The 50,554-nt window shown below is 66.9% G+C and carries 45 protein-coding genes; 19 read left to right on the top strand and 26 right to left on the bottom strand.

What is annotated here, in order from left to right:
- Positions 1-51: 51 nt before the first annotated feature.
- Both TVC13_RS08850 and rsmI read right to left on the bottom strand, forming a co-directional pair.
- Positions 52-1,530 carry an NAD-dependent succinate-semialdehyde dehydrogenase gene (locus tag TVC13_RS08850; protein WP_422400847.1) on the bottom strand — a complete coding sequence of 493 codons (1,479 nt, stop codon included), beginning with the start codon at positions 1,528-1,530 and terminating at the stop codon, positions 52-54.
- A 140-nt stretch (positions 1,531-1,670) separates the two neighbouring features.
- A complete protein-coding gene (gene rsmI, locus TVC13_RS08845) occupies positions 1,671-2,552 on the bottom strand; it encodes a 16S rRNA (cytidine(1402)-2'-O)-methyltransferase (protein WP_422400849.1) in 882 nt (293 codons plus the stop codon).
- Here rsmI and TVC13_RS08840 point away from each other — a divergent pair.
- Together TVC13_RS08840 and TVC13_RS08835 are read left to right on the top strand one after the other, a co-directional pair.
- Positions 2,551-4,254: a dolichyl-phosphate-mannose--protein mannosyltransferase gene (locus TVC13_RS08840; RefSeq protein WP_422400846.1), complete on the top strand. Its 1,704-nt coding sequence runs from the start codon at positions 2,551-2,553 to the stop codon at positions 4,252-4,254. The two genes, rsmI and TVC13_RS08840, sit on opposite strands and share 2 nt — an antisense overlap.
- 38 nt (positions 4,255-4,292) lie before the next feature.
- Entirely contained in the window at positions 4,293-6,107 is a 1,815-nt protein-coding gene (locus TVC13_RS08835) for an AMP-dependent synthetase/ligase (RefSeq protein WP_422400845.1), read from the top strand.
- Between the two features lie 127 nt (positions 6,108-6,234).
- Here the strand turns inward: TVC13_RS08835 and TVC13_RS08830 are convergent, their stop codons facing one another.
- Together TVC13_RS08830 and TVC13_RS08825 are read right to left on the bottom strand one after the other, a co-directional pair.
- Positions 6,235-7,788: a DUF1461 domain-containing protein gene (locus TVC13_RS08830; RefSeq protein ID WP_422400844.1), complete on the bottom strand. Its 1,554-nt coding sequence runs from the start codon at positions 7,786-7,788 to the stop codon at positions 6,235-6,237.
- A gap of 140 nt (positions 7,789-7,928) precedes the next feature.
- Positions 7,929-8,924, bottom strand: a complete 996-nt coding sequence (locus tag TVC13_RS08825; RefSeq protein WP_422400843.1) for a stage II sporulation protein M — start codon at positions 8,922-8,924, stop codon at positions 7,929-7,931.
- A 144-nt stretch (positions 8,925-9,068) separates the two neighbouring features.
- Here TVC13_RS08825 and TVC13_RS08820 point away from each other — a divergent pair, with 144 nt between their 5' ends.
- Both TVC13_RS08820 and TVC13_RS08815 read left to right on the top strand, forming a co-directional pair.
- Entirely contained in the window at positions 9,069-9,875 is an 807-nt protein-coding gene (locus TVC13_RS08820) for an RDD family protein (protein WP_422400842.1), read from the top strand.
- 127 nt (positions 9,876-10,002) lie between these two features.
- Positions 10,003-12,138, top strand: coding sequence for a PhoX family protein (locus tag TVC13_RS08815; RefSeq protein ID WP_422400841.1), 2,136 nt, complete (start codon positions 10,003-10,005; stop codon positions 12,136-12,138).
- A gap of 92 nt (positions 12,139-12,230) precedes the next feature.
- On the opposite strand, the gene ahcY is transcribed toward TVC13_RS08815, so the two are convergent.
- The 3 genes from ahcY to TVC13_RS08800 all read right to left on the bottom strand — a co-directional run bounded on the left by ahcY (position 12,231) and on the right by TVC13_RS08800 (position 14,420).
- Complete coding sequence (ahcY, locus tag TVC13_RS08810) at positions 12,231-13,715, bottom strand: adenosylhomocysteinase (protein WP_422400840.1); 1,485 nt, start codon at positions 13,713-13,715, stop codon at positions 12,231-12,233.
- A gap of 20 nt (positions 13,716-13,735) precedes the next feature.
- The gene (locus TVC13_RS08805; RefSeq protein WP_422400839.1) at positions 13,736-13,924 is read right to left on the bottom strand and encodes a Trm112 family protein; all 189 of its coding nucleotides are present in this window, start codon (positions 13,922-13,924) and stop codon (positions 13,736-13,738) included.
- Positions 13,925-14,024: 100 nt separating this feature from the next.
- Positions 14,025-14,420 carry a DUF3499 domain-containing protein gene (locus TVC13_RS08800; RefSeq protein WP_422400838.1) on the bottom strand — a complete coding sequence of 132 codons (396 nt, stop codon included), beginning with the start codon at positions 14,418-14,420 and terminating at the stop codon, positions 14,025-14,027.
- A gap of 111 nt (positions 14,421-14,531) precedes the next feature.
- On the opposite strand from TVC13_RS08800, the gene TVC13_RS08795 reads away from it, so the two are divergent.
- On the top strand, positions 14,532-15,038 hold the full coding sequence (locus TVC13_RS08795) for a metallopeptidase family protein (protein ID WP_422400837.1): 507 nt from the start codon (positions 14,532-14,534) through the stop codon (positions 15,036-15,038).
- A gap of 60 nt (positions 15,039-15,098) precedes the next feature.
- Here TVC13_RS08795 and TVC13_RS08790 read toward each other — a convergent pair whose 3' ends face one another.
- From TVC13_RS08790 to TVC13_RS08780, 3 genes are read right to left on the bottom strand one after another with little or no spacing between them, the layout of a single operon-like run.
- The gene (locus tag TVC13_RS08790) at positions 15,099-16,715 is read right to left on the bottom strand and encodes a DUF5719 family protein (protein WP_422400836.1); all 1,617 of its coding nucleotides are present in this window, start codon (positions 16,713-16,715) and stop codon (positions 15,099-15,101) included.
- Entirely contained in the window at positions 16,715-20,221 is a 3,507-nt protein-coding gene (locus TVC13_RS08785) for a glycosyltransferase (protein WP_422400835.1), read from the bottom strand. The genes TVC13_RS08790 and TVC13_RS08785 overlap by 1 nt, the downstream gene beginning before the upstream one ends.
- A 29-nt stretch (positions 20,222-20,250) precedes the next feature.
- Entirely contained in the window at positions 20,251-20,799 is a 549-nt protein-coding gene (locus TVC13_RS08780; RefSeq protein ID WP_422400834.1) for a WhiB family transcriptional regulator, read from the bottom strand.
- A gap of 256 nt (positions 20,800-21,055) precedes the next feature.
- Between TVC13_RS08780 and TVC13_RS08775 the strand changes: the two genes are divergently transcribed.
- Entirely contained in the window at positions 21,056-21,763 is a 708-nt protein-coding gene (locus tag TVC13_RS08775; protein WP_422400833.1) for a TIGR03089 family protein, read from the top strand.
- Here TVC13_RS08775 and TVC13_RS08770 read toward each other — a convergent pair.
- Positions 21,741-22,298, bottom strand: coding sequence for a GtrA family protein (locus TVC13_RS08770; protein WP_422400832.1), 558 nt, complete (start codon positions 22,296-22,298; stop codon positions 21,741-21,743). The two genes, TVC13_RS08775 and TVC13_RS08770, sit on opposite strands and share 23 nt — an antisense overlap.
- 178 nt (positions 22,299-22,476) lie before the next feature.
- Here TVC13_RS08770 and TVC13_RS08765 point away from each other — a divergent pair, with 178 nt between their 5' ends.
- From TVC13_RS08765 to manA, 4 genes are all read left to right on the top strand, one after another.
- Positions 22,477-23,649 carry a 5-(carboxyamino)imidazole ribonucleotide synthase gene (locus TVC13_RS08765; RefSeq protein ID WP_422400831.1) on the top strand — a complete coding sequence of 391 codons (1,173 nt, stop codon included), beginning with the start codon at positions 22,477-22,479 and terminating at the stop codon, positions 23,647-23,649.
- The gene (gene purE / locus TVC13_RS08760; protein ID WP_422400830.1) at positions 23,646-24,173 is read left to right on the top strand and encodes a 5-(carboxyamino)imidazole ribonucleotide mutase; all 528 of its coding nucleotides are present in this window, start codon (positions 23,646-23,648) and stop codon (positions 24,171-24,173) included. Before TVC13_RS08765 ends, purE begins: the two co-directional genes overlap by 4 nt.
- Before the next feature lie 9 nt (positions 24,174-24,182).
- The gene (locus tag TVC13_RS08755) at positions 24,183-25,799 is read left to right on the top strand and encodes an LCP family protein (RefSeq protein WP_422400829.1); all 1,617 of its coding nucleotides are present in this window, start codon (positions 24,183-24,185) and stop codon (positions 25,797-25,799) included.
- 73 nt (positions 25,800-25,872) lie between these two features.
- Positions 25,873-27,192, top strand: a complete 1,320-nt coding sequence (manA, locus tag TVC13_RS08750; RefSeq protein ID WP_422400828.1) for a mannose-6-phosphate isomerase, class I — start codon at positions 25,873-25,875, stop codon at positions 27,190-27,192.
- A 31-nt stretch (positions 27,193-27,223) separates the two neighbouring features.
- Here the strand turns inward: manA and TVC13_RS08745 are convergent, their stop codons facing one another.
- On the bottom strand, positions 27,224-28,249 hold the full coding sequence (locus tag TVC13_RS08745) for a lipid II:glycine glycyltransferase FemX (RefSeq protein ID WP_422400827.1): 1,026 nt from the start codon (positions 28,247-28,249) through the stop codon (positions 27,224-27,226).
- Between the two features lie 118 nt (positions 28,250-28,367).
- On the opposite strand from TVC13_RS08745, the gene TVC13_RS08740 reads away from it, so the two are divergent.
- Positions 28,368-29,222: a tryptophan-rich sensory protein gene (locus tag TVC13_RS08740; protein WP_422400826.1), complete on the top strand. Its 855-nt coding sequence runs from the start codon at positions 28,368-28,370 to the stop codon at positions 29,220-29,222.
- Positions 29,223-29,287: 65 nt separating this feature from the next.
- Here TVC13_RS08740 and glpX read toward each other — a convergent pair whose 3' ends face one another.
- Entirely contained in the window at positions 29,288-30,328 is a 1,041-nt protein-coding gene (gene glpX / locus TVC13_RS08735) for a class II fructose-bisphosphatase (protein WP_055240249.1), read from the bottom strand.
- A gap of 219 nt (positions 30,329-30,547) precedes the next feature.
- On the opposite strand from glpX, the gene TVC13_RS08730 reads away from it, so the two are divergent.
- The 5 genes from TVC13_RS08730 (at position 30,548) to TVC13_RS08710 (ending at position 35,839) form a co-directional block, all read left to right on the top strand.
- Positions 30,548-31,135 carry a DUF4245 domain-containing protein gene (locus TVC13_RS08730; RefSeq protein WP_422400825.1) on the top strand — a complete coding sequence of 196 codons (588 nt, stop codon included), beginning with the start codon at positions 30,548-30,550 and terminating at the stop codon, positions 31,133-31,135.
- 80 nt (positions 31,136-31,215) lie between these two features.
- The gene (locus tag TVC13_RS08725) at positions 31,216-31,881 is read left to right on the top strand and encodes a carbonic anhydrase (RefSeq protein ID WP_422400824.1); all 666 of its coding nucleotides are present in this window, start codon (positions 31,216-31,218) and stop codon (positions 31,879-31,881) included.
- A gap of 72 nt (positions 31,882-31,953) precedes the next feature.
- Positions 31,954-33,375, top strand: coding sequence for a class II fumarate hydratase (locus tag TVC13_RS08720; RefSeq protein ID WP_152228715.1), 1,422 nt, complete (start codon positions 31,954-31,956; stop codon positions 33,373-33,375).
- 113 nt (positions 33,376-33,488) lie between these two features.
- Positions 33,489-34,142 carry a TetR/AcrR family transcriptional regulator gene (locus tag TVC13_RS08715; protein ID WP_422400823.1) on the top strand — a complete coding sequence of 218 codons (654 nt, stop codon included), beginning with the start codon at positions 33,489-33,491 and terminating at the stop codon, positions 34,140-34,142.
- On the top strand, positions 34,139-35,839 hold the full coding sequence (locus tag TVC13_RS08710; protein WP_422400822.1) for an MDR family MFS transporter: 1,701 nt from the start codon (positions 34,139-34,141) through the stop codon (positions 35,837-35,839). The genes TVC13_RS08715 and TVC13_RS08710 overlap by 4 nt, the downstream gene beginning before the upstream one ends.
- A gap of 31 nt (positions 35,840-35,870) precedes the next feature.
- Here TVC13_RS08710 and TVC13_RS08705 read toward each other — a convergent pair whose 3' ends face one another.
- The 5 genes from TVC13_RS08705 to TVC13_RS08685 all read right to left on the bottom strand — a co-directional run bounded on the left by TVC13_RS08705 (position 35,871) and on the right by TVC13_RS08685 (position 39,948).
- Positions 35,871-36,341, bottom strand: a complete 471-nt coding sequence (locus TVC13_RS08705) for an NUDIX hydrolase (RefSeq protein WP_422400821.1) — start codon at positions 36,339-36,341, stop codon at positions 35,871-35,873.
- Between the two features lie 4 nt (positions 36,342-36,345).
- Positions 36,346-36,858 (bottom strand): prepilin peptidase, encoded by a 513-nt coding sequence (locus tag TVC13_RS08700; RefSeq protein ID WP_422400820.1) that lies wholly within the window; start codon positions 36,856-36,858, stop codon positions 36,346-36,348.
- A 62-nt stretch (positions 36,859-36,920) separates the two neighbouring features.
- Complete coding sequence (locus TVC13_RS08695) at positions 36,921-38,261, bottom strand: PhoH family protein (RefSeq protein ID WP_422400819.1); 1,341 nt, start codon at positions 38,259-38,261, stop codon at positions 36,921-36,923.
- A gap of 259 nt (positions 38,262-38,520) precedes the next feature.
- Positions 38,521-39,171, bottom strand: coding sequence for a YoaK family protein (locus TVC13_RS08690; RefSeq protein ID WP_422400818.1), 651 nt, complete (start codon positions 39,169-39,171; stop codon positions 38,521-38,523).
- 15 nt (positions 39,172-39,186) lie between these two features.
- Positions 39,187-39,948: an isoprenyl transferase gene (locus tag TVC13_RS08685; protein WP_422400817.1), complete on the bottom strand. Its 762-nt coding sequence runs from the start codon at positions 39,946-39,948 to the stop codon at positions 39,187-39,189.
- A 246-nt stretch (positions 39,949-40,194) separates the two neighbouring features.
- Here TVC13_RS08685 and trhA point away from each other — a divergent pair, with 246 nt between their 5' ends.
- Positions 40,195-40,845, top strand: coding sequence for a PAQR family membrane homeostasis protein TrhA (gene trhA / locus TVC13_RS08680; protein WP_422400848.1), 651 nt, complete (start codon positions 40,195-40,197; stop codon positions 40,843-40,845).
- A gap of 18 nt (positions 40,846-40,863) precedes the next feature.
- Here the strand turns inward: trhA and TVC13_RS08675 are convergent, their stop codons facing one another.
- The 3 genes from TVC13_RS08675 to mca are packed head-to-tail and all read right to left on the bottom strand — an operon-like array spanning position 40,864 to position 44,264.
- Entirely contained in the window at positions 40,864-42,963 is a 2,100-nt protein-coding gene (locus TVC13_RS08675) for a thioredoxin domain-containing protein (RefSeq protein ID WP_422400816.1), read from the bottom strand.
- 4 nt (positions 42,964-42,967) lie between these two features.
- Entirely contained in the window at positions 42,968-43,303 is a 336-nt protein-coding gene (locus TVC13_RS08670; protein WP_422400815.1) for a hypothetical protein, read from the bottom strand.
- Between the two features lie 52 nt (positions 43,304-43,355).
- Positions 43,356-44,264: a mycothiol conjugate amidase Mca gene (gene mca, locus TVC13_RS08665; protein WP_422400814.1), complete on the bottom strand. Its 909-nt coding sequence runs from the start codon at positions 44,262-44,264 to the stop codon at positions 43,356-43,358.
- A gap of 60 nt (positions 44,265-44,324) precedes the next feature.
- Between mca and TVC13_RS08660 the strand changes: the two genes are divergently transcribed.
- Positions 44,325-44,828, top strand: coding sequence for a DUF4307 domain-containing protein (locus tag TVC13_RS08660; RefSeq protein WP_422400813.1), 504 nt, complete (start codon positions 44,325-44,327; stop codon positions 44,826-44,828).
- Positions 44,829-45,068: 240 nt separating this feature from the next.
- Complete coding sequence (gene greA, locus TVC13_RS08655; protein WP_422400812.1) at positions 45,069-45,560, top strand: transcription elongation factor GreA; 492 nt, start codon at positions 45,069-45,071, stop codon at positions 45,558-45,560.
- A gap of 11 nt (positions 45,561-45,571) precedes the next feature.
- Here greA and TVC13_RS08650 read toward each other — a convergent pair whose 3' ends face one another.
- The 5 genes from TVC13_RS08650 to TVC13_RS08630 are packed head-to-tail and all read right to left on the bottom strand — an operon-like array spanning position 45,572 to position 50,427.
- Positions 45,572-46,168 (bottom strand): rhomboid family intramembrane serine protease, encoded by a 597-nt coding sequence (locus tag TVC13_RS08650; RefSeq protein ID WP_422400811.1) that lies wholly within the window; start codon positions 46,166-46,168, stop codon positions 45,572-45,574.
- Positions 46,169-46,171: 3 nt separating this feature from the next.
- Entirely contained in the window at positions 46,172-47,413 is a 1,242-nt protein-coding gene (ilvA, locus tag TVC13_RS08645; RefSeq protein WP_422400810.1) for a threonine ammonia-lyase, read from the bottom strand.
- Positions 47,410-48,681: an AI-2E family transporter gene (locus TVC13_RS08640; RefSeq protein WP_422400809.1), complete on the bottom strand. Its 1,272-nt coding sequence runs from the start codon at positions 48,679-48,681 to the stop codon at positions 47,410-47,412. Before TVC13_RS08640 ends, ilvA begins: the two co-directional genes overlap by 4 nt.
- Before the next feature lie 56 nt (positions 48,682-48,737).
- A complete protein-coding gene (locus TVC13_RS08635; protein WP_422400808.1) occupies positions 48,738-49,664 on the bottom strand; it encodes an aldose 1-epimerase family protein in 927 nt (308 codons plus the stop codon).
- A 46-nt stretch (positions 49,665-49,710) separates the two neighbouring features.
- The gene (locus TVC13_RS08630) at positions 49,711-50,427 is read right to left on the bottom strand and encodes an ANTAR domain-containing protein (protein WP_422400807.1); all 717 of its coding nucleotides are present in this window, start codon (positions 50,425-50,427) and stop codon (positions 49,711-49,713) included.
- Positions 50,428-50,554 lie beyond the last annotated feature (127 nt).

The raw sequence follows: 50,554 nt of genomic DNA, 5'->3' as shown, positions 1-50,554 counted from the left end.
CCCGCCGGCGGGACCTGTGCGTGTCTGCAGCCCGGCTGGGCCGCAGCTTGATTATGCCGTGGGGTCGGCGATGCCGATGTACTGCGTGTAGAGGTACTCCTCGATGCCTTCGTCGCCGCCTTCACGGCCCAGGCCGGACTGCTTGACGCCGCCGAACGGAGCAGCAGCATTGGAAACGACGCCGGCGTTGAGGCCCAGCATGCCGGTCTCCAGCTTCTCGCCGATCCGCAGGCCGCGGTTCAGGTCCTCGGTGAAGACGTAGGCGATCAGGCCGTATTCGGAGGAGTTGGCCAGCTTCACGGCTTCGGCTTCGGTGGAGAAGGTGATTACCGGTGCCACCGGGCCGAAGATTTCCTCCTGCAGGATCCGGGCGCCGGCGGGAACGTTCTTGAGCACGGTCGGTGCGTAGAAGTAGCCCGGGCCGTCAACCGGTGCGCCGCCAACCACGGCGGTTGCGCCGGCGTCGATCGCGTCTTCCACTAGGGAGTGGACCTTGTCGCGTGACTTGGCGTCGATCAGCGGGCCGATCTTGGACTCGTCCTCGGTACCGCGGGCGGTGGTCATGGCAGAGACCTTTGCCGCGAACTTCTCCGAGAATTCGTCGGCAATGTCCTCGTGCACAATGAACCGGTTGGCCGCGGTGCAGGCTTCGCCCATGTTGCGCAGCTTGGCAGCCATGGCACCCTCGACGGCCTTGTCGATGTCAGCGTCTTCGAAGACCAGGAACGGAGCGTTGCCGCCCAGCTCCATCGAGGTGCGCAGCACCTTGTCTGCGGCGTCGCGGATCAGGCCCTGGCCCACCGGGGTGGAGCCGGTGAAGGAGACCTTGCGCAGGCGGTCGTCCTGCATGATCGGACCGGTGACTTCCCCGGCCTTGGTGGTGGCCACCACGTTCAGGACACCGGCGGGCAGGCCGGCTTCCATCATGACGGCGGCGAAGAGCTGGGAGGTCAGCGGGGTGAGCTTGGCGGGCTTGAGCACCATGGTGCAGCCGGCAGCCACCGCGGGGGCAATCTTGCGGGTGGCCATGGCCAGCGGGAAGTTCCAGGGGGTGATCAGCAGGCAGGGGCCAACGGGCTTCTTGGTGACCATGATGCGGGACTTGCCGTCCGGAGCGGTGCCGTAGCGTCCGGTGACGCGGACGGCTTCCTCGGAGAACCAGCGCAGGAACTCGGCGCCGTAGGCAACTTCGCCGCGGGCTTCGGCCAGCGGCTTGCCCATTTCGAGGGTCATCAGCAGCGCGAAGTCCTCAGCGCGGGCGGTGACCAGTTCAAAGGCCCGGCGCAGGATCTCGCCGCGCACACGCGGCGGGGTGGCGGCCCAGGAGTCCTGGGCGGCAGCGGCGGCGTCCATGGCGGCAGCGCCGTCTTCGGTGGTGGCGTCGGCAATGCTCAGCAGGACCTTGCCGGTTGCGGGATCCTCGACTTCGAAGGTCTTGCCGCTGGCGGCGTCGCGCCACTGTCCGTCAATCAGCAGGCCGGTGGGAACCTGGGCCAGCAGTTCGGCCTCGCGTTCAGCGGTTACAGCCATGAGTGAGCCTCCAAAGTATGCGGGTTTACCGGATTCCAATCGCCCGGTGCTGACTTCACCGTAAATGCCCTGCCGAGCAGAGTAAATGCACTCCTGCACAATGACATTTCCAAAACCCTGTGCGTTTGGCCAGAACGGCGTTATGCTTTGCCGGCCCGGGCTGCCAGCACGGCCGCGTAGAGTTCGCGCTTGCTGATCCGGGCATCGGAGGCAACGGTGGCCACCGCGTCCTTCAGCCGGGACCCCTGGGCAATGAGGTCGTTGACAGCACCCACGTGGTCCTCAGGCGCTTCCGGCTCAGCTTCCCCGGCTCCGCCGACGACGACGGCGATCTCGCCGCGGACTTCGCTGGTCTCCGCCCATTCCAGCAGGTCACGCAGCGGTCCGCGCAGCACCTGTTCGTGCAGCTTGGTTAGTTCCCGGGCCACGGCGGCCGGCCGGTCCGAGCCGAAGGCGGTGTCGAGGGCCCGCAGCATCGGCTCCAGCCGGTGGGGCGCTTCGAAGAAGACCATGGTGCGCGTCTCGCGTGCCAGCTCGGACAGCCGGGCCGCCCGTTCACCGGACTTGCGGGGCAGGAACCCTTCGAAGCAGAAGCGGTCGGTAGGCAGCCCGGAGAGAGCCAGCGCGGTCAGCACTGCTGACGGCCCGGGAGCGGCAGTGACGGCAATGCCTTCCGCGGCTGCGGCTTCCACAAGCCGGTAGCCGGGGTCCGAAACCGAGGGCATGCCGGCGTCGGTCACCATCAGGAGGGTGGCTCCGCCGCGGACCAGCTCAAGCAGCTCCGGAGTACGTGCCTGCTCATTGTGCTCGTGGTAGCTCATGATGCGGCCGGTGGTGCTGATTTTCAGGGCGCTGACCAGGCGGTGCAGGCGCCGGGTGTCCTCAGCCGCGATGACGTCTGCATGCTGCAGCAGGTCGATCAGGCGGATGGTCGCGTCGCCCATGTTGCCGATCGGCGTGGCGGCCAGCACTATCTGGCCCGGGCCTGTCCCCGTGCCCCGGCCCTGGTGATCGGCACTAATGGGTTCAGGGGATTCGCTGCTGCTGAAGTTCACCCTTCAACCCTACGCGACAGGCTATAGAGTTGAGCGCGTGACCCAGCCCCTGACCTCCGCCCCGGCCCGGGACTCCGCACCGCGGGTGCTGGCACCGGAAAGGGCCTTCACGGAGGAATCGCTGCTGCTGCGGCTGCTTGGCGCTGCCCTGCCCTCCCGGTACTGGACCTGGGCTGCCGCGCTGGGCACGGCACTGCTGGCAGGTGTGCTGCGCTTTGTCCGGCTGGATGAACCCGGCACCCTGGTCTTTGACGAGACCTACTACGTCAAGGATGCCTTTTCCTATCTGGTGTCCGGCTACGAACGCGCGTGGCCGGAAGACGCCAATGATTCCTTCGCCTCCGGCGAGCCGAATGTCCTGCTGGAGGGTCCGGAGTACGTGGTCCACCCGCCGGTGGGCAAATGGATGATCGCCTTTGGCATGGCACTGTTTGGGCCCGGGTCGAGTTTCGGCTGGCGCTTCTCGGCGGCCCTCGCCGGCACCCTGACCGTCCTTATGATCGCGCTGATCGCCTCCCGGCTGTTCCGCTCCGCACTCCTGGGCGGCGTGGCCGGTCTGCTGCTCGCCGTCGACGGGCACCACCTGGTCCTCTCCCGGACCTCGCTGCTGGACATCTTCCTTACCTTCTGGGTGGTGGCGGCCTTCGGCGCCCTGCTGCTGGACCGCAGCGACGGCCGGCGCCGTCTCGCGCGAAAACTGGCCCGGACTGCGCGCCGGTTCCCGGGCAGCATCCCGGAACGGGGCGCCCTGGCCACCGGACCGTGGCTGCTGTGGCGTCCCTGGCGGCTGGCCGCTGCAGTCTGCCTGGGGCTTGCGGTGGGGACCAAGTGGTCCGCCCTGGCCTTCGTGGCGGTCTTCGGGATTATGACGGTGCTCTGGGACGTCAGCGCCCGTCGGGTCGCCGGCATCAGGTACTGGCAGGCCGGCCTGCTGAAGGACGGCGTCCCGGCGTTCCTGACCATGATTCCGCTGGCTGCGGCAACCTACCTGGCCACCTGGACCGGCTGGTTACTGTCCAGCGCCGCCTATGGACGCCAGTGGGCGCAGTCCAACCCCGCTCCCGGTTTGGAATGGATTCCGGATCCGCTGCGTTCCCTGGCCGAATACCACCGCAGCGCCTACGCCTTCCACAACGGTCTTTCCTCCGAGCACTCCTACGAGGCCAGCGCCTGGACCTGGCTGTTTATGGGCCGTCCCACGTCTTTTTACTATGAAAGCCCCGATGCCCAGCAGGCCGGCTGCGGTGCCGACACCTGCACTTCTGCCATCACCTCCGTTGGCAACCCGCTGATCTGGTGGGCAGCCCTGCTGAGCCTGGGTGTACTGCTGGCCTACTGGCTGGGACGGCGCGACTGGCGGGCCGGTGCCGTGCTGTCCGGGATCGCAGCCGGCTACCTGCCCTGGTTCGCTTTTCCGGACCGGACCATGTTCTACTTCTATGCCGTCTCCTTTGTGCCGTTCCTCGTGCTGGCTTTGACGTTCACGCTCGGACTGGTCCTGGGACGGGCAACCGACCCACCGCAGCGCAGACGGCGCGGGGCGATCATCGCAGCATGCTTCCTGGCAGCTGTGGTCCTTGTCTCCGCTTTCTTCTATCCGGTCTGGACGGCGGAAATCATCCCCTATTCTGATTGGCGGCTCCGTATCTGGATGCCGAGCTGGATCTAGGTCTCAACGCGAAGTGCTTGCACAGAAAGGGAGGACCCGTGCGCGAAGCCTCCACCGGATTGTTCGTGGAGCTCCCGGAAGACTCCAACATCACCGACCTGCTTCTGGCTACGGCGGCCCGGAACCCGGAGCTTTCCCTGTATGCCCGCCAAACCGAGTCCGGCTGGCGTGACGTGAGCGCTGCCCGGTTCCTTGCCGAGGTACGCGCCGCCGCCAAGGGCCTGATAGCCCAGGGCATTCGTCCAGGGGACACCGTGGCGGTGATGTCCGGAACCCGCTACGAGTGGACGGTGGTGGACCTGGCGATCTGGTACGCCGGCGCCGTGACGGTCCCGATCTACGAGACCTCCTCCCCCAGCCAGGTGCAGTGGATCCTCACCGACTCCGGAGCGCGGATTGTCTTCGCCGGCGATGAGAACAAGGCCCGCGTCATTGAGGCCGGCGCAGCTGCGGCCGAGCTGCCGGTCCAGATCTGGAAGCTCACCGGCGGGCACGGACCGGACACGCTGACGGCCCTGGCCGCCGCCGGAGAAAGCGTGCCGGACGACGAACTCGAATCCGTTCGTTCCTCGCGCTCCCTTTCTGACACCGCCTCCCTGGTGTACACCTCCGGCACCACCGGACGGCCCAAGGGATGCAGCATCAGCCACGGCAACTTTGCGCTGTTCGCCGTCAACGTGATTGAACTCCTGCCGGAGATGCTGAAGCGCCCGGGTGCCAGGACACTGATGTTCCTGCCCCTGGCCCACGTCCTGGCCCGGGCGGTGCAGGTCGGCTGCCTGGCCGCAGGCGTCACCGTTGGGCACAGTTCCTCGGCAGCTGCGCTGGTCGATGACATGCGCACTTTCCGGCCCACTTTTATATTGGCCGTTCCCCGCGTCTTCGAGAAGATCTATGCCGGCGCGGAAGAGAAAGCGGCTGCCGCCGGCAAAGGCAGGCTCTTCAACACGGCTGCCGCCACGGCCATCGCATACTCCGAGGCGCTGGACAGCGCAGCGCGGGGCGGCACGGGCCCGTCCCTGGCGCTCCGCCTGCGCCACGCAGCCTTCGACCGCCTGCTTTATCCCAAGGTGCGGGCCGCGTTCGGCGGGGACCTTGACATTGCCATCTCCGGAGCCAGCCCGCTCAGCCCGCAGCTGGCGCACTTCTTCCGCGGCTCCGGCATCGCCGTCCTGGAAGGCTATGGCCTCACGGAGACCACGGCCCCGGCCTCGGTCAACACCATCCCGCTGACCCGGGTGGGAACGGTTGGCCTGCCGATGCCGGGCAACGCCATCCGCATCGCGGACGACGGCGAAGTACTGGTCAGCGGCGTCGGCGTCTTCACCGGCTACCACCACAATCCCGAGGCGACCGCCGAAGCCTTCAGCGGCGGGTGGTTCCACACCGGGGACCTCGGCACGCTGGACGAAGACGGGTTCCTGCAGATAACCGGCCGTAAGAAGGATCTCCTGGTAACCGCCGGAGGCAAGAACGTCGCCCCCGGCCCGCTGGAAGAGAAGGTCCGTGAGCACCGCCTGGTTTCCCAGGTGGTGGTGGTCGGCGAAGGCAGGCCGTTCGTGGGTGCACTGGTCACGCTCGACGACGAGGCGCTGGCTGCCTGGTGCCGTGAGAACGGCGTCGATCCCTCATCCTCCGTGCCGGCGGAGCACCCGCAGGTCCTGGCGCAGGTCCAGGAAGCGGTCGACGCAGCCAACGCCACCGTTTCCCGGGCCGAGCAGATCCGCCGCTTCACCGTGCTGCCGCGGGACTTTTCCCTGGCCGGCGGTCACGTCACGGCCACCCTGAAACTGCGCCGGCAGGCAGTGATCGCCGACTTCACCGCTGAGGTGGAGAAGCTCTACGCCAAGTAGTTCGTGCAGCCCCCGGGCATAAACGCAAAAACAGCCAGGACCCGCCTTTGACGGGCCTGGCTGTTTTGGTTTGGCTGTTTTGGTTTTGCTGTTTGGTCTTGCTGTTTGGTCTTGCTGCCGGCTGCCGTTAGAGCGCCTCGAGTGATTCAAGGTAGCGGCGCCGGTTTTCCTCCCGGGCCAGCCGGGAACGCTCCCGGCGCTTCTTGGTGGGCCAGGTGAAGATCATGACCAGGAGGCAGACCAGCAGGACGATCCCGGCGATCGCGGCACCGGCATCCATCCAGAACTGCGCCGGGAAGAGCCGGATCAGGGTGTCATCCAGCCTGAAGGTCCAGTTGCCCTGCGCAAAGAAAACTGTGTGCACCATAGTGAAGAACTCTTCCCAGGCCAGCACGGCAGCTACGAGCAGGCCGGCGATAATGGCCAGCGTGGTGACAGCTCCGGCAAAGAGCGCCCGGCGGATTCCGCCGGGGCAGCGGCGGGACAGGTAGAGGCCCCCGGCGAGGCTGAGCAGCGCCATGCCCAGGGCAGTCAGGAAGGCCACCGTGAGGACGGCCTTTACGTCAGCCATGTGGGAGACCTCGCTGGCCAGGTACAGCGGGTCGCCGTCCGGAGTCACCAGGTCGCCCAGGTAACGCGGGGAGGCGAAGTTCAGCAGGTAGTCCACGGCGTAGGAACCGTAGGTCATACGGTCGTCGGTGCTGAAGCCAAAGCTGTCTGCCGGGAAGCCCGGCCGGTTGTATTCAAACCACAGGAATACCGGTGTCGCCACGGCGCGGATGGCGGCAGCCAGCAGCATCACCGGGAAAAACACGGCGATGGCCACCTGGATGATCCGCCCAAGGACGGGCTTTGCGGTTGCTGCCCGTTCGCGCTCGGCGCTGCGGCGTGCAATTTCCTCACTTGAGACGGAGGGATCCGCGGTCTCCAATGATTTGGTTTCCGGTTCGCCGTCGGCTGGCTCCGCGGTGACCGGCTGTTCCGCCGTTCCCGGACCGTACCAGGGACCGCCTGCAGCGGCGGTGGGATGGGGGTCCGTTCCGTCGGCTGGGGTTTTCACTTCCGGCGCGCCTGCGGCAGTCTTCCTGTCCGCAGCGGTATCAGTGGCTGCGGCTGTCTCCGGGACGGAGGAGGCCGCAGTATCCGCAGGTGCAGTGTCCCCGGATCCTGACTTGCTGTCCGCAGCGGCGGAGTCCTCAGTGCCGTAGCGGTCCTCAGTGCCGTAGCGGCCCAGATCCGGCATGGTACTGGCGGCCCGCATGGGCAGGGTGCTCCGCTGGGCCAGCGAAGGATGCCCTCCCGGTACTTCTTCGCGCTCACGTGCAGCCCTGGCCCGCGCCGCACCGGCAGCTGTTCCGGAGTCTTCCCCGGACTCCCCCGGACTCTCCGCGCCGGCGGCCGGGCGCCCGGCAGCATCCGGGGATGCAGCAGGCGCTGCGTCCTCCGCGCTCCGGGCCGGGTGCTCCGTTTCCGGCGCTGTTCCTGCCAGTCCGGCAAACTCGGCGTCCCAGGCGTCGTGCTCAGCCGGGTCGTCCTCGCGGGAACCCGGCGCAGCCTTGCCGCTGACTATGGTCTCGCTCGCGTCGGACGGGCCCGCGCCGCGCCCGTCCGGCGTCTGGTCTGCGGGGACGCCTTCCGTAGTGGGGTCATGGTCCTGGCTTGCCACTGCTTCGTCTCTCATCCCAATCCTGTATGAAGTCACCGGGTGTGGTGGGGGTGTGTCCGGTTCCGTCCTTCATAGACACTACCGGCCGCGGCACCCCGAATCGAAGGTGCCACCCCGAACCGCCGCAACAGCTTTTCGGGTGCACGCGGCGCAGCCTAGGCCGAGCGGACGGTGGCTTCGCCGGCGTCGCGCGCCAGCAGATCGCCGCGGAAGCCTGCCTGATAGGCGCGCTTGCCCAGGATCAGCGTGTAAGCCCAGTACGCGGCCAGCACCATGGCGCCGATGCCGATGCGCAGCCAGTGCGGCAGGGAACTGGGGGTCACGAACCCCTCCACCAGGCCGGAAATGAACAGGACCACCACCAGCCCCAGCGCCACAGTCATCAGCGACCGTCCTTCCTGCGCCAGCGCCGCAATTCGGGTCCGTGGACCGGGGGCAACGAGCGCCCAGAAGATCTGCAGTCCGGCCGCCGCTGCAATAAAAATGGCGGTCAGCTCCATGAACCCGTGGGGCAGGATGAAGAGGAAGAACGTATCCAGCTCACCGAAGGAGGCCATGGTGCCGGCGGCTGTTCCGATGCCGACGGCGTTTTGGTACAGGATGTACGGTCCCCAGATTCCTGTGACTCCGAACGCCACGGCCTGCAGCGCAATCCACGCATTGTTCGTCCAGACCATCCCCGCGAAGGACGCCGCAGGATTCTCTGAGTAGTAACTGGCGAAATCCGACTCAACATACTGGCGCAGCTCGGCATCCGTGCCCATGGCGGCCAGGACCCCGGGAGTGTTCACCACCCAGTACGCGCTCATGGCGGACACCAGGACAAAAAGCACCCCGATGATCACCGTGAGGATGCGTACCCGGTAGAACGCGGCCGGAAGCGAATGGACAAAAAACCCGGCGAGGTCCTCGAAAAAGTTGGAGCGGGCACCGGTAAAGCGTGTCCTGGCACGGGAGAGCCGCATCGACAGGGCGGCGGAGAGCGCTCCTTCGGGTGCCACGGAACGGACCATGGACAGGTGCGTGGAGGCGCGCTGGTAGAGCTGCAGCAGTTCATCGGCCTCGGCACCGCTGAGGCGGCGGCGGGCAATCAGTTCATCAAGCCGCTTCCAGTCCTGGCTGTGCACGGCGGCGAAGGCATCCAAGTCCACGCCTCCACCCTAGCTGGCACGGCGGCCTGTCCCGCATGCGGGAGCCGGTGGGTGCATGGGTAAAGTGGGACCCCAGAGAAGAAGGCCCGCTCCGGATGCACCGGCGAGCCTCGGGATGCGGTTCGGATGGAGGCAGGGGCAGGCATGAGCACGGTAGTGACCGGTGAGGCCGTTGTCCTGGAGCTGCGTCCCGCGTCCTTTGCGGCGCGTGCGCTCAGCTGCCTGATCGACGTCGTCTCCCAGCTGCTGCTGTTGCTGCTCCTGTTTTTCCTCATCGGCAACACCCTGGACGGATCGCTGGACCCGGCGCTGACCCGCGCCCTGCTGCTGACCAGCGTGGTCCTGGTCCTGGTGGTGGTTCCGGTTGCGGTGGAAACCCTGACGCGGGGCAAGTCGCTGGGCCGCCTGATCATGGGGCTGCGGATCGTGCGGGACGACGGCGGTGCGGTGCGCTTCCGCCAGGCGTTCACGCGCGGGATCCTGGCCGTGCTGGAAATCTACATGCTCGCCGGTTCGCTGGCCTTCATCGTTGCGGTGTTCAACGAAAAGTCCAAGCGGCTCGGGGACATGCTGGCCGGAACGTACTCAATGCGTGAGCGGGTGCAGGCACCGCCTCCCCCCACCGTGGACATGCCCGCAGAACTGGCGCCGTGGGCGGAGCTGGCGGACATCGGCCGCCTGCCGGATCCCCTCTCCCGGCGGGTTTCCAGGTTCCTGGCCCAGGCAGGCCGGATGGCCCCGCCCGCCCGTTCTTCCATGGCAGCCTCCCTGGCCACCGAAGTGTCTGCGTTTGTTTCCCCGCCACCGCCTGCGGGCACCTTTCCGGAGACGTACCTCCGTGCTGTCACTTCCCAGCGGCGCGAGCGCGATTACGCACGCCTGAGCGCCCAGCACGAACGGACCGAGCAGCTGGGCCGGAGGCTGCACAGGCTTCCATTCACCGACGCCTAGCAGACCCCGTTCTCCCGGCGGAGTCCGCAGCGAGCGTTCACCCCGGGTTCACTTCCAGGCCGCCTCCCGGCTGTTTCCTCCTGCCAGCGTGGAGCAACGACGCATCCACGATTGGAAAGGCAGGACCATGAATTCTCCGCTCACCCCCGGGAATCTCCCCGAAGGCAGGCGGCGGCTGCTGCCCATGCTCGGCCATACCCGCGGGAAGCGCAGTGCCGTCACCTGCGCCCTGAAATGCGACAGTGCGTGCAGCAGGGCCGTCTGCAACACCTCAGCCAACAGCTATTTCCGGGACATCGTCTCCGCCGAGTTTTCCCGCCGCACCGCCCTCGGTGCCGTGGCCGCCGGCATCCTGAGCGCCGCCGTCGTCTCACTGGGCGCCTCGCCCGCCGCAGCAGCTCCCGGCCGTCCCGGCGGCGGACCCGGACGGCCGGGCCAACGCCTGGACTTCTCCCCAATCCGTCCGGTTGATGCCGCAGTGGACAGCTTCGACGTTCCGTCCGGTTACACCTGGGAAGCGCTGATCCGGTGGGGAGACCCGCTGTTCAGGGACTCCCCCGGCTTCGACTTCTCGGCACAGGACGCCGCCGCCCAGGCACGCCAGTTCGGCTACAACAACGACTACCTGGAAATCCTCCGACACCCCGGAGGAAAAAAGGGCCTGCTGGTCTGCAACCACGAGTACGTCAATCCGCAGATCATGTTCCCCGAAGCACCCGCTTCCGCGGCGGAAGAAGCTGCCCGCCGGGCCATCTTCCGCAACGCCGTCGGCATGTCCGTGGTGGAGCTTGTCCGCGATGCACGCTCCGAACCGTGGAACTACGTCCAGGGCGGCAGGCTCAACCGCCGGATCACCATGGACACTGTCTTCGAACTCACCGGACCGGCGGCCGGGTCAGCGCTGCTGCAGACCGGCGAGGACCCGCAGGGCCGTTTTGTGCGCGGCACCCTCGGCAACTGTGCCGGCGGCAGCACCCCGTGGGGAACCGTGCTCTCCGGGGAAGAGAACTTCAACGGGTTCTTCCGCACGGACGGAACCAGCGCCGCGGACCGGCGCTACGGGCTGGACAGTTCTGCGACAGCCATGGGCTGGGAAAAGGACGACCCCCGCTTCGACGCCCGGTCCGAGGCCACCCGAAACGAGCCCAACCGGTTCGGCTACATCGTGGAAGTCGATCCGGAGGATCCGGATTCAGTGCCCCTCAAGCACACCAGCCTGGGCCGGTTCAAGCATGAAGGAGCCAACGTCACGATTGCCCGGAACGGCAAGGCGGTGGCCTACTCCGGTGACGACGAGAGATTTGACTACCTGTACAAGTTCGTTTCCAAGCGGAAGTACCGCAGGAACGACAAGCGGCACAACATGACCCTGCTTGCCGAAGGCGACCTCTACGCGGCTCAGTTCAGCGGAAACTCGCCCGCCGCCGAGGTGGACGGAACCGGCGGCCTGCCTTCCGACGGCGCGTTCGACGGAACCGGCACGTGGCTGCCGCTGGTGGTGAACGGCAGGTCCCGGATAGAGGGAATGAGCGTAGAGGAAGTCCTGGTCTATACCCGGCTTGCCGCGGACAGGGCCGGCGCCACGAAGATGGACCGCTGCGAGGACGTCGAGCCGCACCCCGTGACCCAGCGCGTGTACGTGGCCTGCACCAACAACTCCAACCGCGGTACAGGGACGAACGCCGGGCCGGACGAAGCTAACCCGCGGCGGGAGAACCGCGACGGGCACATCATTGAAATCATCGAGAACCGCTCTGATCCCACCGCCACCAGTTTCAGCTGGAACCTCCTGATGCTGTGCGGGGATCCGGCCCAGGGCGATGCCACGTACTTCAGCGGTTTCCCGCAGGACGCCGTTAGCCCCATCTCCTGCCCTGACAACCTGGCCTTCGACTCGGCCGGCAACCTCTGGATCTCAACTGACGGAGCGCCGTCGGGCATCGGCTACAACGACGGCCTGTTCAAGGTGGGCCTTGAGGGAAAACAGCGTGGCAGGGTGGAGCAGTTCCTCTCCGTCCCGCGGGACGCTGAAACCTGCGGGCCGGTCATCCACGATGAGGAATCCATGGTGTTCGTTGCCGTGCAGCACCCGGGCGAGGACGGAAGCTACGGAGCTCACACGTCCTACTTCCCGGACTACGCTTCGGAGTCCCCGGAGCCGGGCCAGGTCCGGGCTCCGCGCCCGGCCGTGGTGCAGGTCTACCGCGAGCAGGCCCATGCCGGCCGCCCGCGGCACAAGGGCCCCGGGCACAAGAGCCACTGAGCCGGTGCACAGACAGGCAGCCGTGCCGCTTCCTTTCCGAAGCGGCACAGCTGCCTGTTTTGCTGCGCGGCGCTGGTGCGCTGCTGCGCGGTCTAGTAGCGGTAGTGGTCCGGCTTGTAGGGTCCGGCCACGTCCACGCCGAGGTATTCGGCCTGCGGCTTGGTCAGCTCGCTCAGTTCGACGCCGAGGGCACCCAGGTGCAGGCGGGCAACCTTTTCGTCCAGGATCTTCGGCAGCACGTACACCTGGTTGGCGTACTCCGGCGTGCCGTCTTCCTTGTTCTGCCCGTACTTGGTGAACAGCTCAATCTGGGCGATGGTCTGGTTCGCGAAGGAATTGGACATCACGAAGGACGGGTGCCCGGTGGCGTTGCCGAGGTTCAGCAGACGGCCTTCGGAGAGCACGATGATGCTTCGCTGGTTCTCGGTTCCTTCGTCGAAGATCCACTCGTGGACCTGCGGCTTGATTTCCACCTTGCGGATGCCGGGGACCCGGGCCAGGCCCGCCATGTCGATCTCGTTGTCGAAGTGGCCCACGTTGCCCACGATCGCCTGGTGCTTCATCTGCGCCATGTGGGAGGCCATGATGATGTCCTTGTTGCCCGTGGTGGTGATGAAGATGTCGCCCTGGCCCACAACCGATTCGAGGCGCGCCACCTGGTAGCCGTCCATCGCAGCCTGCAGGGCGCAGATCGGGTCAATTTCGGTAACAATGACGCGGGCACCCTGGCCGCGCAGAGCTTCAGCTGCACCCTTGCCCACGTCGCCGTAGCCGCAGACGACGGCGACCTTGCCGCCGATCAGGGTGTCGGTTGCACGGTTCAGGCCGTCCGGCAGCGAGTGGCGGATGCCGTACTTGTTGTCGAACTTGGACTTGGTGACCGAGTCATTGACGTTGATCGCCGGGAAGAGCAGCGCTCCGTCTGCGGCCAGCTGGTAAAGCCGCAGCACGCCCGTGGTGGTCTCTTCCGTGACGCCGCGGATGCCCTTGGCGATTTCCGTCCACTTCCCCGGGGCCTCGGCCAGTGACCGGCGGAGGGTGTCGAGGATGACCGTGTACTCGTAGGAGTAATCGGGGTCGTCCTCGCCGGGGTTGGCCGGAACGGCGCCGGCGGCTTCGAACTCAACACCCTTGTGCAGCAGCAGGGTGGCGTCGCCGCCGTCGTCCAGGATCATGTTCGGTCCGCCGGAGCCTTCCGGCCAGGTGAGGATCTGCTCGGCAGTCCACCAGTATTCCTCGAGGGTCTCGTTCTTCCAGGCGAACACGGGAACACCCTTCGGGTCTTCCGGGGTTCCATCGCCCACCACAACGGCGGCAGCGGCCTCGTCCTGCGTGGAGAAGATGTTGCAGGAGGCCCAGCGGACCTCGGCACCCAGGGCCGTCAGGGTCTCAATCAGCACGGCCGTCTGCACCGTCATGTGCAGGGAACCGGCAATCCGGGCACCGGCCAGCGGCTGGCTGGGACCGAATTCGCGCCGCAGCGCCATAAGCCCGGGCATTTCATGCTCAGCCAGGCGGATCTGGTGGCGGCCGGCTTCGGCCAGGGACAGGTCAGCTACTTTGAAGTCAATGCTCACAGGAATGCGGTCCTCAGTTCTTAGGTGTTGTCGGCCGGGGCGTCGGATGCCGGCAGCAGTACCGGGATACCTTCTTCAATGGCATAGCGCACCGGCTTGCCGTCCGGTCCGGGAGCAGTGGAAACGAGTTCGTTCCCTTCCTGCAGCAGGTGCGAATGGGTCTGCGGGCAACGCAGGATATCCAGGAGATCGGCGGTCAGGTTAGCCATGGCTGCGGCACTTCCTTGCGAAACGGTTGACTGGTCACGGCCGCGGTTCATCCCCGGCTGATTTCTCCAGCCTATAGCGTGCAGGGCGACGCGGCTTAGTTCAGCTGGGTTCGCTGATCTCTTCGCGCAGCACGCGGAGGTGGGAACGGCGTGAGGCGCCCAGCTCAGCGGGCGGTTCCAGCGCGTGCTTGCCGCTGCGGCGGCCGGGTTCCTCGGCCGCAGGAGCCTCCTCGGCTTCCCGAACGGCGTCCACCAGCGCGGAAAGCTCGTCAGGGCCGGGTGTGCGGGGAAGCGTGCCAAGATCCAGGCGGAGGACTTCCCAGCCGCGCGGGGCGGTGAGGCGCTGTGCGTGCAGTTCGCACAGGTCGTAGCAGTGCGGTTCCGCGTAGGTTGCGAGCGGTCCAAGGACCGCGGTGGAATCCGCGTACACGTACGTCAAAGTAGCGACGGCGGCCTGCCGGCACGCTGAACGTGAACAAAGACGTAAGGATCCCACGGGTCAATACTCTACCCGGCAACCGTGTGCAGCCGGCGCAGCCACGCCGGGCTCCCGATGCCCTGCGACACGGTCTCCCCGCGCCAGGCGGTGCGGGCTAGAGTAGGTGCCATGTCGCCAGGATCTTCCGCACGGATAAGGCTCGACGCCGGCTCCGGCGAGGGCGGGCCGGACCCTGCAGTGCCGCGCCCGTTCCGCAGCCGGCGCCGCAACCGCCACGGACGGGGCCTGCGCGGAGAGCTGCTGCCGGCGCATCTGGCCGGGTCGCGGACCCGCGCGGAACGCTTTGATGACTGGGTGATGGAGTCCGCTGAACGCCTCGAACGGCTCTGGGGCGAGGACATCCAGACCTACCAGTTCATCGTCCAGGAGATTCCGGACGGCCTGGAGGAACTGGTGCGCCGCGGCGGTTCGATTCCGCTGGCTTCTTCCAGCCCGGGTCTGGGCCCCAAACCGCCGGTCATCACCATCTACCGCCGGCCCGTGGAATCAACTGCACGCGGACTGGTGCCGGTCAACGAGCTCATCCATGACGTAGTGGTGGAACAGCTGGCATCCCTAATGGGCATGGATCCGGAGACCATTGACCCCACCTACGGCCGGTTTCGGCCGCTGTAGGGCCCCCTAAGGGAACCCGAAGGGAAACCCTGCAGTGAAACCCGCAGGGAAACCCGCAGGCTAGTAGCCGATTCCCACCTGAACGGAGCGGGCCCCGGAAGCACCTTCGGGGAGCGGCAGCACGGAAATACCCGGCCCCTCGCCGGTGACAAGCTGCGCGCCGTAGACCGCGTCGCCCACCGCACTGACCAGGACTGCGGCCAGGTCTCCGCTTCCGATGTCCCGGGACTGCAGCGTGACGGTCCGGCCTTCAGGGACCTGGATGGTCTTCTCCTCCTGCAGGGTTCCGTCGGTTCCCAGCGCCCGGACCCGGATTTCTGCTTCACCGTCGGGTGCAGCCAGGACCAGGGAAGAGTTCCCGCCGGGGGCGGCCACGGCGAGGTGTTCGCTGCCCAGCCGGGCGTCTGCGGGAGCAACAGCCAGTTCCACCCGTTCGCCGGGTTCGGTGCCGCGGCTGAACACCGCAGCGGCGGCCACAGCGACGTCGGCTGACAGGTCCAGGGTGTAGGTGCCTTCGGGAAGCTCCGCCAGCGGAATCTTTCCGACTGTGCCGGCCGGGACACTGAACACGCCGCCGCCGGGAATCTCCACCTCGCCCTTTTCGCCGAAGACCCGAAGATGCACGGAGGCATCAGAGGTTCCGGGCACCGCGACATTAAGAACCGGAGACACCGATTCGTAGCCGTCCTGTCCCGCGAGTTTCCTGGTGGTCTCCGGGGACTGCAGCGCGACGCCGGTGACTACCTGGCGCGGGCCGGGCGCCGCAGTCGGTTCAATGATTTCAACACCGCCGGCAGTGAGTCCGCGCAGGATGCTCTGTTCGATGAAGGCGCTTACGGGGCCGCCGGAACTGCGTACCCGTACCGCTGCGGACTCCTGACTGGAAGCCAGGCCGGCCAGGACGATGGACCGGGTCTGCCCCGGAGCCACCACGATTCCACGGCTGCCGCCGGTTTCGATCCTTCCCTCCGAGCCAAAGATCTCCAGGTCCACCGTCGCCGGGGTGACGGAGGGATTGTTCAGCCGCAGCACGGCGGTGGCGCCCACTGTGGTCCGGGCGCCCAGGAGCCACATATCGTTGGCCGGTGTCTGGCAGTTGGCAGCAGCCAGCCCGGCCAGGTCTCCGTCTGAGGCGGTGTAGCCCATAACGGCGTTGGCGACGGCCTGCCGGTCCCCGCTGGGTTCAGCCTCGAAGGCGGTAACCGAGGTGACTTCCTTGTTGGCCAGGACTCCGCCCAGCCGGGTGCCTGCCAGCGGAACGTCGGAACCCGGCTCCAGGGCTGCGACGGCAGCTCCGCTGCCAAGCACGGTCAATGCCGCCGGTGCCAGGGCTGCTCCCGCTCCGCCCACTACGGCGGTTGTGACGGCCGTGGACGCTGATTCGGATACCGGGCTGAACTCTGCATCCACTGAGGTGACGTTTCCGGCGAGCAGCCGCAGGGGTTCCGGGCATACGCCGGTAAGCGTGCCTGCGGGGACTTCGGTGGCCGGCGGCGCGGCGGCCAGCTCGGTGCGCGGCGGTGACGCGATGGCAGCGGCGGTGATCAGGGCACCGGCGGTTCCCAGCAGTACGGTGCCGGAGAGCACTGCATAGGCTTTTTTCCGGCCCGCGGCCCTGCGGCTGCGTCCCTCGGCACGGGATGAACCGCCTCCGGATGTTCCGGTGGGATCGGCCATCAGCGCACTCCTTCAGACGAGTTCTTTTTCACCGGCACGGCTGCATCCGGAGATGCTTCTGCTTTGGCGGCTCCCCTGGCGCGGCGCTTCCCGGGTGCTTTGTCCCGCCGGGCACGTGCCCCGGAACGGCTGTCCCGGGCGAGTGCCGGTTCCTTCCCGGGGCGCGGGGCCGGGTGGTCCTGCGCGGTATGCCGGTCCGCAGCGTCCTCCTCGTCCGCAGGCACGGGGGCAGCGGGTGTGCGTACCGGCCCCTGCCGTCCGGGCAGCCGGATGACGCCGGAACGGGACGGGGTGGGAACGGCCAGCAGTACTGTCAGGCCAAACACAATGATCTGCACGATTCCGGTCCATGGTTCCCACGGACTGTAGTAGCTGACCGTAAGTTCTCCGCCTTCCGCCGGAAGATCAAAGGCCTGTGCCCACCCGTCAGTGGCCGGTTCAAGTGCCTTGCCGTCCAGGCTGGCCCGCCAGCCTGTGTCGGCACGTTCGGCCAGCACCAGGCGCCGGCCCTCAGGCCCTTCCGGGATGTCAGTGTCGACGTTGGTCGTGGAAGAGGGAACCAGTTCCAGGGTCTGGCCGGCAGCATCCACAATGCGGACCCGCGCGGTCTGCCCGGCAACTGTTTCGGTGCCCTGCTCATCCAGTGATCCGGTTACCCGCCAGAGCCAGCCGGAGCCGGTCTGGCCAACCGAGGTCAGTCCCGGAACGGCGTCCACCCGGTCAGCAAGGAGTTCAGCCGCTGTGTCCGAGGTCTGCAGCACCACAAACCCCACGCCCAGCCGGGCAAGTTCCTCGCGCGGATCCACTCCGGTGCCTGCGGTGATAACCGCGACGGCGCCGCGTAGCGAGGCGGTCGCTTCGTCGTCGGGGGCATGCGTTTCGTCTCCAATGGTGCCGTCGACGGCGCGGGCGGCGTAGCCTGCGTTCAGTCCGTCCAGGGTGCTTCCGTCAGCACGCATCAGGGTCGCAGTGATTTGGTCTTCCGGCCCGATGGCCAGCACCAGTGCACGGGTCTGGTCCGCGCTGCTGCCGCGGTCGGCGGCGGTGGCCGGAAGCACCCGCGGGTCGGTTGGCCGGATGAAAAGTTCAAGTCCCGGCTGCACTCCGCTGGAGTTGGCGGCCGATGCCGCACCGGTGGACTGCGGAATGGTCCAGGCCGCCAGGCTCGCGGCGGGCCCGGCGCTGAGCAGGACGGCAACGGCGACGGCACCGGCCGCTGCCGGGCGGCGGGTCCGTCCGGTTTCGTTTTTCCGGCCGGCGAGCACCAGGTCCAGGGCAGGCAGGGCCGCGCAGAGCAGGGCGAAGACCGCGGCGGAGACCAGCGGACCCGGGAACGGGGTCACCAGTGCTGAGGAGGCGCTGCCGGTCACCAGGTAGGCCGATGCTGCAGATAATGCGAGGGCCGCGATGGCCATCAGCCAGCCGAGGCGGGCAGTTCCGGCACGGCTGGGGAAGAACAGTGCCGCGGCTGACAGCGCAGCGAGCGGGACGCCGACCAGCAGGGCAAGAACCAGGGCCCATGGACCCTCGGGCAGGAACCCAAGCCCTGCCACCGGGTCCCAGCTGCCAAACGCTGCGGGGTACCCAAGGAGCTGCTGCCACAGCGCCGCCGGTACGAACGGAAGCGGAACACCCGGATCTGCGGCGGCAGCGCGCAGGTTGCCGGACGCTGAAAGCACCACGGGCAGCAGGAGTGCTGCCGGGGCCAGCAGGGACCACCAGAGCGTGCGTGCCCGCGACCCCAGGCGCAGTGAAAGCACAAGGACCAGAAGCACGCCCAGGACGAAGAGCAGCGGGGCGCTGGCAGTCAGGACTGAAAGGAGCAGGCCCGCGGCGGCAGCGGCCGTCCAGCTCGGCACACCCTGGACGCCGGGCTTGCGCGGTCCCGGCTGCTGGTCGGCCGGGGTCCGGGCCGGGCGGGCAGCGGTACCTGCGCCCACGGCACGTGCCATGGCCAGGACCGTCAGGGGCAGAATGATGTGCGCGACCAGCGCGCCCAGGCGCCCCTGGCCGATGGAGACCTGCAGGGCGGGAAGGGTCCCCCAGACCATCGCAGCCCAGAACCTTGCTCCGGGACGCCGGGTCAGCGTGCCGGAGGCGAACCAGGCGCTCAGTCCGGCCAGCGGCATGGCCAGCAGGACCAGCACCACGACGGCGGCGTTGGCGTTGCCCAGGCCTGCAGCTCCGAGCAGCCACAGAACGTAGTCAAAGGGATCACCGTGGCCCGGGTAACCTGCGCCGACTTCGCTCCACCAGGAGCTTGCATTGGCCCAGATAGCCGAGAGTGTGTCCGAAACAGGAAGCAGCGCGCCTCCGGTAAGGGCCGGGGCGCCGACCAGCCGGTGCAGGCCGGCAATTGATGCAGCCGTCAGGAGCAGGGACGCGGCCAGGGCACCGGCACCGGACCAGGCACGTCCGGTAGCCAGGGCAGCGAAGTCGTCGTGCGCGTCACCGCTGGGTTCATACGGCTGGGCCGCGCCGGGTGTCTCCGCCCGGTAGGCGTTCGCAGCGGCGTCCGACTCGTGGACTGACCTGCGGTGCTCGCGGACCTCGCGCGGTGTGGTGACCAGCGCCCGGACCGTACTGCGCGGGAGTTTGCGGGTTGCCGCTGCCCTGCGCCGTGAGCGGTAGAGATCGACCGGCCGCAGCACAGCGGCGATGCTGGAAACCAGGGAGCCGGCAGCGTATCCGGGGTCCTTGGCCAGCATGCCAAGGAAGAACCGGCCGAATCCGCCGAGCACGGCGCCCAGTGCCAGGAACGGCACCTGCCAGGCCGGGGCGTGCTTGAGCCGCAGGAAGACTTCGGCTTTGCGGGAGGCGCGGGCGGTGGCAGCCGGGTTTGGCCGGCTTCCGGCATGGCGGACCCGTGCTGAGGGAACCACCACTACGCGGTTGCCGGCGAGCCGGTTGCGCCAGCAGAGGTCTATGTCATCCCCGGTGCCGGGCAGTGCGGGGTCAAAGCCGCCCAGGGCATCCCAGGCATCCCGCCGAATCAGCATGCCCGCGGAGTTGACTGCGAACACGTCGCTGCGGGAGTCGTACTGGCCCTGGTCCAGTTCATCGACGTCGATCATGGTCAGGCGCTCAGCCCAGCGGCTGATGGAGACTCCGACGTCGATCAGCTTGCGCGGGTTGTCCCACTCCACCTGCTTGGCCCCGGCAATGGTCACCGAGGGGGCCAGCTCCACGGCCCGCAGCAGCTGTGCCAGCGCCCCGGGATCGGGGGCGGAGTCGTCGTGAAGCAGCCACAGCCATTCCTGTGTACTGTCTGCGGGTTCAGCACGCCGGGGCAGCTGCTCCAGTCCTGCTTTGACTGCGGCGCCAAAACCGGACCGGGTTCCTGCACCGGTGACGGGGCTCCCTACGGGAAGCCCAAGCTGCAGGAGCGACGCGGATGCGTCAGCTGAGCCGGCGTCTACACCGATGCAGAAGTCTGCCGGCCGGGTCTGGGCCGCCAGGGCGGAGAGTGTTTCTGGGAGGTACTCGGCACCGTTGTGGGCTACCACTACGGCACATACGCGGACGTGCGAAAGAATTAGACTGCCTGCTTCCGGAGCCGGCGGCGTTCGCGCTCGGAAAGTCCGCCCCAGATGCCAAACCGCTCATCATTGGCCAGCGCGTACTCGAGGCACTGTGACCGCACGGTGCACGCTGCGCAGACCTTCTTGGCGTCCCGGGTGGAACCGCCCTTTTCCGGGAAGAAAGCTTCGGGATCGGTCTGGGCGCACAGGGCATCCGCCTGCCACCCGAGTTCACTTTCGTCTGCGTAGCCGTCCCCAATACCGGGCAGCCCGATCCAAACCGGACGCTGCTCGGTTTCTGCGGGGGCGGGGAAAAGGGAGATCGGCGGGTCCAGAAGGTCCTCGCCGCTCGGGGTTTCACCTCCGGCAAGGGCCTCGTGGGCAGCAAGGAAGGCGGTGGCTGCATCTTCAAGGCTGCCTCCGGCGCCTTCCCGGTAGCGGTCTGCCGCCTGCGGGTCAGCAGGGTCGACGTACCAGTCTCCGGGCACGCCGCGTGAGCCGTAACTCGTTGAAGCCTGCGCCTGGATGTCCGGCCGGCCCTGCATCTTCTCTGCTTGCCCCATGGAGTCCTCCCGGTGTAAATGCCCCAGCATCGGATATCTGGATTCACCCAGGCGACAATCAGCCTGCTGTGAACGCATGTAGGTCATGGTTTGCTGGAACAAATCCGTCCCCTAATTACACGCGTGTAATACGGTCACGTCAAGCTGTTTCGGCATCCTATAGAGTCGGAACCGTCTCACGGCGGCGCGCCACGCCGGAAATTTGCCCCGACCGGTTCCCGCAGCTCCGCCCCACCCTAGCGAAAGCGACAAACCCATGACGGTCAACCCGGTTCCCCACATACTGAACACGCTGAGGACCGAGCAGGCAACCTCACCTGCCCTGATCTGGTACGGGCCGGATTCCGAACGGGTGGAACTCTCCGGAAAGGTGCTGGACAACTGGGCCGCCAAGACGTCCAACTACCTCGCTGAGGAGCTCGACGCCGAACCGGGGACCACAGTCGAACTGGATCTGCCCGTTCACTGGAAGACGCTCGTCTGGGCTCTTGGCGCCTGGCAGGCCGGCTGCCCGATTGCACTGTCGGCAGCCGCAGGTGCCCCGGTTAGGGCCACGGCAGCCGATCCGGAGCCGAGGACTCCGGGCGAACTCGTGGCAGCGGTAGCGCTCCCGGCCCTGGCTATGTCCTGGCCGGACACCCTGCCGGGCGGAACCAGCGACTATTCGGCGGAAGTCCGGGCCTTCGCAGACACGTGGACGGGCCCGGCTTACCAGGATGAACCGGCCGAGGCCATAGCCGGCACAGCAGCGGACCCCGGCGTAGCTTTCAGCGCCCTCACCGAGGCGGAACCGGTTCAGGGACAGACTGTGCTGGCCCCCGCTGAGGCAGGGACACAGCGCGTCCTGGGAACGGCGCTGGCCGTATGGGCCCGGGGCGGAACGCTGGTTGTTACCGGCAGCGGCGTCGAGGCCACCGAGCGGATGCTGGCGGCGGAGAAGGTTACTGCTCGGCTCGGGGCCTGAGCGGCTTGGCCGGCTCTGCCGCGGCTTCCGGAGCCGCGGTATGGGCCGGGTCCACGGTGAGTTCCATGGCAAGCTCGTCGGCTTCAGCGTCGCTGGCCGTGCTGTTGAACACCCAGTACCGGTAGGCGAAGAAGCGAACCACGGTCGCGACGCCGATTCCAATGACACCGGCCATAAACAGGGTTCCGTTGTCCGTGATGCCCATCGGGTAGCGGGCGATCCAGGTGAACCCCGTGGAGATGAAGATCCCGATGCCGTTGATCAGGATGAACTGTCCAAACTCGCGGGCGACGTTGGACTGGCGGCGGTGGCGGAAGGTCCACCAGCGGTTGGCCACCCAGGAAAAGATCGTGGCGATCGTGGCTCCGGCAAAGCGGGCCTTGGCCGGGCTGCCCTCCATCACGCTGTGCATAAAGATCCAGGTCAGGCCGTTGTCCACCACAAATGCGACGGCTCCGACGGTGCCGAACTTGGCGACCTCCCGCCAAAAGGCAGACGCCAGGGACCTAAGCCAGGAAATAAATGATCGAATCATGACCCTCCGCGGCCAGTTATGTACGCACGGGGATTCCCGCCGGACGAAGGAACTGCCGCGCTATGGCACGGCAGAGACAACCCACTTTACCTTCCGTTCCTCGGATTTGGCCCTCGTCCCGCGGGTTTGGCCCGTGACACAGGGCAGGAACTTCGCGCAGCTTCGGTAACCTGTAGACGTGAGATTTCCTATTATCGGCGTTGTCGGCGGCGGCCAGCTGGCCCGGATGATGGCCCCGGCGGCCACCGAACTCGGGTTTGAGCTCCGGGTGCTGGCAGAAGGCCCAGATGTTTCCGCTGTTCCGGCTGTAGCCAATGCCGTAGTCGGTGACTACACCGATTACCAGACACTGCTGAGCTTTTCCCGCGGCGTGGACGTCCTGACGTTCGACCACGAGCACGTCCCCGGGGAGCACCTGCGTGCCCTCGCCGCAGAAGGCGTGAACGTCCAGCCCGGACCGGATGCGCTGGCGCATGCCCAGGACAAACTGGTGATGCGCGCAGCCGTGGACCGTCTGGGCCTGCCGAATCCCCGCTGGGCTGCCGTCTCCTCCGTCGCGGACCTGATCGATTTCGGCAAGGCGTCCGGCTGGCCGGTGGTGCTGAAGACCCCGCGCGGAGGCTATGACGGCAAGGGGGTGCGGATCATTGACGACGCCGCCGCTGCCGCGGCGGCAGCGGACTGGTTCACCGGCACTCCCCTGCTTGCTGAGGAAAAGGTTCCCTTCACCCGCGAACTTTCCGCTCTGATTGCGCGCACGCCGGACGGTGAAGCCGCGGCCTGGCCCGTAGTCCACTCCATCCAGGTCAACGGCGTCTGCGACGAAGTGATCGCCCCGGCCCAGGACCTGGCCCCGGAAACGGCGGCAGCGGCTGCGGAGGCAGCCCTGCGGATCGCCGCTGAACTGGGAGTGACCGGCGTCATGGCCGCTGAACTCTTTGAAACGCCCGGCCGGGGCCCAGGTTTCCTCATCAATGAACTGGCCATGCGCCCGCACAACTCAGGGCACTGGACCATGGATGGTTCGGTTACCGGCCAATTCGAACAGCACCTGCGCGCCGTGCTGGGGCTGCCGCTGGGCAGCACCGCACTGCTCGGCGGCGTGGCCGTGATGAAGAACTTCCTCGGCGCTGAGAACCCGGACCTGTACCTTGGTACCCGGCTGGCCCTCGCAGCCGAGCCGGCCGCCAAGGTACATAATTACGGCAAGACGGTGCGCCCGGGGCGCAAGGTCGGCCACGTCAACGTTGTCGGAGCCGCCGCTGCAGACCTGCCTGCTGTCCGGCGAAGCGCCGAACGGGCCGCAGCGATCATCCGCGACGGCCGCGAACCGAATGAGGAGAAGGCATGAGCACCGCCGTTAAGCCGCTGGTCGGCCTGGTCATGGGGTCGGATTCAGACTGGCCCGTCATGGACGCAGCCGCAGCGGCACTGGCCGAATTCGGCATCCCCTATGAGGCCGACGTCGTCTCTGCCCACCGCATGCCGGCCGAAATGATCGCCTATGGCCAGGAAGCACACCGTCGCGGCCTGCGCGTCATCATTGCCGGTGCGGGCGGCGCAGCCCACCTGCCGGGCATGCTCGCCTCCGTGACTCCCCTGCCGGTCATCGGCGTTCCCGTGCCGCTGAAGTACCTCGACGGCATGGATTCCCTGCTCTCGATCGTCCAGATGCCTGCCGGCGTTCCCGTGGCCACCGTGTCCATTGGCGGCGCCCGCAATGCCGGCCTGCTGGCCGTGCGCATGCTGGCTGCCGGCACCGATCCCCTCGCTGCAGGCCTGCAGCAGAAGCTCATTGATTTTGCCGGCGAACTCCGCCAGAGCGCCATGGCCAAGGGTGCCAGGCTGCGCACTGCGGTCCCGGAAAGCGCATAGGAGCGGCGGATGAGCAGAACAGCGGCGGGCGCGTCCGGGACCGTTTACACGGACCCGGTCCGATACCCGCAGTCGGCATCACCCCGGCTGCGCAACAAGCGGGCCTTCCTGCTGCTGTTCCTGACGCTGGTTCTTCCCGGCTCCGCGCAGGTGGTGGCCGGGGACCGGCGGCTGGGCCGGATGGCCCTGCGGATCACGTTCCTGGTCTGGGCTGCAGTGATCGCAGTGGCGGTGCTGGCGCTGACCAACAGGATCCTGCTGGTGAACATCTTCACCAACCGCTGGGGTTCCTTCCTGATCATGGCGCTGCTCGCCCTGCTCGCTGTCGGCTGGGCGCTGCTGTTCCTCAACACTTTCCGCATCATCCGGCCGCCCCTGCTGCAGCGGAACATGCGCCCGGCCGTTGCCGCGGCAATGGTCGTGCTGATGGCCGTCACCAGCGGCGGGCTGGGCTACGGCGCGTGGCTGCTGAACGTCAGCCGGCAGACCTTCGACAACATCTTCGCTTCCGGTCCCGCCTTTGACCCGGTGGACGGACGCTACAACTTCCTCCTGCTCGGCGGGGACGCCGGCGCCGACCGCACCGGCCTGCGCCCGGACAGCATGTCCGTATTCAGCGTGGACGCCGACACCGGTCAGATCGTCACCTTCGGCCTGCCGCGGAACTTCCAGAACGCCCCGTTCACTGACGGTTCCCCGCTCTGGCAGGTCTTCCCCGACGGCTACAGCTGCGGCGATGAGTGCATCCTGAACAGCCTTTACCCCGTGGTCGCCGAGCAGTATCCCGACCTCTACCCGGACTCCCAAGATCCCGGCGCCGAGGCCATGATGGATGCCGCCGGCGGCATCCTGGGACTTGAGATCCAGTCCTACGTGATTGTGGACATGGAGGGTTTTTCCTCCCTCATCGATGCCATGGGCGGCGTGAAGATCGACGTCGGCGGCTGGGTTCCCATAACCGCGGCGGAAATCCCCGGCACCAACCTGCACTACCCGCCGGACGGCTGGATCGCCCCCGGCGTGCAGACCATGGACGGCTACACCGCACTCTGGTACGCCCGTTCGCGCGAATTCGTCACCGACTACCACCGCATCGCCCGCCAGCAGTGCGTCCAGCAGGCCATGGTGGCCCAGCTGGACCCTGCCACACTGCTGACCCGGTTCCAGGCCATTGCGTCGGCCGGCGAGCAGGTGGTCCACACCGACATTCCGCAGGACCAGCTGGGCAGCTTCGTGGACCTCGCCCTGAAGTCCAAGAACCACGAGGTCCAGCGGATGACCATTGGCCCGCCGGACTTCGGTACTGCAGCGGATAACTTCGTCACCTACCCAGACTTCGACCTGATCCACTCCCGGGTGCAGGAGATGCTCACCGAAACCGATGCCGCGGCTGAGGCAACGCAGGAGCAGGCGCCCCCGGCGCCGGTGGACGACGGCGCGATCGGCCAGGACGATCCGGCTGCGGAAGCGGCACCTGAACCGGCTGCCCCGGCGCCCGCACCGGAACCCGCTGCCCCTGCCGGCCCGGAAATCACCGAAGAGTATCTCCAGGAACTGGCCCGCCTGGGTGACACGGCTACGCTGGGCATGCTGCTGGACAACAACGGGGTCTGCAGCGCCGGCTGACCCGCCGGTCCCTCCTCCCCTGCCGTGTACCGGGCCTCTCGGTCCGCGGCCACCACATACCGAAGAGAGAGACATGTATCTGCTTTCAGGCACCCTCCGCCCCTACGCCTGGGGTTCCCTGACGGCCATGGCTGAGCTCTTTGGCCGTGACCCGAGCGGGGAACCCGAAGCTGAGCTTTGGTTCGGCGCCCATCCCGGTGCGCCGTCCCCTGTCCTTGGCGGGGAACCTGCCACCCTTGATGAGCTCATTGCCCGGGACCCGGAGCAGCTGCTGGGCCGGGAGACCGTTGCCGTGCACGGACCGGCCCTGCCGTTCCTTGCGAAGGTGCTCGCTGCCGGATCACCGCTTTCGCTCCAGGTCCATCCCACCAGGGAACAGGCACAGGCCGGCTTCGCTGCCGAGGAAGCCGCCGGCGTTGACCGTGCAGCGGCAGACCGGAACTACAAGGATGCCAACCACAAGCCGGAGATGATCTTCGCGCTGACGGACTTTGAAGCACTCTGCGGCTTCCGCCGGCCGGAGGACGCGGCGCAGCTTTTCCGCAGCGTCTCCCGGCTGGTGGAGGCCACGGGCCGGCCGGCACCGGAACTGCTGGCCCAGACCGCGTCTGACCTGGAGTCCGGACGCCCGGAAACCGAACGGCTTGAAGGCGTATTCCGCCGCCTGATCAGCGGGGGCGAGGAAGTCCGCGAAGCTGTTGCTGCCGCGGCCGGCGCCGTCCGGGCGCAGGACACAGCCGGCCGGGCCGAACTCGATCCGGCCGTGGCTGAACTCGATGAGCTGGACGGCTACTATCCCGGGGATCCCGGTGTGCTGATCTCCCTGCTCCTGAACCGTGTGTCCCTCTCCCCCGGAGAAGCGATCTACCTCCCGGCAGGAAACGTCCACGCCTACCTGCGCGGTCTTGGGGTGGAGGTCATGGCGTCCTCGGACAACGTGCTCCGCGGAGGGCTGACGCCCAAGCACGTGGACCTGCCGGAGCTGCTGAAGACCATCGATTTCCAGGCCCTGGGGATTCCCCGAGTAGAGGCAGAGCGCACCGGGCTGGGCCAGGAACTCTACCGGCCGCCGTTCTCCGAGTTCTCGCTTCAGCGGCTGGAGCTGGCGCAGACCGCCGGCGCTGAAAGCATGTCATCGGCGGACGTTCCGCTGCTGCAGAACGGACCCACCCTGGTCATGGCGCTGCGCGGTTCGCTGGTGCTTGATTCGCCGAAACAGGACCTGATCCTGAACCCGGGAGACTGCGCGTTCATCGGCGCCGACGAGGCACCGGTGATCGCCAAGCTGGCCGCGCATTCGGCCCAGCACGACGACGGCGCGCTGGCCTTCGCCGTGACCGCAGGCTCCGCTTCCCCGGCAGCGGACCCGGAGGCACCGACCCTGCGGATCTAGCACCGGGGACCGCGGAAGCGGAAGCCGGGACCTAGCGTCCCAGCCTGCTGCGGAGGGCACCGATTCCGCTGCGGACCTTCCGCAGGGCCGTCTGGGCCAGCGGCAGCGCATTGGTGAAGACCGGGTAGAGCGGGGACAGCGGCTTATCCCAGGTTCCGGCCAGCATGTTTTCATGCTGCGCCCAGCCCATCTTGAACTTGGACACCCCGTCGTTGAGCAGGCCGTTGAAGTCGTAGCGGGTGATGCCCCGGGCCTTCATCTCCTGGATGGCGAGCCATTTCAGGGCATAGTTCGCCCGTAGGCGTTCGCCTTCCTCGCTCATCCCGCCGTACAGTTCGAAAGCGGTGAAGCCGCTGGCAGACAGCCACAGGAATGCGACGACGTCGCTACCCTTGAACGCGGCGTAAACCGGGGAATCTTCGCCCAGGTTGTCGAAAATATCCAGGTAGTAGGCGTCTTCGTGGATACCAAAGCCTGCCCGCTCAGCCGTCTGCTTGTAGACCGCCAGGCACTGCGAAAGCTCTTCGCGCCGAACCGCGCGGTACTCCAGCTCCTCGCGTCCGGATTTGCGGATGTACTGCCGGTGTTTCTTGCTCATGGCAGCCAGCAGCTCATCTTCCTCCCGGCTGAGGTCCAGGATGAGGGTGCGAGGGATCAGGATGGTGTTCGTGCTGGGCCGGAATCCGGCACCGGGCAGCGCTGCCGCAGCCGGGGAGTCCGCATCCCAGTCAGGTTCGATGGTCAGCGCTACTGCATGGTGTTTTGCCTTGGCGTAGCCGGCGGCGGCGGTGAGCAGTTCGGCTTCGCGGCCCGGCTCCCCCTGGGGTCCGCGCGGAATGTAGGCAAGGGCCCGGAAGGGGAACGGCAGCCGGCGGATCAGCAGCTGCGCCGTGCCGACTACGGTTCCGCCGTCGGAAAACAGCAGCCGTTCGGCCTGCCAGCCGTGCTCGGCCTTGGTCTTTCCCCACCCCCACAGCTGCTGCGGGTGCCCGTTGAACTGGTTGACGAGGCCATTCCAGCGGGATGGATCAGTGCAGGGAGTAACGCTCAATGTCATGCCATCTAGCCTACGTGGAAGCCGGCACCGGCTTCGAACGCGCGGTTGTTATGGAGCTGAGACCGTAGGCAGAGCGAAAGGCACCAGAAATACTAAGCATGCTTTGTTAGGCTCGACTATGGCTACTTCGACCCCCAGAACCTCTAGTCCATCCGGCGCTGCCGGCAGCGGAACCGGGCCCACGGGCAGCTACTCCGGCAGCGATCTGGCCCGGCAGCTGACCGTCACCGCGTCCTTCATCATCTGCATCATCGGCTCTGTCATTGGCGTGGGTGTCTTCGGCGGCACCCCCATCGCCGAAGCGGCCGGCGGGGCACTGAGCGCGGACGCCACCTATCTCGCCCCGGCCAGCCCCGCCTTCTCGATCTGGTCCGTGATCTATACCGGACTCGGCGCGTACACCATCTACCAGTGGCTGCCCTCACAGCGCACCTCGAACCGACAGCGCCGGCTCGGCTGGCTGGTAGCTGCCTCGCTGATCCTGAACGCCGCCTGGATCCTCAGCGTCCAGGCCGGATCCGTCCCGCTCTCCGTCGTCGTCATTGCGGCACTGCTGGTGGTCCTGGCACTGATCTTCGCCCGCTACGCGCGCAGCCGCCCGGACAGCCTGCTCGGCGCCGTCGTCGTGGACGGAACGCTTGGCCTGTACCTGGGCTGGGTCTGCGTGGCCATCTGTGCCAACATCGCCTCTGCGCTGACCTCCGGCGGGTTCGACGGCTTTGGCCTGGACCCTGTGGTGTGGGCGGGCATCGTGCTGGCTGCAGCCGCCGCCGTCGGCGTTGGCCTCGCGCTCTACGGCCGGGGCCGGCTGGCACCGGCAGCCGCCCTCGCCTGGGGCCTGTCCTGGATCGCCGTCTCCCGGGTGAACGGGGAACTGCTCTCCACCCCGACGGCGGTGCTCGCCGCTGCGGCCGCCGCCGTCGTCGTGATCGCAACGATTGGTGCGCGGGTGGCGGAGATCCGCCGGAACTAGTCCGCGCATGCAAAGAGGAGGCCCGGACATTGTCCGGGCCTCCTCTTTATGCGGCTTGCGGGTGCTTAGCGGAGGCGGGCGTAGGACTCCCACTTGTGGGACTGGTGCTCGCCGTCAACCATGCGGATGGTTCCGGACTTGGAACGCATCACGATCGACTGGGTCAGAACGCGGTCCTTCTTGTAGCGCACGCCGCGGACCAGGTCGCCGTCGGTGATGCCGGTGGCAGCGAAGTAGCAGTTGTCGCTGGTGACCAGGTCGTTCGTGGAGAGCACCCGGTCCAGGTCGTGGCCGGCGTCGATGGCCTTCTGCTTTTCCTCGTCCGAGGTCGGCCACAGGCGGCCCTGGATGACTCCGCCAAGGGTCTTGACCGCGCAGGCGGTGATAATGCCTTCAGGGGTGCCGCCGATGCCCATCAGGGCGTCGACGTCGGTACCCTCGCGGGCTGCTGCGATGCCGCCGGCGACGTCGCCGTCCATCAGCATCCGGGTACGCGCACCGGCGTCGCGGATTTCCTGGACCAGCGGCTTGTGCCGGTCCCGCTCCAGGATCATGACGTTGAGCTGGTTGATCTTCTTGCCCTTGGCCTTGGCGATCAGGTGCAGGTTCTGCTTGACCGGAAGGCGAAGGTCCACCATGTCCGCTGCTTCGGGACCGGTGACCAGCTTTTCCATGTAGAACACGGCGGAGGGATCGAACATGGTTCCGCGCTCTGCGACGGCCAGCACGGCCAGGGCGTTGTTGATGCCCAGCGCGGTGAGGCGGGTGCCGTCGATCGGATCCACGGCGACGTCGCAGAGCGCACCGGTGCCGTCACCCACATGCTCGCCGTTGTAGAGCATGGGAGCTTCGTCCTTCTCGCCTTCACCGATGACCACAACGCCGTTGAAGTGGACGGTGGAGATCAGGGAGCGCATGGCGTCCACAGCAGCGCCGTCGGCCGCGTTCTTGTCGCCGAACCCGACCCAGTGGCCGCCGGCAATGGCGGCAGCTTCGGTGACGCGGACCAGTTCGAGCGCTAGGTTCCGGTCCGGCTCGTCGTCGCCGACTGCCAGAGCGGGTGAAAGAGTTGAGTACTGGGCACCTTGGGACACGTCTAACCTCATCTTTGAAATTCGGGCCGCACTGTCTGGAATTGTCTGGAATTGCCTCAAAAGGCGGTTCCAGACAGCTGGCCCGCTGCTGTTCCTTGCTCCGATCATAGTCGCCAAGTGGCCCGCACCACTGCTGGACTCCCGCATTTCACGTCGGCTGACGCTTCGGGGCCCCCGGCCGCGCTTGCGCAGGAATAGGACTTGCCGCCCCGGATAGGCGATCATGGAAGAGTGAGTGAGCAGCAGCAGCCCGAAGAGCCAGTAACCCCCACCCTGACCGCCAAGCAGGCCAAGCGTGCCAACGCTACGGTCATTGGAATGCTCATTGCCACCGGAATCACGCTGGCAATTGTGCTAGTGCCGGTGCTGCTGAACCCGTACCAGAAGCCGCAGCCGCGCAACGTGGACGTGCAGGCCATTGCCTCCGAGGCAGCCGCCGACGCTGGCTACGATCCGCTGGCCCCTGAGCTCCCTGACGGCTGGACGGCAAACTACGCGCGCTGGGACTCCGGCGTCAACAGCGGCGTTCCGGCCTGGGAAGTGGGATATCTCACCCCGGATACCGAGTTCATCCGGCTGACACAGACAAACACGGCGAACCCCACCTGGGTTTCCCAGACCACCAAGGACTCCCTGGTGGCCGGTGAACGGACCGCCGGCGGTGCCGTCTGGCAGCTCCGCGACAGCGCCAACGGTGAAGCCCACCTGGTCACGGAGGTCAACGGCATGACCGTTGTCCTCAGTTCCGAGGCAGACCTCGCCACAGTAGACGTCCTGGCTGAAGCAGCACTTTCAGACCTAGCGTCCGCCGGGCAGTAACACCCCCGGGGCCCGGCCGCGGGCGACTTGCGGCGGTAACAGAACAGCGGATCGGCGTTGAATCGCCGTATTGTTGTACCGTGACCGAATTGAACAGCCCCCTTACTTCTCCCCTCACTCCCGCCCAGGCCTGGCAGCGCCTGCGCGAAGGCAACGACCGGTTTGTCTCCGGCACCTCCCGGCACCCGAACCAGGATGCACCCCGGCGCAGTTCCCTCGTCAACGAGCAGAACCCCTTCGCCGTGATCTTCGGCTGCTCGGATTCCCGGCTCGCTGCCGAAATCATCTTCGATCTGGGCCTGGGTGATGTTTTTGTTGTCCGTACGGCCGGACAGGTCACCGACGACGCCGTGCTGGGTTCGCTCGAATACAGCGTCGGCGTCCTGGGCGTTCCGCTGATCGTCATCCTGGGCCATGACAGCTGTGGCGCCGTCACTGCTGCCAAGCACACCGTGGACACCGGCTCCATGCCGGCCGGCTACGTTCGCAATCTGGTTGAGCGAATCACCCCCTCCGTCCTCGCGGCCCGCCGCAACGGCCTGGAGGACGTCAATGACATGGTGGTTGAGCACACCCGCCAGACCGCCGAGCGCCTGGTGGAAAGCTCCCGCCTGATTTCCGACGCCGTTGCCTCCGGCTCCACCGCCGTCGTCGGGCTCTCCTACCGGCTCGCTGAGGGCCGTGCCGACCTGGTCTCCAGCATCGGCACCCTGGAGACTGAAACCACTGGTCTCGCGGCCGGCTAACGGGCAGGAAATACCGCCCCATTCCGACACGCGTTTTCAGCGCCGGCGGGCGCGCCGACTAGGCTGGTAGCCATGACTTCCAACTCCGCTGAATACCGCATTGAACATGACACGATGGGTGAGGTCCGCGTCCCGGTAAACGCCCTTTACCGCGCCCAGACCCAGCGCGCCGTGGAGAACTTCCCGATCTCCGGCAAGCCGCTGGATGACGCGCACATCGAAGCGCTGGCCCGCATCAAGAAGGCTGCCGCCACCGCCAACGCAGAACTGGGAGTGCTCGACGACGAGCGCGCCAAGGCGATCGCTGCTGCTGCTGACGAGGTTGCAGCCGGCAAGCACAACGGCCAGTTCCCGATCGACGTGTTCCAGACCGGTTCCGGCACGTCCTCGAACATGAACACCAACGAGGTCCTGGCCGAGCTCGCCACCCGTGCCCTGAAGGCAGCCGGCAGCGAGACCTCCGTTCACCCGAATGACCACGTCAACGCCTCCCAGTCCTCCAACGACGTCTTCCCGACCTCGGTCCACGTTGCCGCCACCTCCGCCCTGATCAACAACCTGATCCCGGCGCTGGAACACCTGGCCGTCTCCCTGGAGCGCAAGGCCGAAGAGTTCAAGGACGTCGTCAAGTCCGGCCGCACGCACCTCATGGACGCCACCCCGGTGACCCTGGGCCAGGAATTCGGCGGCTACGCTGCGCAGGTCCGCTACGGCATTGAGCGTGTCCAGGCCTCCCTGCCCCGCGTGGCCGAGGTTCCCCTGGGCGGCACCGCCGTCGGCACCGGCATCAACACCCCGGCCGGCTTCCCGCAGCGTGTGATCGAACTGCTGGCAGCCGATACCGGCCTGCCGCTGACCGAAGCACGGGACCACTTCGAGTCCCAGGCCAACCGCGACGCCCTCGTTGAGGTCTCCGGCATGCTGCGCACCATCGCGGTGTCCTTCTCCAAGATCGCCAACGACCTGCGCTGGATGGGCTCCGGCCCCAACACCGGACTGGGCGAAATCGCCATCCCCGACCTGCAGCCGGGCTCCTCGATCATGCCGGGCAAGGTCAACCCCGTCATCTCCGAGGCCGTCATGCAGGTTGCCGCACAGGTAGTGGGCAACGACGCCGCCATCGCCTGGGCCGGCACCTTCGGCTACTTCGAGCTCAACGTCGGCATCCCCGTCATCGCCTCGAACCTGCTGGAATCCATCCGCCTGCTGGCCAACTCCTCCGTGATCATGGCGGACAAGATGATCGACGGCATCGAAGCCAACGTTGAGCGCGCCCGCTACCTGGCTGAGGCATCCCCGTCGATCGTGACCCCGCTGAACAAGTACATCGGCTACGAGAACGCCGCCAAGATCGCCAAGTTCGCGGTCAAGGAAGGCAAGACCATCCGCCAGGCCGTCGTCGAACTCGGCTTCGTCGAGCGCGGAGAGGTCACCGAGGAACAGCTTGATGCTGCCCTCGACGTCCTCTCGATGACCAAGCCGCCGCAGGCTTAGTCTTCCGGATTCAAGGAGGGGCCGCCGGATTGCCGGCGGCCCCTTTTTGCTGCGCTTTTACAGCATGGATGACCTATTTGCACTGAGCGCCGCAGCGTGCAAAAGTTTACTTCGTGAAGAATAGTGCAGATTTCGACGGCAGCCTCCGGGAACGCAAGCGGGCAGCTACCCACAGCGCCATTACCAGTGCTGCCCGGGGCCTCACCGCGGAACACGGACTCGCCGGCTTCACCGTGGAGGAACTCTGCGAGCAGGTGGGCATCTCCCGGCGCACCTTCTTCAACTACTTCCCCGCAAAGGAAGATGCCGTGCTCGGCGCCCCTGCCGCGCTTCCGGAGGAACTCACCGACCCGTTCATCGCGGCCGGCACCCCGGGCCCCGGGCTGTCCCCCACCCTGCTCCAGGACCTCGTGGATCTTTCCGTGGCCCATATGGAATCCATGGCCGTCTCCCGGGCCGAGCTCACCCAGCTCAAGGACGCCCTGTCCACCGAACCCAAGCTGGTTCTGAAACTGATGCAGGGCACCCGCGAGGCAGACGAGCGCCTGCGCCGCCTCATCGCCCGGCGCGAGCACCTTGAACCCGCAGATCCCCGTATCACCGCCGTGACCACAGTCTTCTCCGCCCTCATCCAGCGCGCCGGACCGGAGTTCTTCGATCCGGACAACAAGCGCAGCTACCGCGCGGTGCTCACCTCCGCAGTCGAGTCCGCCCGGGCTGCCTTTTCTTCCTTCTCTCCCGTCACTGCCAGCAAGGACCCATCATGACCACCACCGCCGCGCGCTCCTCCGGACCGCTGCTGCTGACCCAGAAACGCATCTGGATCATCTTCTCCGCCCTCATCGCGGGCATGCTCCTGTCCTCCCTGGACCAGACGATCGTCTCCACCGCCATGCCAACGATCGTCGGCGAACTGGGCGGCGTGGAACACCAGACCTGGATCACCACGGCCTACCTGCTGGCAACCACCATCGTGATGCCCATCTACGGCAAGTTCGGCGACGTCCTGGGCCGGCGCAACCTCTTCCTCTTCGCAATCGCCCTGTTCACTCTGGCCTCTGTGGGCTGCGCCTTCGCAACCGACTTCTGGATGTTCGTCCTGTTCCGTGCCATCCAGGGCCTGGGCGGCGGCGGCCTGATGATCCTCTCCCAGGCGATCATCGCGGACATTGTTCCGGCCAATGAACGCGGCAAGTACATGGGCCCGCTGGGCGGCATCTTTGGCCTCTCTGCCGTCGCCGGCCCCCTGCTGGGCGGATTCTTCGTTGACCACATGACCTGGCAGTGGGCGTTCTACATCAACATTCCCATTGGCATCGCCGCCTTCCTGATCGCGTTCTTCACCCTCACGCTGCCCACGAAGAAGGCGGAAAAGCGGATAGACCTTCCCGGCGTCGTCCTGCTCTCCATCGCCACCACCTGCCTGATCTTCTTCACCGACTTTGGCGGGGACGCCGACCGCGGCTGGACCGACCCGCTGACGCTGGCGTTCGGGGCCGGTCTGCTGGCAGCTGCCTTCGCCTTCGTGCTGGCCGAGCGCCGGGCCGAAGACCCGATCATTCCGCTGAGCCTGTTCAAGAACCCCATCTTTGTGAACAGCACCGCAATCGGCTTCACCCTCGGCATGGGCATGTTCGCTGCCCTGGCCTTCCTGCCCACCTTCCTGCAGATGTCCACCGGCACCTCCGCGGCCGAATCCGGGCTGCTGATGCTGCCCATGATGGTGGGCATGATGGGCACTTCGATCTGGTCCGGCCTGGCCATCACCAAGACCGGCAGGTACAAGAAGTACCCGATCGCCGGCGGCATCCTGGTCCTCGCTGCCCTGCTGTGGATGACCATGCTCACCGCCGAGACTCCGGTCTGGGTGATCTGCTCCCAGCTGTTCGTCTTCGGTGCCGGTCTGGGCCTGATCATGCAGGTTGTGGTGCTGGTGGTGCAGAACTCCGTGCCGGTGGACCAGATCGGCACAGCCACGTCCTCGAACAACTACTTCCGCGAGGTCGGCGCCTCCTTGGGTGTGGCCATTTTCGGCGCCATGTTCACCACCCGCCTCTCCGAGAACCTGATGGGTGTCTTCGAAGGAGCCGGGTTCGACGCCGCTGCCGCCGGCGAGGCGACAGCCACCCTGCAGCCGGCCGCCATGGCCGCCCTCCCCGAGCCCGTCCGGGACGGAATCGTCAACGCCTACGCCGAGTCCCTCGCCCCGGTCTTCTGGTACCTCGTGCCGTTCCTGGCCCTGGCACTCATCCTTGCCTTCTTCCTCAAGGAGATTCCGCTCTCCGACGTGGCAGGCATGGTTGCACGCGGTGAAGCCGTGGGCGGAGAGGAAGCTGACCGGCTCGAGGCTGAGCGGCTTGCCGCAGCGTCCGGCGCGGCTCCTTCTCCAGAGGATGCTGCGTCCTCGGCGCGGGACAATTCCGGGGCGGCCAATCCTCCGGACCAGCAGCCGGAACGGCGCTAGCGCCCCCAGCGGGTTCCCTGTGGCGTCCGGTTTACGCCTCGAAGACGGGCACTCCGGTGGAGTCCCGTGCTAGGTCAATGAGCATCCGGTGCCGGGCGTTGAGCTCGGGCAGCGCATCGAGGGCGAACCAGCGCACGTCGGTGGATTCGTCGTCGTTCACCCGGGCGGCGCCTGCAACCCAGGCGCACCGGAAGACCAGGTTCAGGAACTGGCAGCGGTCCTGGTTCGGGAACATGATCGGGTCCGTAGTGCCCACGTGGATGAGGTGTTCCAGCTTCGCCTGCACTCCGGTCTCTTCCTCCACCTCGCGCAGCAGGCCGGGACCGGGTTCTTCCCCGGGTTCCAGGATGCCGGTGATCAATGTCCAGCGCCCGTTGTCCGCCCGCCGGCACAGCAGCACCTCGCCTTCCGGGTTGAAGACGACGGCGGCAACTCCGGGCAGCCACAGCAGCTCGTGGCCCACTTTTTCGCGCAGGGACAGAATGAAGTCGGGTGTGGGCATGGCACTACTCTAGGCCAGGGACTGCGAGCGCCAGCAACGCGCCGGCAAGCATAAACGGACCGAACGCGATCCGGGTCTTTCCGGTTCCCCGGCGGGAGGCCACCAGCCCCAGGCCCCACATGCCACCCAGCACGAACCCTGCCGCAGCGCCGGCCAGCAGGTAGCCGAAGCCCGCAAACCCCAGGTAGAGCCCCAGGACACCGGCAAGCTTCACGTCTCCCAGCCCCAGCCCGGACGGCGACACCACCCGCAGCAGCAGATACCCGCTGAGCAGAAGCACTCCGCCGAGCGCCATGGACGCGAAACGCCCGGGTTCCCCGGCGGTGAGCGCGGCCGCTCCCAGCAGCAGGGCAGAGACAGGATAGGCCGGTAATACGAGGCGGTCCGGCAGCCGCCGTGTCCGAATGTCCTCGACCGCCAGCTTCCAGGCCAGCACCACCAGGTACCACAGCGCCGCGGCGAGCAGCAGGGCTGAAAGGAGCTGCCCGCTCCAGTACTCCCCCAGGATCCCCCACATGCGCCCTACGGTACGCCACCGCAGAACCGGGCATACCGCAGGACGCAGCAGCTGTGGATTACCTAGCCAATGGCTCCCTCTTCCAGCAGATCCGTCACCAGGGCGGCGATCGGAGAGCGCTCGGAGCGGGTGAGGGTCATATGCCCAAACAGCGGGTGCCCCTTGAGCGTCTCCACCACGGCGGCGATCCCGTCATGTCGGCCCACCCGCAGGTTGTCCCGCTGGGCGACGTCGTGGGTCAGGACCACCTTGGAGTTCTGCCCAATCCGGGAGAGCACCGTGAGCAGGACGTTCTTCTCCAGCGACTGGGCCTCATCCACAATCACGAAGCTGTCATGCAGCGACCGTCCGCGGATATGGGTCAGCGGCAGGACCTCGAGCATCCCGCGGTCGAGGACCTCTTCCACCACTTCCTTGGAGACCAGGGCCTCCAGGGTGTCGAAGACCGCCTGGCCCCACGGGCCCATCTTCTCGCTTTCGCTGCCGGGCAGGTAGCCCAGTTCCTGGCCGCCCACCGCGTACAGGGGCCGGAAGACCACCACCTTGCGGTGTTCCCGCCGCTCCAGGACGGCTTCGAGCCCGGCACACAGCGCCAGCGCGGACTTGCCCGTTCCGGCCCGCCCGCCCAGGGAGACGATGCCGACTTCCGGGTCCATCAGCATGTCAATGGCCAGCCGCTGTTCGGCTGAGCGCCCGTGCAGTCCAAACACGTCCCGGTCCCCGCGGACCAGCCTCACGTGTTTGTCCGCCCCCAGCCGGCCCAGCGCCGAGGAGCGGCCGGAGAGCAGCACCAGGCCGGTGTTGACCGGCAGGTCCGCCGCGTCGGGCACGAAAACCGGCTGGTGCTCGTAGAGCGCACTGATCTCGGCGTCTGACGTCTCAACTTCCGCCATGCCCGTCCAGCCGGTGTCCCGCACCAGTTCGTTGCGGTACTCATCGGCCGTGAGTCCAACGGCTGCCGCTTTCACGCGCAGCGGCAGATCCTTGGACACCACGGTGATGGTACATCCCTCGTCGGCGAGATTCCGGGCAACGGCAAGGATCCGGTTGTCATTCTCTGATCCGCGGATTCCCAGCGGCAGCACTTCCAGGGATACGTGGTTCAGTTCCACCCGCAGGGTGCCGCCGGAGTCCCCGATCGGCACCGGACGGTCCAGGCCGCCGTGCTGAACGCGCAGGTCATCGAGCAGGCGCAGGGCGGCGCGGGCAAAATAACCCAGCTCCGGGTCGTTGCGTTTGCTTTCGAGTTCGCTGATGACCACCAGCGGCAGGATGACCTCGTGTTCGGCGAAGCGCAGGATTGCCTTCGGATCGGACAGCAGGACGGATGTATCAAGCACGAACCCCTGAGGCTTGCCGGCTGTGCCGGAGGTTCCGGGCAGGGATGCTTTGGTTACGGCCACTTAGAACTCCAGTCAGGGACCGCAGGCCCCGAATAGCTAGAAGTGTTCTTCTCCGCAGTCCGGCACGGGACGCCGGGCTGCGGCCTCCCTGCAGACACACTGTGCTGAACATGTGTGAGCATCCGGCCTCCGGTTCCATCAGCATGGGGCTGATCGATACGTACAAGCTACGCCCGGCGGCATGCTGCGGGACACAGGGACACGAAGGAGTTGTATTTGTTCACATCCTGTTTACGCACCGGCCGCGGAACACCCGAAGTCAGCTGTGCAGGTGATCTGGATGACCCCACGACGCCGCCGCTGCCGCGGCCAGCGCTGGAATCGCGGGCCCCAGGGACGCCAGTCCCAACAGCAGGTATCCGGCGCCGCCGCATAGCGAACCGAGGGTCAGCGAACACCAGAGCAGCAGGTAGCGGTGCCAGCCGTTGCCCCGCTCCCCGAACAGGGCGCCGGTGACCTTCTGGCCCAGCTTCACCAGGGTCCCGGTCATGTAGGTGATGCCGATCGACACTTCACCGCCGCGCTCAAACACGGTGTTGAGCAGCCCCATGGATGCGGCCAGGCCTGGAGCCAGCAGCCATCCGGCTTCAGGGAATGCAGTGCTTGCCCAGGCCGCGCCAAGGACGGCGGCGGAGAGCAGGCAGATGGCCGGCCGGCGGTGCCGGTTCAGGACCCGGCGCAGGACGGAGGCGGCCACGACGCCCAGGAAGAAGGCCGCGATCAGCCCGAATGCCTGCAGGAAGCCGCTCAGTGAGGTATCCGCCACGGCCGCTCCGGCCCGCGTGGAGTTCCCGGTCATAAAGGAAACGAAGTAGCCGCCCAGGTGCAGAAAGCCGACGGCGTCCACGTAGCCCGCAGTCCAGGCCAGGCCGGAGGCCAGTGCGATTTCCGAACGGGAGTGCTTCAGCATCGCGGGTTGTTCCGGCTAGGATCCGAAACGTCGCTGGCGGCTGGCGTAGTCCCGCAGGGCACGCAGGAAGTCGACCCGGCGGAAGTCGGGCCAGAGGGCCTCGCAGAAGTAGAACTCGCTGTAGGCGCTCTGCCACATCAGGAAGCCGGAGAGGCGCTGCTCACCGGAGGTGCGGATCACCAGCTCGGGATCGGGCTGGCCGCGTGTGTAGAGGTATTCGGAGATCTGCGCGTCGCTGAGCTCGGCGGTGATTTCCTCGATGGGTTTGCCCTGCGAGTGGGCATCGCGCAGCAGTTCCTTCACGGCGTCGACGATTTCCCGCCGGCCGCCGTACCCGATGGCCACATTCACGTGCAGGCCTGTGGCCGATGCCGTCGCCTCGCCCAGGCGCTCAAGCTGGCAGGTCAGCTCGGTCGGCAGGATGTCCAGCGCGCCCACCGGCTGCACACGCAGGTCGCCCTTCTCCCCCAGCCGGTCCAGGGTGTTGGCGATGATCCCCAGCAGCGGCTCCAGCTCGCCGGGATCACGGTTAAGATTGTCCGTGGAAAGCATGTAGAGGGTCACGACCCGCACGCCCAGTTCCTCGCACCAGCCGAGGAACTCCAGGATTTTATCGGCTCCGGCCTGGTGTCCGTCCGACGTCGGCGCCCCGGCCAGCTTGGCCCAGCGGCGGTTGCCGTCAACCATTACGCCAATGTGCTCGGGGATCCGGTCCTTGACCAGGCTGCGGCGCAGGCGGCGTTCGTAATAGGCGTAAACCACACCGGGAAAGCGCACGGGTGACTCACCTGCCTATCATTCTGAACGGGGCCCGCGGAAGCGGTAGCTTTTTCTCACCTCAAGGCTACCGCGCAGCAGCAGCCCTCCGGTGCAGGCCGGAGCCGAGCCGCGGCTACCGGCAGGTAACCTACCGGGTCGTAAGTTAGGATTGGCAGCATGAGTTCATCCCCGGAACGAGTACCGGTCCAACAGGATCCGGAGTCCCGCCAGGCACCGGGACCGCTGGAATCAGCAGTTGAATCGGTGGCCGATGCCCTGGAGATCAAGCCCCGCCTGCGCGGCTGGCTGCATGCAGGGGCAGCTCCCCTGGCCCTGGTTGCCGGCATAGTCCTGGTGGTGCTTGCCCCCACCACCGGCACCCGGATTGCCTCCGCCGTCTACGCCCTCACCGGCATCCTGCTCTTCGGTGTCTCGGCGGTTTACCACCGCGGCAACTGGAGCCCGAAGGTCAAGACAATCCTGAAGCGGCTGGACCACACCAACATCATGCTGGTGATCGCCGGTTCCTACACGCCCCTGGCGTGGTCGCTGCTGCCCCGTGAAAAAGCCGTGATTCTGCTGGTCATTATCTGGAGCGGCGCACTGGCCGGAATCGCTTTCCGGCTGCTGTGGCTGCATGCACCGCGCTGGCTGTACACCCCGGTCTACATCGCCCTGGGCTGCGCGGCGCTCTTTTACATTCCGGATTTCTGGGCCGTGAACATGCCCGCTGCCATCCTGGTCATTGCCGGCGGCGCTGCCTACATCGCGGGTGCAGTCATCTACGCGATGAAGCGTCCCAATCCCTCAGTGGAGTGGTTCGGGTTCCATGAGATTTTCCATGCCTTCACGCTCGCCGGGTTTAGCTGCCATTACATCGCCATTCTGATGGCCGTGCTCTCAGTTCAGGGCTAGTTCGGGCAACGGGACCGGTTAGGTCCGGGCAGCCAGCTCGGCTTCCACGTCCCCGGCGGTGTCCACCGGACGCCGGCACACCATTCCCCGGCACACAAAGGCCAGCGCGGGAGCGGCGGTTTCCCGTCCCTCAAGCAGCCCGACGCCGTCGGCCTCCCCATGGGCTATCACCAGTCCCGGCCCTCCGACAGCCCGCCCGGCGGAGAGCAGCCGCGCCACAGCTGCCGGGTCCGTACCTGTGACCGCCAGCTCCTGCGGCCCGTCCAGGATGAACTGCTGCACGGCCATGGACCAGCCCACGGCCTGCGGAATGGCCGGTGCCGCGCGCTGCACGTGGGCTACGAGTCCTTCAGCCAGGGCGCGGTGCCGTCCCGGCCCGCCGTAGGACGCCGAGGTCAGCAGCACCCCCGCCAGGAGCCCGGTTCCGCTGGGAACGGCGTCATCGAGCGGGTTCGCCGCGGACTGCCCGCCCTGTGCCTGCCGGATCTGCTCCGGTTCCAGGGCAGTATCGGAGAGCCCTGCGGGTCCCAGGAACCGTTCGACGGCGGTGGCTGCCAGCTGCTGCGCGGCCTGGTGCCAGCGCGGATTGCCGGTCGCTGCGTACAGGGCAAACAGCCCCTCCGCCACCCCGGCGTAGTCCTCCAGCAGCCCTTCAATGCCCTGCGCCTGCCCGTCGCTGGAAACACGGCGCAGGATCCGGCCGTCCCAGTGCACCTCCAGCAGGTAGCCGGCAGCCGACTCGGCGGCGGGCAGCATCCAGTCTTCCGGGATTCCGGCGTCGGCCAGTGCCAGTGCGGCATCGGCAAGGGCGGCGACCGCCAGGCCGTTCCAGCCTGCCACGACTTTTCCGTCCCGCTCCGGCTGCGGACGTGCTGAGCGCACGGCAGCCAGCGCGGCCCGGGCATCCGCCCACACTGCGGCCTGGGCTTCGTCCGGCACGGCGCGAAGCCGAAGCGTGCTGCCGGGCAGGCGGTGGGAGGCCCCGTCGTCGGCGTCGAGGTCCAGCAGATCAAGGGCGGCCGATCCGGCGCCGAGGACTTCCTGCAGCTCCGCCCGGGTAAAAACGTAGGTTGCACCTTCCACCCGGTGACCGTCGACCAGGGTGTCGGCGTCCAGGGAAGAAGCGAAGGCACCGCCGGGCACGGCCAGCTCCGCTGCCATCCAGCCTGCCGTCTCACGGGTCACCCGCAGCGCCAGTGCCTTCGAATCCGCGTCTTCCGCCAGGCGGGAGAAGTGCGCGTAGATCCGCAGGAGCTGCGCGTTGTCGTAGAGCATCTTCTCAAAATGCGGTACCTGCCAGCGGCGGTCGACCGCGTACCGTGCAAATCCGCCGCCGACCTGGTCGTAGATGCCGCCGAGTGCCATCGCGGTGAGAGTGCGCCCGGCCAGCGCTGAGGCTGTTCCTGCCGTCGGAGCGCCGCTGTAGGCGTGGGCGAGCAGGAATCGCAGCAGCGGCGACGGGGGAAACTTCGGGGAGCCGCCAAAGCCGCCGTACTCGGTGTCTTCAGCTGCGGCCAGGGCGCCGACGGCGGCCGCCAGGGCTTCCGCGGTCCCGGACGCAGAGTCCGGGAGCGGAACTGCCGCACTGAGATCCCCCAGCAGATTCCGGTTGGCGAGCTGGTTGGAGGCGAGGTGGGCGGCTATCTGCTCTGCGCTTTGCTCGACATCGCCGCGCCTGTCGCGCCAGGCAGACGATACTGCTTCGAGCACCTGGCGGAAGGACGGAGTGCCCTGCAGCTGCCGGGGCGGAAAGTAGGTCCCGGCGTAGTAGGTCCTGCCGTCGGGAAGGGTAAACACGCTCATAGGCCAGCCGCCCTGCCCGGTCAGGGCCTGGGTGGCCGCCATGTAGGCGGAGTCGACGTCGGGACGTTCTTCGCGGTCCACCTTAATGCTGACGAAGTCCCGGTTCAGGATCCGCGCGGTCTCCGGATCCTCAAAGGATTCATGCGCCATCACATGGCACCAGTGGCACGCGGCGTAGCCGATGGAGATGAAAACGGGCACGTCACGGCGCCGGGCTTCGTCGAACGCCTCGTCCCCGAACGGCCACCAGTCCACCGGATTTCCGGCATGCTGGCGGAGGTAGGCGGAGGCCTGGTTCTTCAGCCGCTCCGCCATGGTCCTATCCTGCCGGGTTGGAGCTTGAGGGCCTGGGGTCAGCGTGGTCCGTGGCATCAGTGGCATCAGCGGCGTCAACGGCTGCGTCTTCTGCCGCTTCGTCACCGGCGGCGCCGGCGGCATCAGTGCCTTCGCCCTCGCCGGTGACCTGGGCACGGTACCGGACGCGGCGGATGCGCTTGACCATGTCCCGGATGAGGAAGACTACGCACAGCGCCAGGAACAGCGTTGCCAGGAAACCCAGCAGGCCGGGAGTGATGTCCCCTTCCTCGAGGCCGGGCTTTAGGTCGCCCTCGATCGGGTTGGTGACCGTCAGGGTGAGGCTGTACAGCAGGTTCACGAACTTTCTCTCTCTTGGCAGAAGGCGGCGCACCAGGCGCCGGATCTACCCTCTATCGTATGCCAGCGAAGAGGTCGGTTTCAGGCACCTGTGACGGGATCCGGGATTCAATCAGCGAATAGTCTTCCCACGGCCACACCTGGCGCTGCATGTCGGTGCTGACTGCGAAGAAGAATCCTTCGGGATCCACCTGGGTGCGGTGGGCCTTCAGTGCCTCGTCACGCACGGGGAAGTACTCGCCGCAATCAACCTGCGTTGTGGTCGGATGCAGGGGCGCCGGCGGCTGGTGGCCCTCGGTGTCCGCTTCCAGCCAGGCAGCCAGCCGCTCAGCGTAGGGAGAGTCCAGTCCCGCCTCCGTCAGCGCCTCGTGCAGGGCGCGGAAGCGTTCGGGGTTGAATCCGCGGTCGTAGTAGAGCTTCAGCGGTTCCCAGGGGGCCCCGGTGCCCGGGTACTTTTCCGCGTCGCCGGCCGCATGGAAGGCTTCCACTGCGACCTTATGGGCCATGATGTGGTCAGGGTGAGGATAGCCGCCGTTTTCGTCGTAGCTGACGATCACGTGCGGGCGGAATTCCCGGACCAGCTTCACCAGGGGAGCCGCAGCTGTCTGAAGCGGGCGGAGGGCGAAGCAGCCGGCGGGCAGCTCCGGCAGCGGATCGCCTTCGGGCAGACCGGAGTCCATAAAGCCCAGCCAGCGGTGCTCGATCCCCAGGGCCGCCTGGGAAGCCGCCATTTCACTGCGGCGCAGGCCCGCCAGGTCCCGCTTGGCAGCGGGGATGCCGGCCGCTGCCGGATTGAGCACGTCGCCGCGTTCGCCGCCGGTGCAGGTCGCTACCATCACGCGGACGCCCTGGGCTGCGTAGGCGGCCATGGTCGCAGCGCCCTTGCTGGCCTCGTCATCGGGGTGGGCGTGAACCGCCAGCAGGCGCAGTTCTCCGGGCACTGAATTGGTTTCGGTGGACAACGCGGTTACTCCTGACAGCCGGCGGAATACGCCGACAAGAATGTTCGATAAAATGAAGCGGTGAGCACTGAGGACAGCATTGGGGACAACAACGCAGCAGACAGCACTGCGGCCAACTCTGCCGGCGTACCGGCTCCCGAGCGCTCTGCGGACGGTTCGTCGTCCGAGACAAGATTAGCCAATCGGTATGGCGCACCCAAGCCGGGGCTCAGCTCCCGCACCAAGATCGTCTTGGGCTCACTCGCCGGGGCCGCAGCAGTCGGTGCCGTGATCTTTATGGCCATTCCCTCTGGAGCAGGAACCCTGACGTCCAAGGACGTCGGCTTCACCATCCCGGATGCCACCTCCGCCGTCGTCGACTTTAATGTCACCAAGCCCGCCGAGGCCACCGTGGACTGTGCCGTGCAGGTCCTCAGTGACAGCTATGCCGTGGTGGGCTGGAAAACCGTCCGGATTCCTCCGGCCGAGACCCCCACCGTGTCAGTGAGCACCTCGGTGCGGACGGACTCGCTGGGAGTGACCGGCGGCGTCAACGCGTGCTGGATTGTGGAACAGGAATCCTAGTTCCGTACCGCTGCGGGATCTGCTGCCGGAGAAACCCGGCCGCACGTCTTGGGTTTGTGCCTCCTGCTGACTAGTATGGAGGCTACGTTACGCCCCGCCCAGGTGATCGCCGGATGAAAATCCGAGCAAACCGGTCACCGCCCGGCGGGGTCTTTGCTTGTCAGGCCATCCGGCCTCGCCGGCAATTTCAGCCAAGCCGAACCTGATTCCTGGGTTCGGATGTCATCTAAGGAGAGACCCGTGTCTACCAACAGCGCATCTGTCGCCTGGCTCACGCAAGAGTCTTACGACCGTCTGAAGGCGGAGCTGGACCACCTTTCCGGCCCGGGCCGGACTGAGATCGTTGCTCGAATCGAACAGGCACGGTCTGAAGGCGACCTGAAGGAGAACGGCGGCTACCACGCGGCCAAGGAGGAGCAGGGCAAGGCTGAAGCCCGCATCCGCCAGCTGACGCAGCTCCTCGAGAACGCGCACGTCGGCGAAGCACCGGCGGATGACGGCGTGGTGGAACCCGGCATGCTTGTTGAGGCCAAGATCGCCGGTGACCTGGAGCGGTTCCTGCTTGGCAGCCGCGAGATCGCCGGGGACAGCGACATCGACGTCTACAGCGAGAAGTCGCCCCTGGGTGCCGCCATCAACGGCCTGCGCGCCGGTGAGTCCACGTCCTACACCGCGCCGAACGGCAAGAGCATCTCCGTGGAGATCGTTTCGGCCACCCCGTACACCGGGTAGCCGGCAACGCTTTAGGAACGGGTCCGCCGGAAGGCGGGCCCGTTTCTGCTTTCCGGCCCGTCGCCGCGGCGCCGCAGCACGATCGCCGCGACCACTCCCCCGGCAGCGCCGAAGAGATGCGACTGCCAGGACACCCCTGCTGCCGTGGGCAGCACTCCCCACAGCAGCGAACCGTAGATCAGGAACAGCACCCCGCCCAGCAGGATCTGGATCAGGTCACGGTTGTAAAAGCCGCGCACCATCAGGTAGGCGAACAAACCGAAAACGACCCCGGACACCCCAATGGTCAGGCCCCCGCCAAAGAGCCACACGCCCAGGCCGGAGGCGAGCCAGCAGATCGCGAGCACGGCGGCGAACCGCCGCAGACCTTCCAGCAGCACCAGGAATGCAAAGGCAAGCAGCGGAAGCGTATTGCTGATCAGGTGACCGGTTCCGGCATGCAGCAGTGGTGAGAACAGAATCCCGTCCAGCCCCTGCAGCTGCCGCGGAATAATGCCCAGGCCCGGTAGCAGTGCGCTCTGAAAGGGCAGGGTCAGGAAGTAGATGACCCACAGGCCCGCGGTGAAGCAGGCGGCAACTACCAGCGCACTCTTCGCCCGCTGCTTCATCGCTTATCCGTGCAGGACTACGGGGTGGAAGCCTTCGGCGCGCAGGTTCTGCAGCACCTTTTCGCAGTGCTCATGCCCCTTGGTTTCCATGTTGATGGTGATTGCTACATCGCCCATGCTGATCGATCCTCCAACCCTGGTGTGGTCCACTCCGGTGACGTTGGCGTCGGATTCGGCGATGATCCGCGAAATTGTGGCCAGCGAGCCCGGACGGTCATCCAGCAGCATCCGCACAACCAGGTAGCGCCCGGCGGCCGCGAGGCCGCGCTGGATTACCTTCAGCATAAGCATCGGATCGATGTTTCCGCCCGAGAGGATCACGGCTGTGGTGCCCGGATTCTGGATTTTTCCGTCGAGCAGTGCCGCGACGCCCACGGCACCGGCGGGTTCAACCACCAGTTTGGCCCGTTCCAGGAGAAAGATCAGGGCGCGGGCCAGCGAGTCCTCACTGACCGTAACGACGTCGTCGACCAGTTCCTTGATGATGGAGAACGGCAGCTGCCCGGGCCGGCCCACAGCGATGCCGTCAGCAATCGTGGAGACCTTGCTCAGCGGCACCAGGGCGTCTGCGGCCAGGGACGGCGGGTAGGCAGCAGCGTTCTCGGCCTGGACGCCGATGATTTTCACTTCCCGGCCCAGTTCCCGTGCCCGTTCCTTGATGGCGACGGCGACGCCGGCCAGCAGACCGCCGCCGCCCACACCCATCAGTACGGTGTCCAGATTGGGAATCTGGTCCAGCAGTTCCAGGCCGAGGGTTCCCTGGCCGGCCACGATGTCCACGTTGTCGAACGGGTGTACAAACACGGCGCCGGTTTCATCGGCGTAGCGCTGCGCCTCGGCCAGTGCCTCGTCCACGTTGTGGCCGTGCAGCACTACCTCCGCTCCGTGGCCCTGTGTGGCGGCGAGCTTCGGCAGGGCAACACCCAGTGGCATAAAGATCCGGGCCTTGATGCCCAGCCGCGCCGCGGCGACGGCGACACCCTGGGCGTGGTTGCCGGCCGAGGCCGCGACGACACCGCGTGCTTTCTGTTCCTCGCTGAGCTTGGCCATCCGGACGTATGCGCCGCGTACCTTGAAGGAACCGGCGCGCTGGAGGTTCTCGCACTTGAGGTAGACCTCGGACCCGGTGAGCCGCCCCAGCGCCCGGGACTGCTCAATGGGAGTGTGGGCAATAACCCCGTCCAGCAGCTTTGCAGCCGCCTGGATGTCGTCAAGGGTTACTGGCAGCTGGGGTGAATCGGTCAACGTGGGTTCTCTTCTTCGGTTGCGGTTGGTTCTGGGTCCCGTCCTGCGCCGGCAGGAAGGATCTCGGGGTCTTCGTCACGTTCTTCATCTTCGGGTACCGGTGGCGAGGAACCCGGCGGCCCAAACTCGCTGTCCCGGCTAAGTATCGGGTCGTGTTCCCACTGCCGGCCGGCAATGTAGCGCACGGTGGCGTTCAGGATGGCCATGAGCGGCACTGCGAACAGCGCGCCGGGAATGCCTGCAACCAGGCTGCCGCCGGTGACGGCCAGGATCACAGCCAGGGGATGCAGCGACACTGCCTTGCCCATGATCAGCGGCTGGAGAATGTGGGATTCGATCTGCTGGACCAGCAGGACAATTCCCAGCATCACGACGGCGTTGATCCAGCCGTTGGCCACCAGGGCCAGGAGCACGGCTATTCCGCCGGTGACGAACGCGCCGATCAGCGGGATAAAGGACCCCAGGAACACCAGGACGGCGAGGGGAAGCGCCAGCGGCACCCCGATCAGCGCCGCGCCTCCGCCAATGCCGACGGCGTCGATGAACGCCACCACCAGCTGCACCCGGACGTAATTGGTCATGGATTCCCAGCCGCGGATTCCCGCACCGAAGGCGGCCGGCCGGGCCCGCTGCGGCATCAGGCCCACGGTGAACCGCCAGATCTTCCGCCCGTCAAGCAGGAAGAAGACCAGCGCGAACAGTGCCAGCAGGATGCCGGCGGCAAAATGCCCCGCACTGGTGCCGACGCTGACGGCACCGGAGAGGATACTGGCCGTGTTGTCCTGCAGGGCAGAGGTGGCCTCATTGAGCAGGCTGTCGATCTGGGTGGAGGTTACCCGCAGCGGGCCGTCGGCCAGCCAGCCCTGAACCTGGTCGAAGCCGGTGATGACCTCGTCCCAGAGGTCGCGGAAGCCCAGCGCCAGCTGCCGGCCCACCAGGGTCAGTGCGGCAACGATCAGGCCCAGGAAGGAGACAATTGTTACGGCGACAGCCAGGCCGGAGGGCACTTTGTTCCGGCGCAGCCAGGAGCTGACCGGCGCCAGCAGCCCGGCCAGCAGCGCCGCGACCATCAGCGGAATGATCAGCAGCGAGAAGTGGGCCAGCAGCCACACCAGTCCGGCGCCGACCACCAGTACGACGCCGAGCCGCCAGGCCCAGGAAGCACTGACGCGCAGTGCGTAGGGGACGTCATCGCCAGCACGGTGAGAGCGCACCGCAGCGGCCTGGACGGCCCTGGGCGCGGCAACCCTGCGCGCATGTGGTCTCATGGCCTCATCTTTCCATATTCAACTGGTCATTCCCTGACCTTTACGCTGCCCGCAAATCAGAGGGCAGCCCGGATTCCCCACTCGGCGCTGAACTCCGTGCCGGGTTCCAGCCAGCGCAGTCCGTCGCCGGAATTGAAGCAGTTTGCCGGGGCTGTCATGGGCTCCAGGGCCACGGCACAGGCCCGCCCCGGCAGCTTGTCCGTGACGAAGACGTGCACGTAGCCGAACTCCTGCTCAGCCCACAGCTGTACGCTGCGTCCGTCAGGTGCGGTGAGTTCATGCCGGTAAAGTCCGTCCCGGGCCGTGAGGCCGGTGAACGCCGCATCGAGGTCCAGCCCGCCCACCCGCTGGCCGCCGCGAAGATCATCAGCGCCGTCAACGGCAACCTGCCCGGTCGGAATGAGGGATGCATCGGTGCTCAGCCGGGTGTCGGCGTCGACTCTTAGAGTCAGGTCCTCGCTGGGCACCTCGCCGAGGCGCAGGAACGGATGGGCCCCCAGCGCGAACGGAGCTTTGCCCGCACCGACGTTGGCCAGGGACTGCCGCACCCGCAGCCCGCCGTCGTCGTCGAGGCTGTACCGGACCGAGTGGACCAGGTGGAACGGATAGCCGTGCTGCGGGAAGATTTCCGCGCTGAGCACTACGGAATCTGCTGCATGCTCCACGGCCGTATAGCCGGTGTTCCGCAGCAGTCCGTGAATGGCGTTCTGCAGCTTCGGTTCGGTGACGTCCAGCTGCTGCTCGTGCCCGTCGAGCTCCCAGCGCGCCCCGGCAATACGGTTGGCCCAGGGTGCCAGCAGGATCCCGGCAGCCGACGGCGGAATGCTCTCATCGGGGTAGGTTTCCACCAGCTGGGTGTCCGCGGCCGTGTAGCTGCGCAGGGCCCCTCCCAGTGAGGCTACGACGGCGGCTGCGTTCCCCTTCTCGAGGCGGTACTGAGCGCCGGTTGCCGGCAGGGATGTGCCCCTGGTCCTAAAAGTCATCCTCTTAGCCTAGACCCGGCAGGGCCCCGGGCGGCCAGCCTGGACCTCATTCCTCGAAGTGTGTCCGGACCCTGTCGCTAACGGCCGCCACCACCCCCGCGGCAACGCTGCGGATTTTGATGTTGCGGGTATTCGAAACGCTGCGCAGGATTTCCACCGCTGCCTCCTGGCTGCAGCCGTTCTGGGCCATGATGATGCCTACGGCGATGTCCACGACGGTCCGGGATTCAAGTGCTGCCTGCAGGTTCCGCGCACGGAAGAGGTGATTGTCGATCCGCAGTGCCAGCCGCAGGGTCCGTGAGGCTTCTGCGGCTGTCCGCTCCACCAGGCGCAGGGTCAGCGGCTGGAACAGGTGCGGCCGCGGCGAGAAGGCACAGAGGACACCGCGCGCCGTGCCTTCGAGTGCCAGCGGAACCGCAGCCAGGCTGCGTACGCCTTCTTCGGCGCAGCTGCCCGGGAACCCGTGCCAGCGCCGCTCGGTCCAGGCATCGGTGACCACCATGGAGGTTCCGGTGGCGATGGCCTCTGCTGCAGGCCCGCCGTCAGCGAACACGGGCCCGGCCATCCTGGCTGCCCGGTCGTCGCTGTGCCCCTCCGCCCGGGTGCGGCGGGGACGCTCGATCATCAGCGAGCAGCCCAGGACCTGGGCGCCGAGAAGCGTGAGTGTCAGGACAGCCAGTTCGGACAGGTAAGCCTGCAGTTCTTCCGCTCCCAGCAGGAGCTCCTGGAAGGCGGCAGCAGGTTCCGGATTCACCTCAGTCACGATTCCCCCTCGATCGGTGAATCCGGATAGTACGGACGCACCGCGCCGGGCAGAAGCGAAACCGGCTTATTTGGGGCTAACTGGGCATTGACTGGGCGTTAACTGACGGGGGGGGGGGGGGGGGGGC

Source organism: Arthrobacter sp. 3Tela_A (assembly GCF_049311025.1).
GTDB lineage: Bacteria > Actinomycetota > Actinomycetes > Actinomycetales > Micrococcaceae > Arthrobacter_B.
Note: the sequence above shows the minus strand (reverse complement) of the source record. Positions and strands in the feature narration are given on the sequence as shown.

Coding starts and splice junctions, on each gene's coding strand:
- TVC13_RS08850 (WP_422400847.1), bottom strand. CDS start 1,530: ATGGCTGTAACCGCTGAACGCGAGGCCGAACTGCTGGCCCAGGTTCCC.
- TVC13_RS08840 (WP_422400846.1), top strand. CDS start 2,551: ATGGGTTCAGGGGATTCGCTGCTGCTGAAGTTCACCCTTCAACCCTAC.
- TVC13_RS08830 (WP_422400844.1), bottom strand. CDS start 7,788: ATGAGAGACGAAGCAGTGGCAAGCCAGGACCATGACCCCACTACGGAA.
- TVC13_RS08820 (WP_422400842.1), top strand. CDS start 9,069: ATGAGCACGGTAGTGACCGGTGAGGCCGTTGTCCTGGAGCTGCGTCCC.
- TVC13_RS08815 (WP_422400841.1), top strand. CDS start 10,003: ATGAATTCTCCGCTCACCCCCGGGAATCTCCCCGAAGGCAGGCGGCGG.
- TVC13_RS08805 (WP_422400839.1), bottom strand. CDS start 13,924: ATGGCTAACCTGACCGCCGATCTCCTGGATATCCTGCGTTGCCCGCAG.
- TVC13_RS08795 (WP_422400837.1), top strand. CDS start 14,532: ATGTCGCCAGGATCTTCCGCACGGATAAGGCTCGACGCCGGCTCCGGC.
- TVC13_RS08790 (WP_422400836.1), bottom strand. CDS start 16,715: ATGGCCGATCCCACCGGAACATCCGGAGGCGGTTCATCCCGTGCCGAG.
- TVC13_RS08780 (WP_422400834.1), bottom strand. CDS start 20,799: ATGGGGCAAGCAGAGAAGATGCAGGGCCGGCCGGACATCCAGGCGCAG.
- TVC13_RS08775 (WP_422400833.1), top strand. CDS start 21,056: ATGACGGTCAACCCGGTTCCCCACATACTGAACACGCTGAGGACCGAG.
- TVC13_RS08770 (WP_422400832.1), bottom strand. CDS start 22,298: ATGATTCGATCATTTATTTCCTGGCTTAGGTCCCTGGCGTCTGCCTTT.
- purE (WP_422400830.1), top strand. CDS start 23,646: ATGAGCACCGCCGTTAAGCCGCTGGTCGGCCTGGTCATGGGGTCGGAT.
- TVC13_RS08755 (WP_422400829.1), top strand. CDS start 24,183: ATGAGCAGAACAGCGGCGGGCGCGTCCGGGACCGTTTACACGGACCCG.
- manA (WP_422400828.1), top strand. CDS start 25,873: ATGTATCTGCTTTCAGGCACCCTCCGCCCCTACGCCTGGGGTTCCCTG.
- TVC13_RS08745 (WP_422400827.1), bottom strand. CDS start 28,249: ATGACATTGAGCGTTACTCCCTGCACTGATCCATCCCGCTGGAATGGC.
- TVC13_RS08740 (WP_422400826.1), top strand. CDS start 28,368: ATGGCTACTTCGACCCCCAGAACCTCTAGTCCATCCGGCGCTGCCGGC.
- glpX (WP_055240249.1), bottom strand. CDS start 30,328: ATGAGGTTAGACGTGTCCCAAGGTGCCCAGTACTCAACTCTTTCACCC.
- TVC13_RS08720 (WP_152228715.1), top strand. CDS start 31,954: ATGACTTCCAACTCCGCTGAATACCGCATTGAACATGACACGATGGGT.
- TVC13_RS08710 (WP_422400822.1), top strand. CDS start 34,139: ATGACCACCACCGCCGCGCGCTCCTCCGGACCGCTGCTGCTGACCCAG.
- TVC13_RS08705 (WP_422400821.1), bottom strand. CDS start 36,341: ATGCCCACACCCGACTTCATTCTGTCCCTGCGCGAAAAAGTGGGCCAC.
- TVC13_RS08700 (WP_422400820.1), bottom strand. CDS start 36,858: ATGTGGGGGATCCTGGGGGAGTACTGGAGCGGGCAGCTCCTTTCAGCC.
- TVC13_RS08690 (WP_422400818.1), bottom strand. CDS start 39,171: ATGCTGAAGCACTCCCGTTCGGAAATCGCACTGGCCTCCGGCCTGGCC.
- TVC13_RS08675 (WP_422400816.1), bottom strand. CDS start 42,963: ATGGCGGAGCGGCTGAAGAACCAGGCCTCCGCCTACCTCCGCCAGCAT.
- TVC13_RS08650 (WP_422400811.1), bottom strand. CDS start 46,168: ATGAAGCAGCGGGCGAAGAGTGCGCTGGTAGTTGCCGCCTGCTTCACC.
- TVC13_RS08640 (WP_422400809.1), bottom strand. CDS start 48,681: ATGAGACCACATGCGCGCAGGGTTGCCGCGCCCAGGGCCGTCCAGGCC.
- TVC13_RS08635 (WP_422400808.1), bottom strand. CDS start 49,664: ATGACTTTTAGGACCAGGGGCACATCCCTGCCGGCAACCGGCGCTCAG.